At 73.6% G+C, this 44,187-nt stretch carries 32 protein-coding genes and 2 pseudogenes; 9 read left to right on the top strand and 25 right to left on the bottom strand.

Translation table 11 applies throughout. From position 1 onward, the window contains the following. Together GTQ99_RS27390 and GTQ99_RS00830 are read right to left on the bottom strand one after the other, a co-directional pair. The coding region (locus GTQ99_RS27390) for a DUF5996 family protein (RefSeq protein WP_420814495.1) at window positions 1-118 on the bottom strand (118 nt) is incomplete at its 3' end. A 112-nt stretch (window positions 119-230) separates the two neighbouring features. Next, a complete protein-coding gene (locus GTQ99_RS00830) occupies window positions 231-821 on the bottom strand; it encodes a small multidrug efflux protein (protein ID WP_166613848.1) in 591 nt (196 codons plus the stop codon). A 591-nt stretch (window positions 822-1,412) separates the two neighbouring features. Between GTQ99_RS00830 and GTQ99_RS00825 the strand changes: the two genes are divergently transcribed. The 4 genes from GTQ99_RS00825 (at window position 1,413) to GTQ99_RS00810 (ending at window position 5,584) form a co-directional block, all read left to right on the top strand. Beyond that, window positions 1,413-2,615 carry a low temperature requirement protein A gene (locus GTQ99_RS00825; protein ID WP_205706554.1) on the top strand — a complete coding sequence of 401 codons (1,203 nt, stop codon included), beginning with the start codon at window positions 1,413-1,415 and terminating at the stop codon, window positions 2,613-2,615. Window positions 2,616-2,694: 79 nt separating this feature from the next. Continuing rightward, on the top strand, window positions 2,695-3,351 hold the full coding sequence (locus GTQ99_RS00820) for a CPBP family intramembrane glutamic endopeptidase (RefSeq protein ID WP_205706553.1): 657 nt from the start codon (window positions 2,695-2,697) through the stop codon (window positions 3,349-3,351). Between the two features lie 821 nt (window positions 3,352-4,172). Continuing rightward, window positions 4,173-4,601 (top strand): pyridoxamine 5'-phosphate oxidase family protein, encoded by a 429-nt coding sequence (locus GTQ99_RS00815; RefSeq protein ID WP_166613847.1) that lies wholly within the window; start codon window positions 4,173-4,175, stop codon window positions 4,599-4,601. Between the two features lie 218 nt (window positions 4,602-4,819). Beyond that, entirely contained in the window at window positions 4,820-5,584 is a 765-nt protein-coding gene (locus GTQ99_RS00810) for an alpha/beta fold hydrolase (protein ID WP_166613846.1), read from the top strand. 67 nt (window positions 5,585-5,651) lie between these two features. On the opposite strand, the gene GTQ99_RS00805 is transcribed toward GTQ99_RS00810, so the two are convergent. Beyond that, window positions 5,652-6,443 (bottom strand): MerR family transcriptional regulator, encoded by a 792-nt coding sequence (locus tag GTQ99_RS00805; protein ID WP_166613845.1) that lies wholly within the window; start codon window positions 6,441-6,443, stop codon window positions 5,652-5,654. 135 nt (window positions 6,444-6,578) lie between these two features. On the opposite strand from GTQ99_RS00805, the gene GTQ99_RS00800 reads away from it, so the two are divergent. Next, a complete protein-coding gene (locus GTQ99_RS00800) occupies window positions 6,579-6,821 on the top strand; it encodes a hypothetical protein (RefSeq protein ID WP_166613844.1) in 243 nt (80 codons plus the stop codon). A gap of 30 nt (window positions 6,822-6,851) precedes the next feature. Here GTQ99_RS00800 and GTQ99_RS00795 read toward each other — a convergent pair whose 3' ends face one another. The 3 genes and pseudogenes from GTQ99_RS00795 to GTQ99_RS27385 all read right to left on the bottom strand — a co-directional run bounded on the left by GTQ99_RS00795 (window position 6,852) and on the right by GTQ99_RS27385 (window position 10,127). Beyond that, on the bottom strand, window positions 6,852-7,526 hold the full coding sequence (locus GTQ99_RS00795; protein WP_166613843.1) for a response regulator: 675 nt from the start codon (window positions 7,524-7,526) through the stop codon (window positions 6,852-6,854). Further along, window positions 7,523-8,884: a histidine kinase gene (locus GTQ99_RS26500; protein WP_166613842.1), complete on the bottom strand. Its 1,362-nt coding sequence runs from the start codon at window positions 8,882-8,884 to the stop codon at window positions 7,523-7,525. Before GTQ99_RS26500 ends, GTQ99_RS00795 begins: the two co-directional genes overlap by 4 nt. 444 nt (window positions 8,885-9,328) lie before the next feature. Then, a pseudogene (locus GTQ99_RS27385) lies at window positions 9,329-10,127 on the bottom strand (alcohol dehydrogenase catalytic domain-containing protein). Here GTQ99_RS27385 and GTQ99_RS00780 point away from each other — a divergent pair. Continuing rightward, the gene (locus GTQ99_RS00780) at window positions 10,023-11,666 is read left to right on the top strand and encodes a CocE/NonD family hydrolase (RefSeq protein WP_420814494.1); all 1,644 of its coding nucleotides are present in this window, start codon (window positions 10,023-10,025) and stop codon (window positions 11,664-11,666) included. The pseudogene GTQ99_RS27385 and the gene GTQ99_RS00780 overlap by 105 nt on opposite strands. Window positions 11,667-12,011: 345 nt before the next feature. Here GTQ99_RS00780 and GTQ99_RS00775 read toward each other — a convergent pair whose 3' ends face one another. Next, window positions 12,012-12,956 carry an alpha/beta fold hydrolase gene (locus GTQ99_RS00775; RefSeq protein ID WP_166613840.1) on the bottom strand — a complete coding sequence of 315 codons (945 nt, stop codon included), beginning with the start codon at window positions 12,954-12,956 and terminating at the stop codon, window positions 12,012-12,014. A 97-nt stretch (window positions 12,957-13,053) separates the two neighbouring features. Between GTQ99_RS00775 and GTQ99_RS00770 the strand changes: the two genes are divergently transcribed. Then, a complete protein-coding gene (locus GTQ99_RS00770; RefSeq protein WP_338074627.1) occupies window positions 13,054-13,701 on the top strand; it encodes a TetR/AcrR family transcriptional regulator in 648 nt (215 codons plus the stop codon). 799 nt (window positions 13,702-14,500) lie between these two features. Here GTQ99_RS00770 and GTQ99_RS00765 read toward each other — a convergent pair. Continuing rightward, window positions 14,501-16,138: an ATP-binding cassette domain-containing protein gene (locus tag GTQ99_RS00765; RefSeq protein WP_166613839.1), complete on the bottom strand. Its 1,638-nt coding sequence runs from the start codon at window positions 16,136-16,138 to the stop codon at window positions 14,501-14,503. A 298-nt stretch (window positions 16,139-16,436) separates the two neighbouring features. Then, entirely contained in the window at window positions 16,437-16,670 is a 234-nt protein-coding gene (locus GTQ99_RS00760; RefSeq protein ID WP_166613838.1) for a hypothetical protein, read from the bottom strand. A 244-nt stretch (window positions 16,671-16,914) separates the two neighbouring features. Here GTQ99_RS00760 and GTQ99_RS26485 point away from each other — a divergent pair. After that, window positions 16,915-17,180 (top strand): annotated as a pseudogene (locus tag GTQ99_RS26485) (DUF4193 domain-containing protein); the annotation flags it as partial. Between the two features lie 34 nt (window positions 17,181-17,214). Here the strand turns inward: GTQ99_RS26485 and GTQ99_RS00750 are convergent. The 4 genes from GTQ99_RS00750 to GTQ99_RS00735 all read right to left on the bottom strand — a co-directional run bounded on the left by GTQ99_RS00750 (window position 17,215) and on the right by GTQ99_RS00735 (window position 21,348). Next, window positions 17,215-17,502, bottom strand: coding sequence for a hypothetical protein (locus GTQ99_RS00750; protein ID WP_338074626.1), 288 nt, complete (start codon window positions 17,500-17,502; stop codon window positions 17,215-17,217). Continuing rightward, window positions 17,499-17,735: a hypothetical protein gene (locus GTQ99_RS00745; protein WP_166613821.1), complete on the bottom strand. Its 237-nt coding sequence runs from the start codon at window positions 17,733-17,735 to the stop codon at window positions 17,499-17,501. Before GTQ99_RS00745 ends, GTQ99_RS00750 begins: the two co-directional genes overlap by 4 nt. Before the next feature lie 974 nt (window positions 17,736-18,709). Beyond that, window positions 18,710-19,972 (bottom strand): Ltp family lipoprotein, encoded by a 1,263-nt coding sequence (locus tag GTQ99_RS00740; RefSeq protein WP_166613836.1) that lies wholly within the window; start codon window positions 19,970-19,972, stop codon window positions 18,710-18,712. Between the two features lie 449 nt (window positions 19,973-20,421). After that, the gene (locus tag GTQ99_RS00735) at window positions 20,422-21,348 is read right to left on the bottom strand and encodes a CARDB domain-containing protein (RefSeq protein WP_166613835.1); all 927 of its coding nucleotides are present in this window, start codon (window positions 21,346-21,348) and stop codon (window positions 20,422-20,424) included. 217 nt (window positions 21,349-21,565) lie between these two features. Here GTQ99_RS00735 and GTQ99_RS00730 point away from each other — a divergent pair, with 217 nt between their 5' ends. Beyond that, the gene (locus GTQ99_RS00730) at window positions 21,566-22,186 is read left to right on the top strand and encodes a DUF4190 domain-containing protein (protein ID WP_166613834.1); all 621 of its coding nucleotides are present in this window, start codon (window positions 21,566-21,568) and stop codon (window positions 22,184-22,186) included. An 887-nt stretch (window positions 22,187-23,073) separates the two neighbouring features. On the opposite strand, the gene GTQ99_RS00725 is transcribed toward GTQ99_RS00730, so the two are convergent. From GTQ99_RS00725 to GTQ99_RS00670, 12 genes are all read right to left on the bottom strand, one after another. Continuing rightward, complete coding sequence (locus GTQ99_RS00725; RefSeq protein ID WP_166613833.1) at window positions 23,074-26,463, bottom strand: P-loop NTPase fold protein; 3,390 nt, start codon at window positions 26,461-26,463, stop codon at window positions 23,074-23,076. Between the two features lie 555 nt (window positions 26,464-27,018). Further along, window positions 27,019-29,532: a DUF6519 domain-containing protein gene (locus GTQ99_RS00720; protein WP_166613832.1), complete on the bottom strand. Its 2,514-nt coding sequence runs from the start codon at window positions 29,530-29,532 to the stop codon at window positions 27,019-27,021. Continuing rightward, a complete protein-coding gene (locus GTQ99_RS00715; protein WP_166613831.1) occupies window positions 29,529-31,994 on the bottom strand; it encodes a hypothetical protein in 2,466 nt (821 codons plus the stop codon). The genes GTQ99_RS00720 and GTQ99_RS00715 overlap by 4 nt, the downstream gene beginning before the upstream one ends. Then, window positions 31,991-34,474, bottom strand: a complete 2,484-nt coding sequence (locus tag GTQ99_RS00710) for a baseplate J/gp47 family protein (RefSeq protein WP_166613830.1) — start codon at window positions 34,472-34,474, stop codon at window positions 31,991-31,993. The genes GTQ99_RS00715 and GTQ99_RS00710 overlap by 4 nt, the downstream gene beginning before the upstream one ends. Before the next feature lie 98 nt (window positions 34,475-34,572). Then, the gene (locus tag GTQ99_RS00705) at window positions 34,573-37,104 is read right to left on the bottom strand and encodes a baseplate J/gp47 family protein (RefSeq protein WP_166613829.1); all 2,532 of its coding nucleotides are present in this window, start codon (window positions 37,102-37,104) and stop codon (window positions 34,573-34,575) included. Further along, window positions 37,101-37,475: a GPW/gp25 family protein gene (locus GTQ99_RS00700; protein WP_166613828.1), complete on the bottom strand. Its 375-nt coding sequence runs from the start codon at window positions 37,473-37,475 to the stop codon at window positions 37,101-37,103. The genes GTQ99_RS00705 and GTQ99_RS00700 overlap by 4 nt, the downstream gene beginning before the upstream one ends. Next, window positions 37,472-37,804, bottom strand: coding sequence for a hypothetical protein (locus GTQ99_RS00695; protein ID WP_166613827.1), 333 nt, complete (start codon window positions 37,802-37,804; stop codon window positions 37,472-37,474). Before GTQ99_RS00695 ends, GTQ99_RS00700 begins: the two co-directional genes overlap by 4 nt. A gap of 27 nt (window positions 37,805-37,831) precedes the next feature. Further along, window positions 37,832-38,347 carry a phage baseplate assembly protein V gene (locus GTQ99_RS00690; RefSeq protein ID WP_166613826.1) on the bottom strand — a complete coding sequence of 172 codons (516 nt, stop codon included), beginning with the start codon at window positions 38,345-38,347 and terminating at the stop codon, window positions 37,832-37,834. Continuing rightward, window positions 38,344-39,444, bottom strand: coding sequence for a hypothetical protein (locus tag GTQ99_RS00685; protein ID WP_166613825.1), 1,101 nt, complete (start codon window positions 39,442-39,444; stop codon window positions 38,344-38,346). Before GTQ99_RS00685 ends, GTQ99_RS00690 begins: the two co-directional genes overlap by 4 nt. 4 nt (window positions 39,445-39,448) lie before the next feature. Further along, window positions 39,449-39,772, bottom strand: coding sequence for a hypothetical protein (locus GTQ99_RS00680; RefSeq protein WP_166613824.1), 324 nt, complete (start codon window positions 39,770-39,772; stop codon window positions 39,449-39,451). Then, entirely contained in the window at window positions 39,769-40,425 is a 657-nt protein-coding gene (locus GTQ99_RS00675) for a hypothetical protein (protein ID WP_166613823.1), read from the bottom strand. The genes GTQ99_RS00680 and GTQ99_RS00675 overlap by 4 nt, the downstream gene beginning before the upstream one ends. Window positions 40,426-40,463: 38 nt before the next feature. Further along, window positions 40,464-43,745, bottom strand: a complete 3,282-nt coding sequence (locus GTQ99_RS00670) for an eCIS core domain-containing protein (RefSeq protein WP_166613822.1) — start codon at window positions 43,743-43,745, stop codon at window positions 40,464-40,466. Between the last annotated feature and the right edge of the window lie 442 nt (window positions 43,746-44,187).

Genomic DNA, 44,187 nt, shown 5'->3' with positions numbered 1-44,187 from the left:
GCCGGACCTTGCCGACGATCTGCAGCCACATGTGCAGGGTGTCGCGGGTGGGTGTCCAGTCCTCCACCCGCAGAGCGGGCCACGCCGCCCCGCTCACCTGCCCGGCCGGCACGCTCATCAGATCCCCTCCAGCACCCGGGTCGCCGGTACCCGTGGACGGCTCGGGCCCCCGTGAACAGCAGCCCTCCCGGTGCGGTCCCGGCGCGGTTCGCGGACCGCTGCGACGTTCCTCACCGCAGGTCGAACGCGTTGGCGACGCCGAGCGCGACGACGGCGACCGCTCCGGTCCACAGCACGATGGCGACGGCTTGCCACAGGATGACCCAGCTCTTCTTGACGCCGGAGGCGACGAGGAACGCTGCTGTCAGGTGGGTGGGCAGGGCCACGGGGGCGAGGATGCTGGCGCCGGGGACGCCGAACCGCGTCACCCAGACGGCCAGCCGCGACCGCCCCTTGGCCACGCGGCCCGGCTTCGAGGTCGTGCGCTCCAGGAGGTCACCCGACCCGGTCGTACCCGTGCCGACGGACCCCAGCGGAGAACGTGGTCCCGGTGCTCGCCGGGCGACCACCGACTCGCGCACGCGTGAGCTCAGCAGCACGACCACGACGACGATGGACAGGTTGCCGACGGCAGCCGCCACCGCCGCGGTGATCGGGTGGATCCCGGCGAGGATGCCCAGCGCAGCCGACCCCTCGCCCTCGACGTAGGGGATCATGCCCAGAGCAGCCACCATCAGCGGTTGCACGAACTCCGGTACCGAGTTGACGACGTCTTGGAGCCCGTCGTAGAAGTCGTTCGAGACGGTGGCGCTGTTCAGCATGGTGATCCTTCCGTCGTGGCTGCTCCGGCACTTCGCACCGACTGCCCCCCGCCGGACGAGCGGGCGTCCGGTGACACCCCGAGCCGTCGACGATCGCTGCAGCGGGACCTGCGACCTCCCACGTGCTCCGCGACGTCCACGGGGTCCTTCCCCGATGCGTCGCCCGCATCGAAGACCCTGTTCCCGGGACAGGGTCAAGCGGTGTGGTCGCCCGCCGCGCGCCGTGGTGTAATCGCGCTCCGGCCGCGCCCACCGCGACGCCTCGGGTCGTGCACCTGCCGGTGCTGCGTCGACGATGCCGACGCGGCCCCTCCTGCCGGCGCCGGGAGCACCGACCGTCCGGCTCACGAGCGACCGCCGGCCTGCGACGCGGCCACGACCCGCTCACACCACACGGCACCCGCCCGTCGATCGATGCGAGGACCCCATGCCGAAGCCGTCCCCCTGCACCACGATCCCTCCAGCGACCGCTGTTCCCCTCCGAGGAACTCCAGCGGCCTCGTCGTGCCCGGGCGCGCACGCGCTGCTGGAGGGGGCGGCAGGGTGATGGAGGCCACGAACGGCGCGCTCCCGCACCACCGGACGCGACGGATGCTCGGCAGGGACCCCGAGCAGGAGCACCGGCAGGCGACACCGCTCGAGCTGCTGTTCGACCTGACCTTCGTGGTGAGCTTCGCGCAGGCGGGGAACGAGGCGGCGCACCTGCTGGCGGACGGACACGTCTGGTCGGCCCTCCTCGGGTTCACCATCTCGGCGGTGGCGATCTGCTGGGCGTGGATCACCTTCTCGTGGTTCTCCTCGGGCTTCGACACCGACGACTGGGTCTTCCGGGTGATGACCCTCGTCCAGATGCTGGGTGTCCTGGTCTTCGCCCTGGGCATCCCCGACGTCTTCCACTCGGTGCAGCCCGGTGAGCCGGTGGACATCCGCATCGCCGTCGCCGGGTACGTCGTGATGCGCACCGCCATGGTCGCGCAGTGGCTGCGCGCCGCCCGTGACGAGCCGCGGCACCGCGGCGCATCCCTCGCCCACACCGGCAGCACCCTGTTCGCGCAGGCTGGCTGGGTCGCCCTCGCACTCGCGCGACCCGACGGTGCGGCCCTCTTCGTGGGCGCGACCGTGCTCCTCTTCGGCGTCGAGCTCACGGGACCGGTCGTGGCGAGCCGTCGGCGAGGAGGCATCCCCTGGCACGCCGACCACATCGCCGAGCGCTACGGGCTGCTGGTGATCATCACCGTCGGCGAGGGGATCCTCGGCACGATCGCCGCGGTCACGGCGGCCGTCGAGCACGTGGGCTGGAACTCGCAGACGCTCCTGCTCGGGATCGCCGGCGTCGGCCTCACCTTCGCCCTCTGGTGGAGCTACTTCGTCGTGCCGTTCGGGCCGCTCCTGCAACGGCACCGCGGGCGCGCGTGGGGGTTCGGCTACGGGCACATCGCGCTGTTCGCCTCGATCGCGGCGATCGGCGCCGGTCTGCACGCGGCCGCCTACGCGGTCCAGGGCGAGGCGCGCATCGGCGTCGTCGGCGCGGTCCTGGCCGTGGCCGTGCCGGTCATGGTCTTCACCGTCGCCTCCTTCGCCGTGCAGGCCGGGCTCGTGCGTGCCCTGGACCCTCTGCACCTGCTCCTCTGCGCCGGCACGGCCGCGGTCCTGGCCCTCTCGGTCGCCCTCGCCGCGAACGGCGTGCCGCTCGGCTGGTGCCTGCTCGTCACGGTGCTCGCCCCGACCACGATCGTCGTGGGCCGGGAGAACCTCGAGCACCGTCGCGCGGCGGCGGGAGGCGTGAGCGGATGACGCGGTCCGCGACCGCGCCACGACGTCCAGCCCACGCTCGTGTTGACCCTGTCGTGAGGACACGGTGTGCCGTGTTCCCATGACGAGGCAGGACGACGACGCTGCGCGCCCCGGCTGGGCCACCGCGAGGCGGCCGGGCTGGCCCGAGATCACCGCCGGTTCGCTCGCCGGCGGGGCGGTCCTCCTCCTGCTGCCGCTGATCGGCCCGCTCGGCACCCTCGAGCCCGTGGGCCGAGGGCTGCTGCTCGCCGGCTGGTCGGGTCTCGTCGGCCTCGTCGGCTTCGCCGCAGCCGCGCTGATCCGGCTGCGCTCCTGGTCGGCCTTCGGCGTGCGGAGGACCTCGTGGCGGTGGCTCGTGGCCGGAGCAGCCGCGGGGGTCGCGGCACTGGTGCTCAAGGGCCTCGTCAACGTCGGGCTGCTCGCCGTCACGGGGCTGCAGGATCCGCAGGGCTCGTACTGGGACGCGGCGGCGGCCGGCGTGCTGCCCCTGCTCGCCACCCTCGCCCTGCTGTCGTTCCTCACACCGCTCGGCGAGGAGCTGTTCTTCCGCGGCGTCGTGGCGAACGCCCTGCTGCGCCACGGTCCCGCGGTCGGGGTGTTCGGCAGCGCCGCGGTCTTCGCCCTGTTCCACGGTGTGAACCTGGCGTTGCCGAGCGCCTTCTCGTCGGCGTGGTCGCAGCCGAGGTGCTGCGACGCAGCGGAAGCATCTGGCCCGCCGTGGTGGTGCACGTCGTGAACAACCTGGCCCTGCCGCTGTCGGCGCTCCTGACCGGCACCCCGCCCGGCCAGGGCTGAGGAGCGGTCGCCGCCCGTCCGCTGCTCGTGCTCGCAGGTGCCCGTGCACGGACCGACCGCCGCGTCGACGTGGGTGGCGCGCGACGGTCGACGCACACCCTCGCGATGGGCGGGGCCAGGGCTCACCGAGCGGCGCGAGGAGCGTTCGACGCCTGCTCGTCGCGAGCGTCCTCCACCTCCGCCTCCACCTGCAGCTCCTGCGGGCCGCGATCGGCGCGGGCCACCACCTCCGCCCAGCGAGCAGCAACGACCGCGCGGCGCCGCCGGACGGCCCGCTCGTGGCGCGCACGCACGGCCGCGGTGGCCAGGCGCAGCTCGGCCGCTGCGCGCCTCGCCTCGTGCGGCGACCCGTCCGCCGGCCCGCTCACGGTTCGACCCGCGGACCGGCGAGCACCCGGGTCGCTGCGCCGCACCCGACCGTGACCATCGTCTCTCCTCCCACCGGCAGCGATCCGCCGGAGCACCCGTCGTGAGGTCGAACACCGCGGCTCCGGCGGCCGGCGCGCACCCGTGGGCGGTCGCCGGCGTCGAGGCGCCGTCGTGGAGCGCACACCGTGTTGCGGGAACCGTGTCAAGACCCGACGAGCCGCGGTGCGCGCCCGCTGCACGAGCCCGGCGCTTGACGGTGTTCCGGGAACACGGTGTCGACTGCAGCGATGGGTGGTGCGGAGGTCCACGTGCTCGACGCGAGGTCTTCGGCACCGGTACCGGCGCCGGCGACCTCGCGTCCTGGCGCCTCGTTCCCGCGAAGGGGGAGAACGCGTGACGACCGACGCCTTGACCCGCGAGGACACCGCCTTCCTCGCTCGCCCGCTGCACGGCTTCCTCGCCGTGGCCGCCGCCGCGCAACCTCCGCAGCCGCGGCCCGTGTGGTTCGAGGTCACCACCGAGGCGACGCTGCAGTTCTTCACCGGGCCCGACTCGCCGAAGCTGCGCAGCCTGCGTCTGGACCCCCGCGCCTGCCTCGTCGTCGCCGCTCCGGTCGGCGAGCGCGAGCGCTGGGTGTCCGTCACCGCACGCGCCACGATCGAGGCTGGCGGCGGGCGCGAGCTGGCCTCGCGGCTGGCGGCACGCTACTGGGACCTGCGGGACCCGCAGCGGGCCGGTGAGCTCGACGGGATCCTGGCCGCCGAGCAGGTCCGCGTCGTGCTGCACCCGCAGTCCGTCCGCCGCTTCGGCACGACCCGCTGACCCGGTGGAGCCACGGGAACGGGTCGGGCGAGCCGCGCACGAGCCGGCACCGACCCCGGCCCGCAGGTCGCGGGGTGTGGTCGTGGCGGGAGCGGCGTTCGTCGCGCTCACCTGCGGCGTGTCCCGGCTCGGCCACCCGCACCGGTCGCCCCGAACCTTCTACCCCTACCCCTACCCCGTCCGGCTCGACGGAGCCGGAACCACTCCTGGAGAGGCAGATGTCCGTGAACGAGAACGACTCCACCTCGTCCGGTACCACACCCACCGCCGTCCTCGTGCACGGCGCCTTCGCCGAGTCCGCCAGCTGGGCAGGTGTCGCCGAGACCTTGCGCGAGCGCGGCGTCGACGTCGTCGCGGCCGCCAACCCGCTGCGCTCGGTGGCCACCGACGCCGCCTACCTCACCGACGTCGTCCGCGGCCTGGGCCGCCCTGTCGTGCTCATCGGGCACTCCTACGGCGGCATGGTCATCACCGCCGCCGCCGACGCCCTGGGTGAGCAGGTCAGCGCGCTCGTCTACGTCGCCGCCTTCGCACCCGAGCGCGGCGAGAGCGCGCTGGTGCTGTCCGGGCGCTACCCGGGCAGCACCCTGGGCGGGACGCTGCTGGCCCACCCGCTCTCCGGCGGCGGGCAGGAGTTCCGCATCGACCCCGCCCGCTTCGCCGCGCAGTTCGCCGCCGACGTCGACCCCGCGCTGGCCACGACGATGGCGACCACCCAGCGCCCGGTCACCGAGGCGGCGCTGGCCGAGGAGCTGGCGGTGGAGCCGGCGTGGAAGCGGCTGCCCTCGTGGTCGGTGTACGGCGACGCCGACCTGAACATCCCCGCCGCCGCGCTGGCCGCCATGGCGACCCGCGCCGGCGCGCGCGGGACCACCGTCGTGCCCGGCGCCTCGCACGCGGTCGGCGTCTCCCACCCCGACGCCGTGGCCACCGCCGTCCTCGCCGCCCTCGGCGTGGACGTCGCCTTCGCGCCCAGCCGCTGAGACCCGCTCACCCACCGGCGCTGCCGGGTCCTCGTCGGGCACTCGCCGGGCGCAGCGACGACGGCCGTCACGCGGACCGCAGGCTCCTGGTCCCGCCGGCGACCGGCTCCTCCGCGACGCCGACGGGTACCGCTGCACCCGAGCGCTGCTCCTGCGCGAGCGCGCTCGCCCGCACCAGCACGTCCAGCTGAGCGCGGTTGTACAACGCCACCACGGACGTCGACCAGGTCGAGGCGGTGGTCCTCTCGTCCTTCAGGAGGCGCTCCCGCGGCGCCGTGAGCCACGGGTACTCGGTCAGGGCCCTGGCGATGGTGCCCGAGAACTCCCGCGCCAGCCGGTCCCGCGTCGCCTCGTCGGCGTCCGCGGGCAGTTCCTCGAACTCCACCGTCGCCTCGTCGACCTCCTGGTCGACCATCTCCCGGACGTCGGCCATGGCGTCTTCGTCGTAGAGCTGGGAGTAGATCAGCGTCAGCGAACGCTCGCGCGGCGACAACCGCTGCGCCACCTGCTCGAAGCCGGGCGGGACCTCGCCGGTGGAGTCGTGGTGCAGCATCGCCTCGATCTCCGCGCGTGCTCGGCGGCTGCGTTCGATCGTCGCCACCAGCTCGGCGTCGATCTGCCGGAGCACCCGTGGTGACGTCCCGACGCCGGAACCGTGCTGCTGCAGCTCCGCGATGGGTACTCCGACGTCCCGCAGGCGCCTGATCTGCAGCAGGCGGACGAGGTGGTCGACGCCGTAGCGCTTGTACCCGTTGCTGCCGCGCTCGGGTTCCTCGAGCAGACCGCGGCGGTGGTAGTGCCGGACGGTGTTGACCGTCGTGCCGGCGAGAGCCGCCAGTTCCCTCGTGCTCCACGACATGGGGCTCCTCCCGGTCAGCGCTCAGAGACGTTCCACGAGCCGGAACCAGTGGACGCCGGCGATGATGCCGACCGGCACCCGACGCGAGCTCGAAGCCCGGCCCGGCGTCGACGCGAGCGGCAGCGCCGTGACGGGGTGCGGGTGCTGCTCGACCGGCTGCTCGACGGGCTGCTCGACCGGCTGCTCGACCGGCTGCTCGACCGGCTGCGGCTCGCCCGCTCCCCCGGACGCGGCGCGGGTCGTCCGCACTTCCGCAGGCGCGGCCCGGCCGACGGTCGCCCGCTCGCTCGCATCACACGACACCGGCGCCTCCTCCTGCGAGAACCTGCCGACCGGTCCCGGCTGCACCGGGCTGTCGGCCGGGCGGGTGCCCGGTGAGCTCGAGCGCGCGAGCACGGTCCGCTCGCCTCACGACGCTCCACCTGCACCACGCTCGCCGACCAGCCCGTGCTGGTAGGCCCAGACCACCGTCTGCAGGCGGTCCCGGGTTCCGATCTTGGTCATGGCCCGCCCCAGGTGGGACTTGACGGTGCTGGTCTCCACCACGAGCTCGGCGGCGATCTCGGCGTTGGAGAAGCCCCGCGCCAGCAGCTGCACGATCTCGGTCTCCCGGGCGGTCAGGGCGATCCGGGCGGCGGCCCCGTCGGGCACGGGTGGCCGCCGCCGGGCGAACTCCGCGATCACCCTGCGGGTGACGCTGTGGTCCACCAGCCCGAAGCCCGCGGCCAGCCGGCGGACCGCCTCGACCAGCTCGTCGGGATCGGTGTCCTTGAGGACGAAGCCGCTGGCCCCGGCCTCCAGAGCGCCGAAGACGTACTCGTCGAGGTCGAAGGTGGTCACCACCAGGACCGCCGGGGCGGGGTCGAGCTGGGCCAGGACGGCCCGGGTGGCCTCCAGCCCGTCCCCGCCCGGCATCCGCACGTCCATGCAGATGACGTCCGGTCGCAGCCGCCGGGCCTGCTCGACGCCCTCGCGCCCACCGCCGGCCTCCCCCACCACCGCGATGTCGCCGGCCTCCTCCAGGATCACCCGGAACCCCGCCCGCACCACCGCCTGGTCGTCGACCAGCAGCACCCGGATCACGGGGCCTGCTCCTGCGCCGGCAGCCAGGCCGGCAGGTGGTCGATCGCGGCGACCGGGATCCGCAGGCGCACCCGCCAGCCACCGCCGGGCAGCGGGCCGGCGCTGAAGTCGGCCCCGATCAGCTCCGCGCGCTCGCGCATCCCGATGAGCCCGACTCCGGCTCCTGCACGCCTGGGGCGGGCGGCCTGCGGTGAGCCGGAGTCGCTGACCTCGAGCCCGACCTCGTGCGGGCTGAGTTCGAGCAGGATGGTCACCGCTGCCCCCGGGGCGTGCTGGCGGGCGTTCGAGAGCGCCTCCTGGGCGACGCGGAAGCAGGAGATGTCCGCGATGGGCGGCAGGGTCCGTGGCGGTCCCCGGCGGATGAGCTCGACCGACGTGCCGAGCTCGCGGGCGGTCTGCACCAGCTCCTCCAGCGATGCCAGTCCCGGCGTGGGGGTGCGTTCGGCCCCCGTCCCCGCACCGCTGGTCTGCTCCGAGGTCTCGCGCAGCACGCCGACGGTCAGGCGCAGGTTGTCCAGCGTCTGCCGGCCCTGGGCGCGGATCCACGCCGCGCCGGCCCTGGCCGCCGGTGGATCCCGGTCCACCAGCTTCTCCACGGCCGCCGCCTGCACCACCATGCCGGACAGGTGGTGGGCGGCGACGTCGTGCAGCTCCCGGGCCATCCGGGAGCGCTCGGCCACCACCGCGGCCAGGACCGATGCCCGCTGGGCCGCGGCGACGTCCGCCGCCTGCTGGGCCAGCAGCTCGGTGTAGCGGCGCCTGGTGCTCATCGCCGCTCCGGCCAGGGCCGGCACGTTGTAGAGCAGCAGCGCGCCGAGGGCGCCGTCGACGGTGCTCAGCAGGAGGTCGTCGGGGCCCGGGAGCACGACGGCGACCGTCACCACGAGCTCGGCGAGGACGGCGAGGGCCGCGGCCGACTGCGCCCGCAGCCCGCTCCACGCCGTGCCCAGGGAGTAGGCCGCGATCACCAGCGCCGGACCCCGCACGGTGTAGCCCGGCAGGGCGTTCAGCACCAGCTGGACCGTGACCACGGCCACGAAGCAGCCGAGCGGGTGCCGGCGGCGCGACGTCAGCAGCAGGGCCTGCGCGCACGCGATCGCGATGACCGCCCACTCCCGCGGGTACTGCACGGACCTCCCCGTGGCCGGGACCGCGTAGCCGAGGGTGTAGGCCAGCAGGGCCGCGGTGAGCAGCGTCACGGCCCCGGCGAAGAGGGCGTCGCGCACGATCCCGCCCTGCGGGGCGGCCCGGTCCAGCCGCAGCAGCCACCGCGGCTTGAGCGGGTGGCGCGGGACGCCGTCGCGGGGCGCGACGTCCTCGCGGGACGGGCCGTCCTCGAGCCGGTCCCGGTGCTTCACCAAGGACTCCACCTCCCCCTCGTGGCGCCACCGGCCTGGTGCGTGGCGGCGCCGGGGAGCTGGCTCGTCATGCTAGGGCGCACGTGCGTGCTCAGGGGTCCTCGCCGTCGCCGTGCGTCCACCTGCGTCGGCAGGACCCGCGGAGCGCGGACGAGCACCGCGCGGCCGGGCCGCAGGACGGCTGGTCGATCAGGCATGGGTGCTCCTCGGTGCCGCGGTGTGCAGGCGCTGCTCGCGCCGCACCGACCGACGGGCTCCAGCCTGCTGGCTGCGCCACCCCCGCACATCCGGCGCGGGTGCGCACTCGGGTTGCGACCTTGGTCGTAGGTGCCGAGCGCACGGCACGAGAGGCCCGGGGGTGGACCACGTGCCCGGGACACGCTCTCGGCCCGGCGTGCACCCGTCCCCCGCGTCCGTGCGAGGTCGGCCCCTCGAACGGGACGGCTACCGGCGAGGGGGCAGAGCGAGGGTGTCGCCCGCCACGTCGGTCGCGACCTTGCCGTGGAGCGCGTACGAGCGCCTGTCCTGCACGAGCTCGTGAGCCTGCGCCGTCAGCGCGAGCGGCAAGGTCGCGCCGATGACCGGTCTCACGAGGCCGCGCTCGACGAGGTCGGTGAGCGCGTCCAGCGTGCCGCGGCTCTGCCGGGTGAAGACGAAGTGGTAGGCGGCGTTCCTGCCCCAGGCCTCGATGAGGTTCTGCGGCTGCGAGGTGTCGACGATGCTGACGACGCGCCCGGAGTCCGCGAGCGTCAGCGGGCTCCTCGCGATCGAGCCGACGCCCCCAGCGCCGCCGTGGACGACCACGGTCTCACCGACGGTGAGCTGCGCCCTCACCACGAGGGACTCCCACACCGTGCCGCCGACGAGCGTCAGGCTCGCCGCTTCGAGGTGGCTGAGGTTCACCGGCTTGCGGCCGACGAGGCCGACGTGGGCGACGTGCTGCTCGGCGTACGAGCCGGCGCCGCCGAAGATCTCGGGCGTGTAGTAGACCTCGTCACCCGCGCGGAACTCGCTCACCCGGGACCCGACCTCCTCGACCACGCCGGAGACGTCGTGTCCGGTGATCGCCGGGGGGGGGGACCTGGCGCGCGTGGTCCCCGCGACGGATCTGGACGTCGAGCGGGTTGACGGCGGTCGCGTGGACGCGGACCCGCACCTGGCGGGGTCCGACCTCCGGCACGGGAACGGCGCGCAGTTCGAGACCGTCCGGGCCGCCGAAACGGGTCAGGACGACGGCCTTCATGGTGTCAGGGGACATCGGGGCTCCTCCTCTGGAGAGACCGGCGCGAGCGCGCCGCGGGGACGCCGACCACCCCTGTGGTCGGACCGCGCAGGATCGCGGTCCGGTCGCGCGAAGCGCGACGCGTCCTCCGGGGGCCGATCACCGCTCCAGCAAACACCGTGTTCCCGGAACACGGGCAACTCGCGCCGACGGTGCACGCGGCGGACGGTGCCGGGTCGGGGTTCCGGGGCGCCGGCACCGGGACCACAGCGGCACCGCGCCGCTCCTGACGCTGACGGGCGGCGAGCGGCACGATCCCCCGCACGAGGCGGGAGCGGCGGCTGCGGCCCGACGCCTCCCCGAGCGTCCCGGCGCCGCCGGACGGCCCCGTCGACGACCGTCAGCACGCCGCGCTCGATCCCCGCCACCACTGCGACGTCCACCGCTGCACCGGCACGGATGCCCCACGACCTCCCGCGCTACCGCGAGAACGCGGCGTGGGAGCTCTCGGACCCCTCCTGCATCCCGGACATGCTCAACCGCTACAAGACCCCCGGGGCGGACACCGGGTTCTGGGACGCCAGGGACCTGCCGGAGATGGCGAAGGGCAGCGATGCACCGCTGCTGCTCACCCAGGGGTTCCTCGAGTGGAACACCGAGGCGCAGTCGATGCAGACCTACCTGCGAAACCACGACGGACCGCAGCGCGGGTGGCTGGGGCAGTGGGACCACGTCAGCGCGAGCGGTCGCGGCCCGGACGGCGAGCTCCTCATGGGGCGCGAGGGGTGGTTCGACGAGGTGATCGCCTCCTACGACGAGCACCTCAAGGGCCTGGCGCCGCAGGCGCCGGCGCCTGCCTTCGCCGTGCAGGACAGCACCGGGTCGTGGCGCGCTCAGGACCGCTGGCCGGCCGTCGACGACCGGGTGGTCGTCCGCCTGGGGAGCGGGACGTGCACCGACGACGGCAGACGCTCCGACCTCGCGGTCGCCGACGACGGGTCCAGCTTCCTGCGGCGCTCCGAACCCGTGGGCGAGGCCACCCGCATCACGGGAACACCGGTGGTGAGCCTGCGGACCGGTGACCGTGGGAGCGTCATGGTGCGACTGCACGACATCGCACCCGACGAGACCTCCGTCATGGTCAACCAGCAGGTGTCCCACCTGCAGGCCGGGGAGACGACGCTGGAGATGCGCTCCACCGATTGGCTGCTGCCGGCCGGGCACACCCTGGCGGTGGAGATCGGGACCGTCCAGCCGTCGACGGACTTCCGCGCCGAGGACTGGATGTCCTCCCCCTCCGGTGGAGAGGTCGCGGTCGACGACGTGCGCCTGAGCCTGGAGCTGGACGACCCCTCGGACGACGTGCCCCTCGCAGGCGGGCGAGCGGCCTACCTCGACACCTACCTGCTGGTCCACGGCGGACGGATCGCCGAGGGCACCGCCTCGTTCACCCTGCCCACCGGGGGCGAGCACCGCCGGTCCACCATCGCGGAACCGGCCGCACACAGCGGCGCCCAGATCAACCGTCGAAGGAGCGAGCACCGTGAGCACGACGGGTGAGACCACCCAGGCTCCCTCACGCCGGCGCCACCCGCGCCACGCTGCAGGAGGCGGTGCTGGCCGACGAGGTCGGCCTCGACGTCATCGCCCTCGGCGAGCACCACCGCCCGCTACGGCTCGCGCATCGTGCTCGCCGTCATCGGCGGCCCGGCGGTGCGCTTCGCCCCCTGCGTGGACCTCCACCAGCGCGCCACCACCGAGCTGGGAACGCCCGCCCACCCCGTCGGGATGCACTCGCCCGGGAATCCGGGACACCCTTGGAGGTCGTGCTGCAGGCGATCGGCCACGGGGCCGCCTCGTGCTCCGCCTGGCCAGTCCCAGCGGTGGCGTCGGTGCGCGCAGGAGCTACTTGCCCTCGATGCTGAAGGCAGCCGAACCGGCGGCGGCCCGCTCGTGCAGGTCCTGCCAGGCGGTGGAGTCGCCGCCGAGGACGTCGAGGAGGTAGGCGGCCACGGCGTCGGCGACCAGGGCGACGCGCTCGGGGTCCTCGTCGCTGGTCTCGCGCACGGCTTCGCCGGCGACGCCGCCCAAGGTGTGCTCGCCGTCGGCGATGATCAGCAGCCGCTTGGGGGCAGGGCTGAGGTGGTAGGCGTCGGTGAACCAGTCCGGTCCTCGGGTGGACATCGCCGAGCGGTCCTCGCCGCCGGCGATCACCAGGGCGGGAGTGGTCATGCCGGTGTAGTCCGGGCGCATGAACGGCAGGTGCTCCAGCGCGAACGGCGTCAGGGTGTCGCCGGTGCCGGTGGTGGCGATCAGCGCGCCGGCCGTGACCGAGGGGTGGGTGAAGTCCTCCCCCGGGGTGCCCTCGGCGTCCAGGACCCGGGCTCCGAGCAGGGCTGCGGCGCTCTGCCCGCCCCAGGAGTGCCCGACGACGGCGACACGACCCGCATTCACCCGGGTAGGAAGTTCGGGGACCTGCTCGAGGACGTCGTCGAGGGTGTCCAGGACGGCGTGCAGGTCGGCGATGCGCACCCGCCAGATGGTGCGGAAGCGGGGGTCGTCGAGGCCGATGCCGTGGCGGCGGGAGTCCAGGTGGGTGGGCTGGACGACGACGAAGCCGGCGGCGGCCCAGCGGTCCACCAGGGGTCCGTAGCCGTCCATGGACCAGGCGTTGCCGTGGGAGAAGACGAGAACGGGCAGGTCGGTGCCGTCGGCGGGTGCGGTGACCTTCACCTGCAGGGGGATGCCGCGCTCGGTGCCGCGCTCGATGTCGCGGTGGACGCCGCGGCCGGTGGTGGGCACGGTGATGGGCTTGACCGCGATGAGCCGGCGGTCGAGGGCTTGGGGCACGGGATGTCCTTCGCGGAGGAGTCGGCTCTGCCACACTGGCGGAGCGTCGTTCCGCCAAAGTTAGCGGAACACTGTTCCGCGAGCAAGGGAGGCCGTGGTGACCCCCACGACCGGAGTGCGCCAGGCCGGCATGCGACGCAGCCGCGAGGCGCTGCTGAGCGCGGCGACGGCGGCCTTCGTCGAGCGCGGCGTGCAGGCGCCCGTGCGCGACATCGCCGAGCGCGCCGGGGTGGGCGTGGGCACGCTCTACCGCCACTTCCCCACCCGCGCGGACCTGGTCAGCGCCGTCTACCGCCACCAGGTCCACGAGTGCACGGCCCTCGCGGCGGCGTTGCTGGCGCAACCCATCCCCGCGGTGGAGGCGCTGGAGCGGTGGATGGCGGCCTTCGTGGACTTCCTGGTGACCAAGCACGGCCTCAGCGAAGCCCTGCTCTCGGAGGACCCCGGCCTGGCGAGCCTGCACGCTCTGATCCTCGACGAACTGGTCCCGGCCTGTGCGTCCCTGCTCGCGGCCGGCCAGGAGGCCGGGCAGATCGACCCGCAGGTCGAGGCGCTCACGCTGCTGCGCGCGGTGGGGAACCTGTCGATCCTCGGGCCCGACTACGGCAAGGACGAGGCGAGGCAGATGGTGGCCCGCCTCCTCGCCGGGTGCCGGACCCAGACAGCCGACCCCCTCCGCCAGGGACGAACCGTCCGGCCCCGGCCGGGTCGGCGGGCCGGCGGGCCGGCGCACCCGAGCAGCTGACACCTGGGGGCGTCGCGGTGCGGCGTTCAACCGCACCCCCGTCGAAGGATCCGATGACCGATGACCCCGGTGGATGGGTCGAACCGCGACTGCTTCGATCAGGGTCAGTGCGGGTGCTTCGGGCCGGTACCGCCTGGGCGTCGGCGGCGTCGGCGCTCAACGCCATCTCGCGCTGGGCGCGCACCATCCGGCGTCGGTCCCGGCCGCTGCCCTCGCAACACTTCCCGGTCTTCGCGCCGAGGTCGGCCGGTGCGTCCCAGGGGTACGGCCCGCTAGCGGAGTGCCACCGCTGGCGGCGGTGGTGGAACCAGCAGTTCCCACGGCTCACCGCTGATCAGGTGGTGTGGTCAGGCACTGGCGTTGACGGCCAGGTTGACCAGGCTGCGCCTGCCTCACCACGACCCGCCGGAGAGCCTCGGTCGACGTGCGCAACGGCGTCTCGGCCCAGCAGCAGCACCGCTCCAGCGTCCTCCCACCCTCGCCGCCGCCTCGATCCCCGCTGACGACCTAGCCACTGGCGACCGGCACCTGAGCCGGCACTCATGCCACCACCCCGACCGGGGAGCCGGCCGGTACACCGACTGCTGCACCCGCGCCGCCTGGCGCTGCGCACGCTCAGGACGCGATGGCTCCGGCGCAGGAGGTGTGGCCGGGCGGGTGCCAGCGTCGGCTCGAGGCCCTTGCTCCTCTGCAGCTGATGTGCAGGCTCCACGAGGACGAGCCGGCGCTGCACGTGCTCAACGGCGCCGAGCACAGCCGCCTGTTCATCGACTCCGGCGAGTCAGGTTCTCCGAGTCGTTCAGGTGGGCAGGGCGTGCTCGGTGAGCGTTCCGTCGCGGCTCAGTTCCAGGCGGTTGCTCAGGTGCAGGCGGGCCAGGAAGGCGTCGTCGTGGCTGACGACGAGCAGACCGCCGCGGTAGGCGGTCAAGGCCGCGACGAGCTGGTCGACGGTCTGGACGTCGAGGTGGTTGGTGGGCTCGTCCAGGACCAGGAGCTGCGGGGGTGGGTCGGCCAGCAGCAGCCGGGCCAGGGCGACCCGGAAGCGCTCACCGCCGGAGAGGGTGGCGACCTGGCGGTGAACGGCGTCAGCGCGCAGCAGGAAGCGCGCCAGGGCGCTGCGGACCTGTTGCGGTGGGCGGTGGGGTGCGGCAGCGCGTACGACGTCGAGGATGCTGGCGTGCTCGTCGAGTTCGTCGCTGCGCTGGGCGAGGTAGCCGATGTGGTCGGTGTGCGCAACCGCCCAGGGACCGCCCGTCGAGCCAGGAGCCGGGCCGGCGACCAGCTGGCGGCGGCGGGGCGTGCTGCGCACGAGGTCTTCCAGCAGCGTGGTCTTGCCCACGCCGTTGGGACCGGTCAGAGCGACCCGTTCCGGGCCTCGGACCACGTGGGTGCGCTCGCGGTCGTGCAGTTCCAGCAGCCGGCGACCGCCCGGCACGACGGGGTCGGGCAGCTCGGGGTGGATGTGCGCGTCGTCGCGGACACGGTCGGCTGCCTCACACAGGGCCGCCCGTGCGCGCTCGACGTCGCCGTCCAGGCCTGCACGCAGCTTGCCCGCCGAGACCTGGGCCTCGGTGCGCCGCTGGTTCATCACGATCTTGGGTTTGCGCTTGTTCTCGTGGTCGGTGCGGGCGTAGCGGGCCCGGCGTGCCAGCACCGTCTCCGCCACGACCCGTTGGCGCCGCTCGCGGCGCAGGGCCTGCTGCGCGGTGCGTTCGTCCTGCTGGGCGGCGCTCTGCTCGGCCTCGACATGCGCGCGGTAGGCGCTGTAGGGACCCTCGACGGTGCTCAGGCGGGCACGGTGCAGTTCAGCGGTCTCATCCATCAGCTCCAGCAGCGTGGTGTCGTGGCTGACCACCACCAGCGCACCGCGCCATGTGCGGACCTGCTCAGCGAGGCGGGTGCGGGCGTCGCGGTCGAGGTTGTTCGTCGGCTCGTCCAGCAGTGTGATCGGCGCCGCCCTCAGCCGCAGGCCGGCCACCGCGACCAGCAAGGCCTCCCCACCGGAGATCTGCCCCACGGACCGCTCCAGCGCGTCCGCCGGGAGGCCGAGCTCTGCGAGTGCGGCGACAGCCCGGGCCTCGACGTCCCATTCCTGGCCGACGGCGTCGAAATGGCGCTCGGCCGTGTCGCCGGACTCGATGGCCCGCACCGCATCGACCTGAGCACCGACGCCCAGCAGGTCCACCACGCGGGCCCCGACGTGCAGGGGGAGGGTTTGCGGGAGGTGGGCGACGTCCCCGGAGACGATCACCGTTCCCGCGGAGGGCGTCAGCTCCCCGGCGGCCAGGCGCAGCAGTGTCGACTTGCCGGAACCGTTGAGACCGACCAGACCGGTGCGACCGGCACCGAAGCTGCCGGTGATGCCCGTCAGGGCGGGTACGCCGTCGGACCAGGTCAGACTGACGTCGGAGAAGACGATGGACGGTGCTGCGGGCACGAGGGCTCCTCGGGGGTCAGCGGGAACGCTGACACCGGAGCCGCAGGCAGGGCGGGTCGACGGGTCAGCGCGCGGTCAGCGCCAGACGCTCGAAGATCTCCACCGCACGGCCCTCCTCTTCCGCCACCGGAGATTCCAGTGTCACCACACTCGGCAGGAGGCGCAACCGACTTTCTGCAGGGTCTGCAGCGGCCCTGATGCTCGCCCCGCCCTCATCGGGAGCTTCGATCAGTCCTGGCGCTCCGTGCACCGGCTGGCAGTCGGTGTCTCGGCCGCCGCCTCCTGCAGCACCGACAGCTCAGCTGGGCAGCCCGCGGCGTCCTCGCGCTGCACCACCGCGCGGGCGAAGTCCTCCAGCACGGTGAGCGCGCAGTTCCTGCGCGGGGCACGCCGGGTCAGCAGCGGCGGCGACCAGCAGCGGCAGCCCCCGCGCCGACCACAGCAGCAGGTCCCCGTCCTGGCTCATCAGCTCCGCGCGCGGGTTCCGCGCCCAGGCCCAGGAGGCGTGCTCGTGGCGGAACGGTTGGTGCACCCCGGCAGCGCAGGTGCCTGAGCGTGCCGGGCGCAGACGCACGACGGCCGCCGGGTCGTGAGGACCCGGCGGCCGCGCGCGTGCTGACCGACCCGGCAGTCGCCTCTCGGCGAGTGGCCACTCGAGGTGGCTGAAGGTGAGGCCCGGGGACATGCAGCAGGTCGATCACCCTCTACAACGCTGACACCGCACCGGCATTCCCCGCGTCGCCGGCCGCTCTCCACGGCACCACCGGTGACATCCGGAGGAGCTGAAGTCCCACCGCACCGACAAGACCTCGTCCGCCCGGTCGATGAGGACGAGGCAGAGGCCGCGGAGGGCTTCGAGCCGCCCGGTGCGGACCTGTCCGGTGCGGAGCTGTCCGGTGCGGAGCTGACGGTGCGGGTGCTGCCGCGCCAGCAGGACGGGTTCACCTGCGCCAGCTGCTTCCTGGTCAAGCACCGCAGCCGGCTGCACGACAGCTCCGACATCGGCGCTGGGCAGCTGGTCTGCAACGACTGCGCCGCCTGACGCGGCGCCTCGGCCAGTTCAGCCCACTCGATCGTCACGACCCTGCCTGCCGCGGTGCGTGGTGCCGGCCGTGCCGTGCACCGAGGACCAGGGAGGTGACGCTGAAGGCGGCGGCAGCGACCAGCCACACGACGTCCTCGAGGACGGTGCCGCTGGTTCCGGTCTCGTCGGCGCGCACGCCGCCCTGGTGGGTCAGGACGATCCAGACGGCCGCGAGCCCGGCGCCGGCCAGGGCGAGCAGGACCGCCGCGGGCCGCCGTGGTGGGGTGGTCAGGGCGAACACCACGGCGATGAGGCACAGGTGCCGAGGGGTGAGCTTCACGGCACGGCGTGCAGCCGCAGGGCGCGGACGCTGACCCTGCGCGGGCCGGTGCGGCGCACCTGCCCGATGACCAGCAGCCGAGAAGCCCGGTACAGCAGGTGGTGGCTGGCGCTCTCCTGCACGTCGGCGAAGGGCTGTGCCGCCACGATGCGCTCCACTTCCGCGGCGTGCAGGTCGCTGACCACGGTGAGCGAGAGGATGAGGCGGATCCCCCATCGGCGCTCCCCACCCACCGGAGATCCGACGAGCGAGACGTCGTGCCGGGACGTCGAGCGAACACCCGCCGCCGTGGAGGCCTGCCCGGCGGGGGGGCTTCGCCGAGGTTCGCGACCGTGCCCTGATCCCGCAGGCCTTCACCACCAGCCTGCGCTCCGCCGAGCTGATCGTCCCGGGCATCGAGGACGTGGAGGCCGCACCGTCAGGCTTGAGCGTGCACGTGCGCGGTGCCGGACAGCCTGCCCGAGGAGGCGACATCGCCGTCTGCAACGTCACCGTGCCAGAGACCACCGCCCCACCTCTACCCGAGCCTCGCGCTCGAGGGAAGTCTGCAGCGTCCGCCCGCGGCGCTAACCACTCACCCCGACCCCGCCAGCGCCGTCCCCGATCACCCGGAGCGCGTCCAGCACCTTGGTCAACGACCGGCCACGGCCCGGGCGTCGGAGAGCAGGCGCTCGGTGGCAGCGGTGAGCGCGGATCCGATGCCGGCGACAGCGGCGCTCGGTCGGGTCAAGTCTTCGGTCGCCACCTCGTTGAGCTCCTTGCGCTGAGCAGGTGCGGTGCCTCCGGCGCTGGTGCGCGAGTCGACGCCGAGCGCGAAGCCGTCATCGGCCGCGGTGCGCTACCGGCCTCCTCCAGGGGGCCGCCTGGCCCGCGGCCGGAGCGAAGGTTCATGCTCCTCCCCGCGGTTCGCGGGCTCGGCAAGAGCGATCCTGCCGAGCCCGTTCCGCACCAGGGTATTGACGTCGGAGCAGGTCGTGTGCCGCTGTTGAGGGGACCCGGTGGCCGGGAGGGCGCCGTGAGCTGCGTCGACGCCGTGTCGGTGGCGCGCAGCATTGCCGTCGGCCGTGAACGCCCGGACCTCCGCTTCCACCGCCCGTCGTGGTGAGCATGCTGAGCGACCGACGTGCAGGCCCTGCGTGGCTGCCGTTGATCGACACGCCAAGGCCCCGGCGACCGCGAGGGTCACCGGGGCCTTGGCGTCAGACCTTCACAGACCGGTCGAGTTCACCCCGTGCACAGCCTGGTCGTGCGTGAATCCTTCGTACTCCAGCTGCTCGATCAGACCCTGCCGGGAGAAGGCGGAGTACTTCAGGTAGGAGGCGGCCTTCTTCTCGGCCTGCTCGTACCAGTTCACCTGGACGTGGTCCACACCGTACGTCGCGTCGGCAGTGGAGAAGCCCTCGTACTCGAGCTGTTCGATCAAGCCCGAACGCGAGAAGGCGGAGTACCTGAGGTAGGACTCAGCCTTGCTGACGGCGTTCTTCTGAGACACCGTGGGCGCCGACGACGTGGGAGGCGGCGGGGCCACGGGCTGCGCGATCGGCTGGTTGACCAGCGCTCCGCGCGCGGCACTCCACTCGATGTAGCCCCGCTGGAAGTTCGTGCGCTTACCGCCGGCGATGTCGAACTCGCTGGAGGTGGGGTAGCCGAGCGAGCCACCCTCGGAGCCTGCACGTCGGTAGGCGTCCAGGATCGAACCCTGGAGCGCGTGGGCTCCCGTCGAGGGGGACCAGTAGAACGTTCCGCCCTGGAAGTTCTGGAAGACCCCGCCGTTGCGGATCGGCACTTCCTGCGAGGTCGGGTAGCCGAAGTCGCCGTTCTCGTAACCCCGGGCCCCGTACAGGCTCCGGAAGGAACCCGAGACGCTGTGCGCCCCTGCCGTGGGCGCCCAGTAGAGCGTTCCGCCCTGGAAGTTCTGGAAGACGCCGCCGTTGCGGATCGGCACCTCCTGCGTCTGCGGGTAGCCGAGGAAGCCGTTCTCGTAACCCTGACCGCCGTAGAATCGGAGGAAGTCACCCGACACCGAGTGCGCTCCCGCTCCAGGGGACCAGTAGAGCGTTCCGCCCTGGAAGTTCTGGAAGACCCCGCCGTTGCGGATCCGCACCTCCTGCGTCAGCGGGTAGCCGAGGAAGCCGTTCTCGTAACCCTGACCGCCGTAGAATCGGAGGAAGTCACCCGACACCGAGTGCGCCCCCGTGGACGGGGACCAGTAGAGCGTCCCGCCCTGGAAGTTCTGGAAGACCCCGCCGTCCTTGATGGGAGTCTCACCCGACGTGGGCTGGCCGAGGAAGCCGTTCTGAGCTCCCTGGCTGCGCCACAACTCACCGAACGAGCCCGTCACGGGGAGCTCCTCCGCTGCTGCGGAGACGGTGGAAACCTGAGCCAGAACGGAAGCATTCGCCGGCACGGACACGGCGAGAGTCAGTGCAGCAGCACCGACGACAGCGGCAACGCCGCGGCGGGTTCTCATGGTTCAACTGTATCGTGAAACCGTGCGCCAGGGCATCCATCTCCGCCCGGTCGAAGCTTCGACGTCCTTCAGACCAGACCTTCTAGAAGGGTCCTGGCAACAGAGTCGAACCTGTTGCTGCACAATGCCGGCAGCATGGTGCGAACACGCCGTACGACGTCAACGCCCGTGAGTTCGCCGCTAGCCACGCCAGCCACGCCAGCGACGTCCGCACCCCCGCGTCGAGCCCCTTCCGTCAGGAACGACGGCTGCGCGACGGAGCACCGCGCCACCCCACCCAGCCGCTGCAGCGCCTCACTCACATCGACGGCGCCCACTGCAAGCACCGCCACTGACCTCATCACCGATCAGCTGCTGCGCAGGCGAGGAGTGGCCGGCTCGCCCGCCCCACCGGGCTCCCGCTCGGGCGCCGCCTGCAGCAGCAGAGGCCGACGGGGCCGCTCGAGCGGTCAGAAGAGGCGGATGTCCACGTCCGCGGGGATCGTCACCGACGCCAGCATCCGCGCGCCGTCCTGCGTCCACCGCTTCGTGGTCAGCGCCTTGCCCTGGAAGCGGGTGAAGGTGGCGCTGGCGCCGGCAGGGCAGGTGACGCCGTCGGTGCCGTGCTGGTTGGCTCGCAGCAGCTCCCCGGTGGCCATGTCCTGGCCGATGACCTGCACGGGCACTGTGGCGGCGGGCGCGCGGCCTTCACCGGAACCGGAGAACGGCCCGGACCAGGGGTAGACGCTGTTGCCGATGGTGCCTTCGGTCAGCCACCGCTCCGTTCCGGGCACCTGCGCGCCGGCCGCGTCGATGCAGCCGACGTACAGGGAGCCGTCGATGATCGAGGACAGCCCCGTCGGGGTGGTGCTGGGGGCGACGGTGGCGGCGGCGGCGACACCCGTGGCGGTCATCCGCAGGCGGGTGCTGAGGCCGGTGGCGACGTTGGCGGTGCGGGTGAGCGTGTTGTTGGACTCCACGCTCTCGGTGATGCGCTTGGCGTCGTCGACGTGGGCGGTGACGGCCGGGGTGCCGGCGGGCAGCGCGTAGGTGGAGGACTTCGCCGGGCCGTAGTTGGCCTGCACGGTCACCGACTGCCCCGGCTGCAGGCTGGTGGTCCAGGTGTCGGACCAGGTGCGCAGCTGCCCGGCGACGGAGAAGGCGACACCGTGGATGACCCCTGCAGGAGTGGGCGCGTTGCCCTTGTTGGTGATGGTGGCGCGGAAGCTCGTCTGCTGCCCGGCCACCAGCGCGGTGGGGGTGAAGTCGATGGCGGTGACGGCCAGGTCCGGCTGCGCGGGTGCGGACTGCGCGGCGCTGATGCCCGCGGTGGACAGGGCGATGACGCCGGCGGCGACGACGGCGGTCCTGACGCGGCTTCGGGTACGGCTTCGCATGCTTCCCCCCCATGGGTGTGCCGGGCAACGGCTGTGTGCGGCGGCGTCACTGTAGGGCCATGTGGGTGTCGCTGGTGGCGCTGCGTGACATCCGACCAATGAGGGTCGCCCCCGTACCCCCCTTTGTGGGGCCACCCGGGCGGGTCGAGCAACGCTGTGTGTCCACTGAGCGATGCTGGTAGTGATCAGCTTCTCAACCACTGCACCTGGAGTCACCATGTCGACCGTCCAGCAGCCTGGGCAGGTCCAACCGAAGAACGGGACGGGCACTGCAGCCCTCGTCCTCGGCATCCTCGCCGTCGTCTTCGCCTTCATCCCGCTCGTCGGCATCGTCCTCGGGCCCATCTTCGGCCTCATCGCCATCATCCTGGGCATCCTCGGCATGAAGCGCGCCAACGCCCGCGTGGCCAGCAACAAGGGCGCCTCCATCGCAGGCCTCGTCCTCGGCATCATCGGCGTCGTCATCGCGATCATCGCGGCCGTCATCGCCAGCGCCGTCGTGGCCAGCGTCGACGAAGCCGTCGAGTCCGCCGCGCCATCGTCCTCCGCGACCGCCGCGCCCGCGCAGGAGACCCAGGACGTCCTCGTCAACTCCTGCACCCCCGGTGAGTTCGGCCAGGTCAGCGCTGACCTCACCGTGACGAACAGCGATGACGCGGCCCGCTCCTACCTCATCACCGTCTCCGTCAACGGCCCCGACGGCAACCGCCTGGCTGAGGCCAACGCCGCCGCCAACTCCATCGCTCCCGGGCAGGTCGCTCAGGTGCAGGCCATCGGATCGATCACCGACCCGCCGGCTGAGCTCACGTGTGTCGTCGCCAACGTCAGCTCCTCCTGACTCCCACCAGCTCCTTCTGGCTCACGGCGGAGTGCCGACGGATCAGGACGACCGGTCGCCGTGGGCTCGCCGCAGCGCGTTCAGCGTCCTCGGTGTCCCGCTCGCCGGTCCACCTCACGCCGCAGCAGTCCGGCCGCGAGGCGCTGGCCCAGGAGCGGACGTCGTGGCCGAGCCCGTCGAGGAGCACCCGGCCCGGGCCGCCGAAGGTTCACACCACCGGGAGCCCTCCCCATCCGCGTGGTTGCCGTCGGCAAGAGCAGAGCCAGGCCGGTTCCGTCGGGCCTGCGCGGTCCGTGCGGGGCTGCACGTCACCACTGTGCCCGGTCGCCTCGGGCGCGAGCTGGTGCCGGCTGAGGTGCGTGAGCCGGCGCCCCGGTTCCTCGGGGTCGGGATCCCCGGAGCGTGCAGGGACCGCCGGAACCACCGCTCACTCGACGCCACGCAACCGTCCGCAGGCGGATCCGGCCCTACCGCTCGCGAACAGCAGCGAGGTGGACCTCTTCCACCGCACGCCGGCGACCGGATGGACCTGCACCCGCTCCCACGGTCTGCGACGGCTCGGCGTCGGGCCTCGTCGACGTGGCTGCACACCTGCCAGCATCACCGACACCACACCGGCCTCGGCGGGCTACCACTCGCTTCCCGCGTCACCGACCTGCGTGGTCAGTACACCCGAAGCTGCACCGCGAGCACCGCGACAGCACTCGTCCGGTTGGCCATGACCTTGATCTGTGCCCGGCACCCGCTGGTCCCGAGCTCGTGCAATGCCTTCAGCGCACCCCGCCCAGCCGGTACTCAGCCGTCATCGGATCACCACTGCCCGTCAGCACGACGCTCCACATCGCCTTGACGAGCGGAGTGGGACGAGAGTTTGGTCGAGGCTGTCTTCAGCGCGACCGGAACGAGAACTTGCGCACGTGCTGAGACACGGCGGCAACGTCTGCGCACAGGAACGACCCGCCTGACTTCATCAGGATCCGGTCGCGGTCGTTCCAGTCAGCGGTGATGTCATCGACCTCGTCCTCCGCTCCGGCCGCGGTTGCAGCGTCGATGAGTCTGTCCGCGACCTCAGGGTGGCCGGTGACGAGGGCGAGCAGCCAGCGCGCGATCCGGAGCTCGTGGTCGGGCAAGAGCAGCTTCAGCAGTCGGTAGGTGTTGACGAACCGCTTGACGGCCCGCGGCGAGCGCGTGAGCAAGGGGGCGAGGGAGCCGACGTCGTACACCTCCTGAAAGCTCATCTGCAGAGGATCGGGAGTGGAGATGGCGCTCTCAACGCTCGACAGCACCTCCGTCCTCCGGTCGGCGCCGGCGTCGGCGCTTGCGTTCAGCGTCGATCGGCCCGTGGTGGAGTCGAGGTGACGGCGCATGGAGCGGTGACTGACCCAACCGTCCCGCTGGCGCGATGTCGGGTCCGAGAGAGGTTCTCCCAGCAGGTGACCGAGCATGTCTCGCGTCGCGTCGACTCCGGGTGGGTCCAGCCACACGGGGATCTGGAAGATCTTCTCCAGGTAGTTGAGGGGAGTGAGACCATCAGCCTCCAACATCTCGGGGTAGACCGCACGCAGGGCTTTGGACACCCACTGCTGGTCGACACCGACGACGACGACGAACATGGGGTAGGTCAGCAGCAGGTGCACCGCCTCCATGACTCGAACGACGACGTCGGGCGGGCAGCGGTCGAGGTCGTCGACGTAGAGGACGACACGGTTCAGCACGTCGTCGTTGGCCAGTTCCCGGTTGTGCTTGGCGACCGCCCACGCGAGCGTGTCGAGGTCCGTGCGCACTTGACCGAGCACACCCAAGCGGCTGCGGTATTCTCCGCTGCCGTCCCTGCGTTCGACGAATTCCCGGTAGAATCCCCTCGAGCCATCCGACAGTGATCGTGAGGCTTCCTCGGCGGCGGCACGTGCTGCGTCAAGAGCGGCTCGAGCCTTGGAGGCGCGCTCGCTGGCCAACCGCGCGTCGTCTTGAGCCGCATCGAGCTGCGCTCGGGCTTGCCGCAGGGCGCCCTTGGCGTCCTCTTCGGCTTCCACGGCTGCTTGCAGACCATCGGTGAGTGGGCGCAGGAACCGGAGCAACAACGCGAGGACGCTCACCGACCCGAACAACGCAGGACCGAGAACCTTGCCGATGACGTCCGTGGACGCCGTGACGATCGCTGCCAGCAGACAGGTGAGGATCACCGGGAGCAGGACCTTCCACCGGGCGATCTTGCGGATGACCTCGATGGTCCGGGCACCCGCGCGTCCCAGGTCCGCTCCCGAGAGCACGGTGGGCGCGCCCCCGTGGACGAGGGCGGCGGCCACGGCGCCGAGCACACCACTGCGGACTCGTGCCCGCGCAGCTTCGAGGGGTGCCCGGGAGACCTGCTCCTGCGCCTCTCGCACCCTCCGCTGCTCAGCGCCGAGCGCCACCTGCGCGTTCCTTTCGAGCTCCTCGGCCTCGGTGAGCTCGTCGTGCGCCGCGCCGAGGACCACACGTGTACCTGCCAGCGCCTCCATGCGCGCGCGGTGGAGGTGGTCGAGCTCCTCCGGCAGGTCGGAGTCGGTGGTTCCAGACCTGACCAGTTCGCGAAACAGCTGCTCGAGCAGTGCAGCCCACACGTCGGCGGCACTGTAGTGCCAGGCGTTGAAGCGCACCTGGACGACGGTGCGCCAGGACCACAACGCTTCCTGGGAACGACCGGAGGCTCGCGCTCCCCTCGCGAGCTCAGCCACCCTGCGGTGCAGCCGCTCCATGAAGAAGGTCTTCCCCGAGCCCCATGCACCGAAGATGCCAACGGCGAGCGGGGGTTCGACGGCGCGCGCCGACACCAGCGCCGCCAGCACGTCGACCATGGGCTCGACGTCCAGCAGGTCCTCGCCGTGGGGGGAGTCCGCGTCGTAGCCGCTGAGACGCAGCTCAGTGTGCTGGTCCAGGCGCCAGTACCGGACTCGGGCGTCGGCGGTCGCGATGCCCACAGCGGCACCGTCAGGACTCAACGCCACGGCAGTGACCTCAGCGTCCACCTGCCATCTCGCGATGACCGATGCCCGGTCGCCGTACAAGCACAGCAGCGCGATGTCGTGCTCACCCGCGACCGCCACGAGGGATCTCGCCGCAGCACACGCAAAGCGTGGGGCCATGGAGCCGAGATCTGCCGTGCCGAGCAGCTGCCCGCGCCAGGAGAGCCACCGGACCTGGTGCTCGTCGACGACCACGGCGTGCTCATCGGTGGCGAGCAGGCTGACCACGTGCCTGAGCTCTGCTTGGACCTGCACGAAGCCGTCGTCGCCACCGGTGGAGATCCACAGCTGGTCATCACGCTCGAGGGCGATGAACCTCTCGTCGCGCGATTCCGCACCTGCTGTCGCCGCGTGGGCCGGGTGCACGGGCGCGGCGACGGGTGAGGGGCCGTGACCGGGAACACCCCACAGGACGTTGCCGGCGGCGTCGACGGCGACCAGTCCGTCACCGCCGACGGCACCGGCACGCACTGGTGGCCACCCCTGGATGAGCTCCCGCCCCTTCGCTCGGGGATGCCAGGAGAGCACGCCCACCTCGCCGCCGCCGAGGGCGTTCCACTGCGCTTCCTCGTCCTTCTCGAGCTCAGCGTCCGGGGTGAACCGTCGCAGCAGTGCTGACAGGCGGCCGGATCGCGACCAGCCCAGTGCGGCCACGTCGACGTCACGGGCCACGCGCACCCCGACGGCCAGGTCCCCCGCGTACACCTCGCCAGCACCGCGTGAGTCGCTCATCACGGTGGCCCAACGCCTCACCTGCTCCGGCTGGGCCCCGCCCTGCTCCCCGATCGCGATCGTGTTGACCGGCCTGGGGTACGCCAGGGCGGTTGTCGTCGCCGGCGGGAGGACCCCGAGGGAGAGCGCGACGACGGGTGCTCTGGCGCGCAGCAGATCGATCCCGTGCGCAGAGAGCACGTCTTCGGCGCTGGTCGCCCCGAGCAGGGCTGCCAGCTGCCCCGAGCGCACAGCGGCATCGGCCACAGCGGTGTCGAGCAGGCACAAGGCGAGGGCTGTGTATCGTCCCGAGGCGTGCTGACTCTCGGCCAGCACCGTCCTCGCCTCTTGGAGCCAGCGGTCTTCCGACTGCTTCAGCTCCCCGTCGGGCCAGGATCGTGTGGAGACGACGAGGTCGCGCCACCCGCCGTCGTGGGCGACCTTGCGCAACAGAGCTCCCAGGGGCTCCGGCTGGCGCACGTTCGGCGCTGGCTCGTCGAGCACCGGGGCGACATCGGGGTCGGAGCTGCCTCCGCTCGCCGACGTCGCCGCCACCGACATGCCGCACAGTGTAGGACCGGTCCCAGCTCACAGGTAGGGACTCGGCGCGAGCACGAGCTCGAGCAGGACGAGCTCAGCAGACGGCAGCGACACGAGCGCTGACGGCGTGAGCGCTGCAGACGATCTCGCAGACGGCCGCGCAGACGGCGCGGCGCCCCAGGACGAGCCGTGGCTCGCGGAGGCTCAGGGGCCGGTGGACCCCCGGGCGTCCATCACCGCGCACGGCAGGCTGAGCCTGCTGGGGCCCGCGGGCGGCGACCACGGGCAGGGCTGGGTCAGCGGAGGCTGCGCCGACTGGCACCTGGGCCACGTCAACGGTTTCGACGTAACGGTCACCTCCACCACCCCCGGACCACCCGGCGGTGGCTGCTCCAGCACCGGCACCCGCCTGCTGGACGTGCCCGCCGACCCGCCAGCGCCGGCCGTGCTGGAACGGTGCGCAGGTGCTGGGATCAGCTCAAGGGTTCGTGGGACGCAGCGGCACGGCTCCTCGATGACGCGGACGCCGGTTGCCTGCCACGATCCGACCCGGACACGGCTCACCGACCGGGCGCGTCACCCGTCCACGACGAGGTAGAAGAAGAAGTCGAGGTCCGCGGCTCGTTGCGGGTCGCGCTCCCCGACCAGCAGCTCACGGCCCGTCGCCCCCTCCGAGGCGCCCAGGTGCTCGGCGTCGAGGTACGCCCGCTCACCGCTCTTCGGCCCGGTCCCCCACACGTGAGCCGATCGGACCCGGAGCCGGCACAGGATGCGCTCGGCGCGCTGGTCCAGCTTCCAGCCGGCCTCCTCCAGCTCGCCGTCGACGAGCGGGGCGTACCCGAACAGGTGGAAGGGGACCGTGTCGAGGAACGTCCGAGCCTGCTCCGACGGCAGCCAGACCAGCCCGGGCTCGAAGCCGTCGCCGGCGTCGTCCCGACGCACCTCCAGGTTCCCGTCCAGCCGGACGGACCGGAAGCCGAACGGACCCGAGATCCCCTCGTCTCGCTGGCCGCGGTCGCGCGATGCGCGCGCCCAGTACAGCTTGTCGTAGTCGGTGGTCGGGTAGGGCAGGTCGACGACGACCTCGACGATCGGGTCGAACGGCTGCGGCCTGCACTCCAGGACGGCGTCGGTGATCCCGATACCGACCCCCTCGTTGAACGCGTGGTGGGGGACCTCGAGCCCGTTGAGCAGGAGCTCCTCGCGCAGCAGGTCGGTGATCCCGGTCTTGTCGCCTCGCAGCCGGAGGGTGGACAGCCGCAGCGTCTCGGCTTCGGCAGGCTCGCCGATGTTCGCGCACAGGGTGTCCAGCGCCTCCTGCACGGTGCTCGACCCCATGAGCAGTGGGCACGCGCCGGACTGGTAGCTCGTCAGCGCTGCGGTCCGGAACCCGGCGGTGAAGACCACCGGCGGGCTCTCGTCCGCTCCACCGGTCCCGGGCACCCGGGCCTGGATGCGGTGGGTCGCCTCCGGTGCTGCGGCGGAGATCGACCACTGCACCTCGCACAGGCCGTTCGCGTCCGTCACCACCGCCCGGGAGGTGGCACCGCTGATCCCCGTGCCGTCCACCACCGTCGCGGGGCTCCCCGTCGGGGTGGCGGGCACGCTCCACTCCACCGTCGCGCCGGCGACCGGCGTGCGCCCGCGCACGACCGCCACCCGCAGGCTGCTGGGCAGCGGAACGTCGCCCCCGCCTTCCAGCGGGACGGTCTGCCCGTCTCCGCCGCGGTAGAGCAGCACCCGGTCGGTCAGCGTGCCGGTCTGGATGCGGCAGTCCTCGCCGGCGGGGTCGCCGGCCGGGTCGAGGGCGAGCAGCGGCGCGTAGCGGACCGACGGGCCGTGAGGCGGCTCGAACGGGTTGCCGGCGGGCCAGTCCACGCTGCCGTCGGCCCGGGCTGCGAACGTCCAGTAGTCCCCGCGCCGGAAGACGGCGCCCGGCCCGCCACCCAGCCGGATCTTCAGCCCGTCGCCCAGGTCCAGCAGCTGGGAGACCGCCGGGTCGGCGGCGGTGGACACGACGCCCGTCCCGCTGCCGTCGGCGAGGGTGTCCCACAGGCGCAGGTACCAGCCGTCGTCGGGATCCAGGGCGGCCGCGGCGCTGGCGGCCGCCGCCTCGAGCGTCACGACCGTGTCGTCGGCGAGCGCTACGCGGAACAGCCGACCGCCCGCGCTGGCAGCGCGCGGGTCGACGTCGTCGTGCGGGGAGACGATCTCGGCGAACAGCCCCGGGGCGAACCAGTTCAGGGGGTCCAGGGCGGGTGGCTCGACGGTGAGCTCCGTACCGGTCACCCCGGTGATCCGCGCGAGGACGGAGGCGTTGCGCCGGGAGACCTTGACGCGCAACCCGTCCAGGGCGAAGCGAGGACCGTCGGCCGCCGGGTAGTCCGATCGCGCGGTGCCGCCGTCCACCTCGCAGCGGAACAGCAGGTTGTCGGGGCGCGAGTAGCCGCCCTGGGGCGTGAGGCTGCACGGGTCGGTGGACGGCGGGGTGGCGTCCGGGACGACCGCCAGGGTGCCCGTGGACGGGGCGACGAGCTTGAGCCAATCCGGGTGGGTGACGGACGTGGCGCAGGTGAGTGGACCACCCCACCCGGCCGCCGGCGCGAACGGGAAGACCTGCCAGTCGAGCAGGGCGCGTCCGGCGGCCTGGGCATCGCCCAGGGCCGGGTCGGCGAGCGCCGGCTCCTCCACCGGGTCCACCAACCGCGTGAGGCACTTGATCGCGAGGAGCACCGGCGGGCCGGGCGTGGTGTCGGTGCGCGGGTGCGGCTGGGTCGCCAGCGTGCAGTCGTCGATGACGTTCTCGACCAACCACCCGTCCAGGTACCCGTGGCCCGGGCCGAGGCCGCAGTCGGCCGGCGACGGGGCCGCGGTCACGACGAAGGCCGTGGATCCCGCCGGGACGACCAGGCGCCCCGGCGAGCCGAGCACGTCGCTCGTCCCGGTGTCCACCCGCTCGAGCAGGTGGTCGGACTGCTGGTCGACGTCCGCGTCCAGCAGCACCTGCCCCTGTCGCGCGACCACCGCGCGGGGCCGGCGGCGGTCCGTGGTGCGGACCCTCAGGCGCGTGGCGTCGTTGCGCATCGTCATGGCCGGTTCCTCCGGGAGGCGACGGCCCCGGACCGCGTGTCGTCGACGACGCGCGCCTGCAGGGCGAGGGGAAGGTGCTCGGGGAAGAGCGAGCCGAGGTTGTCGAGCGCGATGCCGAACGCCGCGCGGGCGAAGGCGCCCATCTCGCCGTCGTCCTGGCCGCCCGACCGGATCGCGTCCGGGCACAGGGGGTGCAGCACGGCGAAGGTCGGCTCGTCGGCGGAGGCGTCCATGAACACCGGAGTCACCGAGAGCCGGACCAGTCGGGCCTCGCTGTCGGGCAGCGGCGAGTCCGTGCCCGCGGACGCCGCCGCCAGGGCGAGCGCCGGCTGGCAGCGGAACGTGCGCGGGGTGGCCGAGCCGTCCGGGACGTAGCTGTAGCGCACGCAGCCCGTCTGCCGCCGGGTGACCACCACGGGCTCGGCGAACACGGTGCTGGTCGCCGTCAACGACCGGGCCGACGCGGTGCCGAGCACCGTGACGTCGCACAGGGCCACGTCGAGGTCGGCCACCGCCAGCGCGGGCGCCGACGCGCCGTCCGTGGTCACCACGCTGTCGCTCACGCTCAAGTTCCCGGTGACGGCCGGGCCCGAGGTCGCGACCGGCCCGAGGACCGCGCTGTCGACCACGAGACGGACGCCGGTGGCCGGACCCGTGATGGTCAGGGCGACGGCGCCCGGGGCGCGCACCGTGACGTGTCGCAGCTCGAGCTCGGCGACCGACTCGCTGCCCACCGCGATCCCCTCGGTCAGCTCCACGCCGTCGAGGGCGAGCCGTCCGGGACGCAGCCCGGCGGCGCCGGCGCCGCGGACGACGCGCACGGGCGCGTCGAGGGTGAACCGGCGCTCGCGACGCACCACGAACCCGCGCAGGGCGGGGTCGCCGGGAGCCCCGGGCAGCACGCGGGGCGGACGCCACTGCGCCGCGACCAGGTGCAGGTCGGACTCGGGGGGGACGGTGACGTCGATCGTGCCTCCCGGGACTCCGGCTCCCTCCCGGTCGCAGCGCGTGAGCAGGATGAGCGCGCGCCGGCCGGCGGCCTGCGCAGCGACCTCGGTGAGCGCCGCGGCCAGCGAGGTCACCACCCGCCCGGCCCCTGAGCCGGCCGACCCTCCTGCCGCGGCGGTGGCGTCGACCACCCACACCAGGTCCCGGGCTCCTCCGCTGTCCCGGACCTCGAAGGTGTGCACGTCGTCGTTGCGGTCCTGCGGGCCGGCGCCGATCGCCCGACCCCGGCCGGTGGCGTGCGCGACGCGGACCTCCACGACCTCGGCGACCCCCGGCTGCGGTGCAGGTGTGAGGAGGCGTCCGGTGACCGGGTCCACGGCGACCGTGATCGGGTGGGTCTCGGTGCGTCGTGTCGCCCCGGGCTCGTACCAGGTGCAGGTGACGTCGGCCGCCGGACGCGCACCGGGCGGGGACGGCGGCGCCTCCAGGTCGACGATCCGCACCTCCCGGGCCGGCACGCGCGTGAACGCGCTCTGGCCGTCCCGCCGCACGAACACGGTGAACGGCTGGCCGGCGGCGTCGAACCACGGGCGCTCACCCAGCCGGGGCGGGCGCTCCTCCAGGTCGGCGCGGCGCAGCTCGTCGGTCTCCCGGTGCAGCGGGAGGCGGGCCAGCCGGTCCGGCAGGTCCACCCACCCGAGCCGTCGGCCCGCGGCGTCGGATCGACGGTCCGGCGCGAACATCCGCAGGACGGCGCCCGGCTGCGCGGCGAGCTGGAAGTACCCGGGGAAGGCGGTCCCGCCGACGGTCCACGGCCGGGCGGTCGGTACCCCGGACAGGGCCGCAGCCGGCACCGGGTCGGGCACCGTGGGAGCCGGGTGGTGCAGGGCGACCGGGCGCAGCACGTGGACGCCGACGGCCTGGATGCCGTGACGGCCCGCGGGGCGTCCTCGGCGCACCGCTGCGACGGGGCGGACGTCGAGCAGCCGGGGCAGGACGTCGAACGCGCTGCCTGCGCGCATCGCCGTCTCCCCTGGCACGAGCAGCGCGGTGCCGGGCCGCTGGGGGCGCACGTCCAGCAGGTGCGAGGTGCGGGCCAGCCGCTGGTAGTGCTCGACCGCCACGGCGGGCAGGCCGGTGACGTCACCGGCGAGCGCCTCGATGACGCGCGCGGTGCCCTTGCCGCGCCGGTAGCGCACCGTGTTGGCCACGTACGGGCGCTGCCAGCCGACCGGGGCTGCGGGGGCCGGCCGCAGGGGCGCTGCGCCCACGAGCCGGGCGATCGCCTCCAGCCCGGCCCCACCGGCGGTCTCGACGAACACCGCGTCGTAGAACGCCTGGGTGTGCGCGTCCACCTCGGCGAGCGCCCCGGCGAGGACCTCCACCAGGGCGTGCAGCGCGCCGCCCGCCGCGAGGTCGGTCGCCCGCACGTGCGCGGGGAGCAGCTCGAGGAGCGCGGTGGCCACGGCCTCGACCCGCGCCTGCGGGACGGTCGAGGCCTCGAGCGCGCTCACGAGGTCGTCTCCGTGAAGCTCACGGCGGAACCCGGCACCGACAGCAGGCCGGCGGGCTCGAAGACGCCGCCGGCCAGGCGCGGACCCCGGCTCAGCAGGCGCCCCTCGGCGTCCTCGACGACGCCAGGTGCCGACAGACCCGTCACCCGGGCGGCCACGACCCCGGGTGCGCCGTGCACCGTCGCGAGCACCTCCGACCGGTGGATCGCGCGGCCGAACTCCACGGCCGCTCGTCCGAACCGGTGTGCGAGCGCGGCTCGGACGGCGTCCTCGACCTCTCCCCGTCGGACGGCCGGGTCGGCGAGCAGCGCTACGACGACGGACACCGGCAGGTCCTCGAAGCCCTCGACGCGCACGTGCGTTCCGGGGGCGGCCGCGGCCAGGACGGCATCGCGCAAGCCGCGCGCGAGCGCGGAGCCGGCGACCGGGGGCGCCAGGGTGCTCGTGGCGATCGTGAGGCACACGATCCGCCGCGTCCCGGTCCGCAGCTCGTCGGCGCGGGCTTTCCCGACGCCGGGGTGCTGCTCGGCGAACGACTGGAAGTCCTCGAGGGACACCGCGCGGCCCAGGGTGCGGATGGCCCTGGGGGCGGCGGAGCGGATCGCAGCGAGGGTCTCGGGGTCGCTGCCCCCGTCCGCCGGGACGGGGTTCATCACGGACCTGATCCCCGGGACGGGGGCCATGGGCTGGCTGAGGCGGTCGGGTGCGAGGTTGCCGGCCGCACCGCCACCGGTCCGGTACAGGGCGGTGACGTTGCCCGTGCCGCTGGGCAGCCGCCCGGCGACCTGGACGTCGCTGCCGCCGTCGCGACGCTCGACGACGCGGAAGGCGCGGCTCTCGGGCCCCTCGTCCAGCAGGCTCGTGACCAGGTCGTACCGTCGGCCGTCGACCCGGACGTCGATCGCCGGGGTGTAGCCCGGGGAGCCGGGCGCCGGGACGTGCGCCAGCCAGGACCGCGCGACCGGGAACCGTTGGAACCGCTGGGCCGGGTCCCCGGAGCCGACCGGCTCCGGTCCCCCGAACGGGCTCTGACCGTGCGAGGCCGGGACGGCGTTGGCGAGGATCGCCAGGCTCGACGCGCGCCACCGGTGGGTCAGCTCCTCCTCCAGCACCACGAGGGTCGCCCCACCGGTGGGCAGCGGGGAACCGGTGGTGGCCACCGCGGCGGACGTGCGGACCACGGTGGCGACCTCCACCGCCTCGGTGCCCTCGCCGGTGCGCCCGACCAGGACGACGCGGCGGCCCGGCTCGAGCGGGACGTCGCCGTGGACCCACAGCCGGTCGGCGCGGTTCTGCCCGGCCAGACCGGGGTGCTGCAGGACCGTGCCCGTGGTGTCCGTGAGCGGGAGGTCCGGATCGGCGAGCGGGACCACCAGTGCGCAGCGCGCCGTCTCCAGGTGCACGGTGGTCGCGCGGACGGCGGCGTCGAACGCCGTCGCACCGGTCGCAGGGAGCGTGAGGACGGTGCAGGCCGCGGAGATCGTGAAGTCCGACCGGGTGGTCTCCCGCGCCGATCCGATCCGTTCGACCGCGAGCGCGGTGCCGCTCTCCCCGCCCTCCAGCACCACCACCTTGCCGGCGGCGGCCTGCGGCTGGACGCCGTCCAGGTGGACCGTCCACACCCCCGCCGGGCCGGTCCCGGACAGCGTGCCCACCGTGAAGGCCGTCCACTGCGGCGGGGTGGCCCCGTCGCCGAGGGGGGCGAGCGCCGCCGGCATCAGCCTGAAGTCGGGGGCCGCCGCCCCGAACGGGCGGGCGTGCGTGCCGAGGACGATGACCGTGCCGTCGTCGCCGGTGACGGCGGCCTCGACGCCGACCGCCCGCTGCCCCGCCAGGAGCAGGGTCGTGGTCGGCGGCTGCGCGAGGACGTCCGGCTCCACGCCGCTCACCCGGGCGTGGATCCACGTGACCTCGGTGCCCGCCCGGCCGGCGCGCACCAGCACCCGGTCGCCGACGCGGACGTCGGAGGCCGAGCCGGCGAGGACGACCCGGTCCGTGGACGCGGTGACGGTCACCGGCGCGGGCCCGCGGACCGGCGTCAGGGCGTTGCAGTCGCTGCGGGCCAGCAGCTCGCGGTCGGTCTCGAAGGTGACGGGGAGCTCGCCCTGTCCGGGCACCGATGCGATCCGGGTGCCCTGCGGAACGGTGACGGCGGGGGGTGAGCCCGGGAAGTCCTCGGGCGTGAACAGCGTGAACGCGAGCACGGTGGTCGCCGAGAGGGCCGGCCGCGGGACGTGCCCGAGCAGTCCGGTGAGGGACACCAGGGCGGCCCGGTCGCGGGTCCCTGCCAGGGTGGAGTCGCTGAAGGACCGGTGCACGTTCCACGCCAGGACGTGGGCAGCCCCCGCGGCGGCCGAGAGCAGAGCGATCGCCGGGTCCTCCGGTGACCGGGTGCCCAGCCCGGAGAGCGGCCGCGCGTCGGCGGTGCCGGCGCGGGCCACCCGGTCGAGCATCCGCTCGAGGATCGCCCCGTGGGACATCGAGAGGGGATCCCCCGGTGGGCGCGCGGCCGCGGCCGACCCGGCGTCGAGCCGCGCCCCGCACGCCCCCGTCCCGCAGCCGCACCCGCACCCGGTGCTCATCGCCCGCCTCCCGTCGTGATCGTGAGCCGCCCGCGTTCGGGGAAGCTCGGATCGTCCCGCAGCTCGAGCACCTCGGCGTCCGCCGGACGGATCACCCCCCGCCCCAGCTCGTCTCGGTCGACGCGCGCGAACCGTTGGAACACCAGCGGAGTCACGCTCTGGACACCGGGGACCGCCATCACGGCGGCCACGAGCGCGGAGAGGAACAGGGGTGTGCCGAACGTGAAGCGGTCGGGGTGGAAGAACCCGGGCCGGCCGGCGGAGCCGAACGGGGACAGCGCCGCCCGGACGCGGCGGCCCACCTCGCTGCGCAGCTCGCGCGGCTGCGCGCAGACGCTGAGGGAGACGTCCAGCGGCACCGGTCGCGCGCCCCGCACGGCGACGTCGAACCCCGCGAGCCGGAAGCGTTCCAGGTGGGTCAGCAGCGCGTCGCGGAACCACCGGTCGACCGCTGCGCCGCCGACCCGGTCGACGTGGACGACGACGGTCTGCCAGGCTCCCGTCCAGCGGGCGACCGCCACGGCGTTGGCCACACCGGCGAACCGGCGCGCCGCGTCGGCGTAGTCGGCGGCCGTGACCGCCCGCTGCTGGCGCCGGAACCCCTGGGGCGCGGCGACCTTGATCGCCGCCACCTCCTCCGCCGCCCGTCCCCCGGACCCGGGCAACGGGTTGGTGACCGAGGCGAGGCCGAGGTCGGCGTCGGCGTCGGGCACCACGACGTGGCCCAGCGCGTCCGGTCCGAGGTTGCCCACCGTGCCCGAGCCGAACCGGCCACGGACCGTGAGCTGCTCGCCGACCCCGGGCGCGAGACCACCGCTGTCAGCGCCCGCGCCGTGGCCCCCGCCGAAGCGCAGCGCGGGGTCGCCACCGGGCGTGGTCTCCACGACGAGGTCGCGGGAGAACCGCCCGCTGCTCAGCAGGTCCCGACGGACGGTCCAGGTCGCGAAGGCGTCCTCGAGGGCGACCTCCGGCAGGCACTGCGCGGGGTCGACGGTCAGCAGCGCACCGGCGCCGACCTCCCCCGGCGCCCCCGACGGCAGCGGCGCCGTCCGCGACAGCGGTCCGAGTCCTGCGACCACCCGCGGTCGCCAGGGAACGCCCGCCTCCGCGGCCACCGGCTCCAGCCGGGGGGCGAGGGACGCCACGATGGACGGTGGCAGGCCCAGGTGGTCGGCCGGCGGCAGGCTGGCGCCGTGGTCGGCGAGCACCAGGTTGGCGCTCGCCCCGGCGCACACGACGCGCGTCGATGGACCGGCCGGCTGCTCCACCTCGGCGGTGACGGGGAGGTCGAACGGCAGCGCGTCGGCGGTGTCCCACTCGACGTCGACGAGCTGCAGCCCGGGGGCCAGCACGTCGGCGGTGGGCGTCACCCGTGTGAGCCGGACGACGTGGCGCAGGGCGGGGTCGGCGTCCTGCGCCTCACCGGTGTCCGGGGCGGCGGTCTGCGCGAGCAGCAGGAGGTCGCCGGGGACGAGCACGCCCCCGCCGCCGGAACCGACGTCGACCAGGGTCACGGAGGTCGATCCCGCCGCCAGGCGGCACAGGTCGTCCGTCCAGGTGTGCACCGCGATCGCGTTGCGCCACTGCCACACGCGCACCGGCGTCCTCGTCTCGAAGACCACGGCGCCCGGGTGGAGCAGGGCGGGGTACGCCGACGCGGGGACCACCGCGGGCAGCCCCTCGGTCCGGGGCAGCACCGGCGTCCCGGCACGGAGCAGCGCGCCGTCGCCCGCAGGGGTGGCGGGGCGGTGCACGAGGGAGACCACGGCGCGGGCACTGGCCCCCTCGCTGACGGGGTAGTCGACGAGCCGGGCGTGCCTGGTGATCGAGGTGCGGGTGCGAGCGGTGTCGAGCAGCGCCTCGGTGGCGACCCAGTCGACGGTGTAGCTCTGCTGGTCGAGTCGGTAGGCCAGCGCCTCGATCACAGTGGTCGTGAAGTCGACCGGGTCGTCCTCGCGGAACCCGGGGACCAGCACGGACATCCGGTCGAGCATGAGCCGGCGCAGCGTCTCCCAGTCGCGGGCCCTGAGGTCGAACGCCGGCTCGGGGGCCGGCTCGCCGGGCACCTCACGCCGGTCCGGAGCGCAGTCGGCGTCGGTGGCGCAGTCGATCTTGAAGCTGAGGTCGATGGCGCTCAGGCGCGGGTCGAGGAAGGTCGGTGGCTGCGACCCGGTCGGTCCGGCGACGATCGCCAGCCGGTAGGTCGAGAAGTCGGTGGGCTGCCCGCCCGGGATCCGCACGCGGTAGGTGCTCACGGTGGAGCCGCCGGGCAGCGCTTCGACGACCGGTGCGACGCGGGGCGGCGGGAACCGGACTCCCCCGGTGATCCGCACGTCCGCTCCGGTGAGGGCGGCCAGCGGCAGCGGCAGCGGCTTGACGAGCACGACGTCGATCTCGGTCGGCACCGAGGTCGGGTTGCCCTGCCGGACCTCGACGTAGTCGATCCCGGAGATCCCGGCGGGCGCGCCGGGGGCGACGAGCCCGGCCCGCCGGCGCTCGTCGCAGCACTGGTAGCGCACGCCGCTCATGTCAGGTCCTTGCGGACGCGGGTCTCGTCCACCGTGCGGTCGGAGCGGACTTCGTAGGTCACGACGATCTCGAGCGTCGCGTCGGCGTCGACCACCGTGACGGTGAGGTCGATCAGGTCGAGGACGTGGCCGAGCTGCTGCTCCACGGTGGCCTCGAGCGTGGAGTCGAGGGCGATGGCGGTGGCGTCCCCGCCGGGCCCGAACAGCATCTGGCGCGCGGGACTGCCGAGGTCGGGCCGCATCACGCGCTCACCCGGGGAGGTGAGCAGGAGCAGCTCGAGCATCTGCCGGACGTGCGCGTGGTCGCCGTAGCGGACGGTCGATGACCGGCCCTGCGCGGTGGGTCCGAAGGGGAAGGCGAGCCGGGTCATGTCGCCACCACCCGGGTCTGGCTGGCGGAGATCACCGGCGGACCACCGGGGATCTGCTCGGCGGACTGGCACAGGCCACCGGACGGGTTCACCAGCACCGGGCTTCCCAGCGAGACGACCCGGGTGGCACCGGCGAGCCACTTCGTGCTGACGCACGGCTGCGGCTTGGTGCCCGCCGTGAAGACGCACCCCACGACCGGTGCCTGGTCGCTGAGGACCACGGCCGGGGAGCCGGACACCGTGACGCGCGGCGCTGCGGGGACGAACGTGATCGTGCCGCCGTGCGGGCAGGTCGCCGAGGCACCGGCGTGGAGCACAGGTCCAGGCATGGTCGGGTTCCTCGTCTCACAGGTGGGTCAGGTGATGATGAGCGCGCCCTCGTTGATGATCACCGACTTGCCGGCCATGACGATCGAGGCGCCCTGACCGTTGGTGATCGTGATGCCCGCCGCGCCGATGACCACCGTGGCGCCGGTCGGGGTGCTCACCTGCACCTGCGTGGCGGGCAGGTCGGACAACGTGACGGAGACGCCGGTCGTCGTCTGCAGGTGGATGTTCGGGCTCACCGGCGTCGCCCCGGCCAGGGCCTTGACCGGGAACCCGGCGGCGTCCGGCCAGAACGCCCCGGACCAGATCGGGCAGTCGGGGTCTCCCGCCTCGAACTCGATCCAGACCATGCTGCCGATCGGCGGCAGCGCCACGACTCCCGCCGACCCCCGGGCCGCGAAGGTCAGGGCGGGCAGCGCCCACGTGGAGGGGAACAGTCCGTAGCGGTCGGCGAGCTGCACCTGGATCTTCCCCTGCCCCATCGGGTCGAGGTTGTTGAGCACCGTCGCGCGGTACTTGCCGAAGAACCGTGGGCCGGACGTCATGGCGACACCTCCGCGACGTTGGAGACGAGCCCGCCACGGGCGAGCTGGAAGGCCTGCTTCCAGCTACCACGGGCGAGGGTGTGGGTGACCGAGCGGACGAACCAGAGCCCGTTGTGCGCCGCGCCCGCGCCGCGCACCCCGACCAGCGAGCGGGCGGCCAGCGGGCGACCGTACCGGGTGAGGTCGACGGTGCCGGTCGCGGTCACCGGGTCCGCCAGCCCGCGTCCGGCGAGCAGGGCCATGAGCACGTCCGGCGGCTTCATCCGCTCCGTCTCCAGCAGGCTCGTCCTGGTGGGGACGACGGGGCGGGCGGCGAGCGGCGGCTTGAGCAGCGCGATGTCGGGAACCGGGACGGGGACCGAGAACCCGGCGATCTTGACGTGGGCGATCGGCAGGACAGCCGCGTTGCCGTCCACCGAGAAGCTCATCGAGTCGACGTTCGCGTCGTGGTCGAGGTCGATGCTCAGCGCCGGCTGAGCCAAGCCCGTGCGCACCTGCGGACCCCAGTACGCGGTGTTCATCCCGGGCGCAGGACCCGGTCGGACGTAGAACTCGTAGCCGGCGTCCTTGGCGAGCTTGGTCGCGTACGCGTAGTCCGTGCCCTGCTGGTGGTGGTACCCCTCGACCGGGTTCTCGACGCCCTGGAAGAGCGACGGGACCGTCACCGGGACGACGCCGAGCGGGAGGTACTTGGCCATCATGAGCGCCACCCGGGCGAACGGTGGCATCGCCGGGTAGGGGAAGCCGGTGAAGTCGATCGCATCCATGTAGCCGCTGACGTCCTCGCCGGTCAGCACGAGCCGGTGCTCCCCGGGCCGGCCGGTGGCGGTGACGTCCTGACGCTTGATCGGCCCGTCGGCGAGCACGGTCGGCACGCCCCGCAGGGTGGCCACCAGCACGACACGGACCATCGGGTCGAAGAACCCGGTGGGCAGCAGCGTGCGGGCGATCGGTGATGTCTTGGAGTAGGTGAAGCTCAGCTGGAACCCCGACCGCGCGCCGACGGCGTGCGTCACGGTGGCTCCCTCCAAGGCGTCGACCACGGGGGCCGGGGCGGGTGCGACGGCGATCGGCCCGATCCGCACGCTGAGGGTCACCGCATCAAGCGTCGCCACGGTCGCTCACCTCCAGCGGCAGGGGGACCACGAGCAGCCGGCCGTCCACGTCGCTGATCTGCGCCGGATCGGCCTCGCCGCTCGCATCCACGAGGCGCCACCACAGCGCGGGGTCGCCGTAGGAGTCGTCGGCGATGGTGTCGGGCCGCTCCCCCCGCCGCACCCGCCGGTGCTCGGCGGCGACGTGGCGCTCGACGGCGGGCAGGACCCGGCGACCGAGGTACACCTCGACGGTGCCGTCCTCACCGGTCCAGATGACGACCGGGACGGAGCGGTAGCGGCTCGACGGGCTGAACGCGTCCTCGCTCACGGTGTCCCCCCCAGCCCCAGCGCCTGGACGCCGGCCCCCCGGCGCGCCGCCAGCCGCTCGCGCCGACGCGCCGCGGTCAAGAACAGGGCGGCGCCCTTGGACCCGTACGGCAGGTCGTCGGTGGACAGCGCGCGCAGCCCGAGCCCGATCCGGGCCAGCGTGGGGTTGAGGCGGGGGTCGAACGCCTCCTCGGTGACCGACAGCTCGGTGATCCGCACCGGCAGGGTGCGGTTGGCGCCGAGGACGAGCAGCAGCAGGGGTGACGGCAGAGGGAGGATCTCCAACGCGCCGCGCTGCGCGAGGGCGTTCGCGGCCTGCAGCGCGGCCACGGGGGGCGCGACCATGGTCTCCAGCTCCGCGAGATCGGCGGCAATGCCCTCCGCCACCGTGGTGGCGTTCGCGCGAGGCTTCTCCAGCCGGTCGGTCGCATCGAGCACCACCTCGAGCTTGAGCGTCTCGAGCGGCGGCCCCACCAGGCGCAGGGCCTCGAGCCGGTCACCGTTCTCGGTGGTGGCGCCCCGCGGGGCCACGGAGCGGGTGAGCGTCTCGGGGTTGTACTGGAACGGGATCACGCGGACGACGCGGCGGCCGTCGGCGTCCATCACGACGAAGCCGCCGCGCAGGGTGCGCGGTGCTCGCGGGAACGTGGTCATGGGCGTTCTGCTCCGCCCGCGCGTCGTCGTCGCATCGCTCAGACCTCCTTGGCCTCGCCGCGGCCGAGCATCTCCTTGACCGCGTCCAGCGGGTCGATGCCCTCCGGCTCGACCTTGATCTGGCTGAGGCTGGGCCAGGTGATCTCGCCGCTCTTGGAGTAGGCGATCCGGCCGAGCGTCAGCCGGACCTCGGGCCCGATCTGCGCCGACACTGAAGCCGCGTTGTAGATCCAGCGGTGGGAGAAGATGCCCCAGCCCGCGTAGAGGTCGGCGACGAGGTCGACCTTGGCCTGGGCGGTGAGCCGGCCCTTGGCGTACGCCTCGGCCTCGAACGCGAAGCCGTCCTTGTCGTAGTCGGCGGCCACCTTGACGCCGCCCTCGGCCGAGATCCGCAGCGTCGGGCTGATCTCGACCCCTCCCTTGGCCCCCACCGCACCGGCGGCTACCTCGAGCCCGAGGTAGGCGCCGAAGGTGCCGTAGACCTCCGCGTACGCGGGCACGGCGAACAGGCCCGTCAACTTCGCCTTGATCTGGGGGTCGTCCTCCAGGGGGTACAGCTCGCCCTTGAAGACGACGCCGCGGAGCATCACCGGCCCCACCCCGTACCCCAGGCCGAGCGACCCGCGGATCTCCCCGAACGCGGTGACGGCGGGGACGGGGGTGGGAATGGGGAACTTGACGCCGACCCCCTTGATGATCGGCACCTTCCCGCCCTCCGGGGACGGCCACATCCTGGTGAGCGGCACGTCCCCGATGACGACCTCGCCGCTGAGCTTCACCCTCCGTTCCTTGGTGAGTTCCACGCCGAGCACCGGGCGCAGGTTCGGCGTCACCTGGTAGCCGACCGTGCCCTTGCCCCAGTACCGACCCTCCTCGTCGAAGGTGAGGTCGATGGTGCCGTCCGCCTTCGGCGTCTTGACCGCGACCGTGGCTCTGCCGGAGAACTTGCCCTCCGGGTCCTCCTCCTTGCGGGTGTAGACGACCGTCATCGTGGACGCGATGCTCTGCCAGACGACCGCCGCCGTGCCCTCGAGGTGCAGGCCCCGGTCGTTGTACCGGCCGGACAAGGCCACCTCGTCCACCAGCGGCAGCGGCTTGAGCACGGTCACCGACCCGCGGTACCCCAGCCCCTGGCCGTCCCAGCTCGCCCCGAGGACGAGCGAGGTCCCGCGGACCTGGGTGGTGACGGCGCCCTCGGCGTACGGGTCGAACCGGCCGTCCTTGGTCCGGAAGCCGATCGTGACGTCGGCGGTCGACGCCGGGATCGATGCCGTGGACGCGCTGACCTTGCCCGCCCAGCCCGTCTCGGAGCTCCACTCGACCAGACCCTCGGCCGCCTTGATCCCGGGGATCGCGCCGGCCGGGGTCAGGGTGCCCTGCGCGACGAGCGCCCCGTTGGCGAGCTTGACGGTGAGCCTGCCGAGCATGAGCGGTTTGGCCGCGGGCCCGATCGAGAGGTGGAGCACGCCGCTGGGGACGAACTCGGGCGACAGCTGCAAGGCCAGCTCACCGCCGGTGAAGCGGAAGGCCGCCGGCAGCGGGGACTTGAGCTTGTCCGCCGGGATCGGGGCGACGAGCTTGAGCTCGTCCTTGGTGTAGACGACGTTCAGCGTGCCGAGGAACGGGATCGTCGGGGAGATCGTCCCGCTCCCGGTGAGGTTGCCCTCCGGGTCGAGCGCCAGCTTGGTGAGCTGGCCCGGGCTGAGGTAGGGGTAGAAGAAGGCGATCCTGGTGTTCTTGCTCGGGTCCAGCCGCAGCACCCGCGCCTCGCCGGGGGGTGGCGCCGACGGCCCGGACGCCGCCTCCAGCCCGGCCGGCTGCGCGGGCACGGCCGCGGGGCCGGGACCCACCTCGGCGTCCAGGGTGATGCGCGACGCGGTGGACTCCGTCGCAGAGACGGCCCGGCTGTCGAGCGTCCCGAAGACCTTGTCGCGCTTGGACTTGGCACCCTGCGGGTCACGCGCGTAGGTGACGATCCGCATGCCGGGCACGATCCGTTTGGCCAGCTTGTCCAGCGGCGTCTCGCCGGTGTCGCGCAGGGCGGCGGTCTCGCCCTGCCCGCCGGCCGACAGCGTCACCGGCTTGCCGTCGGCCGCCGCCTTCACCGCGTCGGAGCCCACGACGGCCCCGGTCCGCAGGAGGTTCTCCACGACGAAGCCGGGGTCGGCGGTGCCGTCGGGGACCGTGACCGCCTTCAGCCGCAGCTGGAGCCGGCGTACCCCCGGGCCTCGCATCTCGGGTGCGCGGATCTGCTTGACGATGTCGACGAGCGCCGCGTAGGTCTCCCGCCCCGACGCCTGGTTCTTGGCGCTGCTCAGCAGCTGCAGGTTGGAGGGGATGGAGGTGCCGCCGAGCTGCTTCTCCACGATGTGGTCGACGTCGCACTTGGCGGCGCTGAGCCCGCTCCCCAGCCCCGTGACCACCGCCTCGACCTGGGGGTCGGCCAGTGCGGTCTTGACCGCCTCCTTGTCCGCCGCTGCCGTCACGGCGGACGAGAGCGCCTTGGTGGTGGCGAACCCGTAGCGGCCGAGCCAGATGGACTTGTAGGACTCCGCGCCCTCCTTGAAGGCGGCGACGGACTCGTACGACGCCGTCGAGCCGCCCTGGATGAGCGGCGTGAACACCAGCCGGCCACCGGCGGCGGCGTCCTTGTAGGCCTGCTGCACCCAGGGTCCGGCGCCCTTCTCCAGCGGAAGGGTGAAGCTGTCCACCTGGACGACGAGCTCCTCGGTGCCGCTGCCGGTGGGCTTGTCGGTGATCACGGTGAGCCCGGGCGGCAGGTGCTGGGGAGGTCCGGCGGCCGTCCCGGGTTGGGCCGGCGCCTCCTTCGGGACGATGGCGGTCCCCGGCGCGGACGCCACCGTCGTGGCCGCGGGTGCCGGCACCGCGGCCGGCAGGCCCCCGGGAGGCGCGGTCGTCAGGGTGCTGCGCCGGACCAGCCCGGCCGGGCCGCGCCCCAGGACAGGCCGGCCGCCCTGCGCCAGGGTCCGGACCGCTCGATCCGCCTCCGCCTCCAGGTGCGGTTCGCCGACCGTCGACGGGGTGGCGGTCACCGGTCCGCCCCCGGCCTGCAGGACGTGGGCGATCTCGTGCGCCAGCAGGCCCCGGCCAGGATCGGTGTCCGGGGTGAACGCGCCACGGGCGAAGACGACCCGGTCCCCCAGCGTGAACGCGCGTGCGCCGAGCGCGTCCGCGGCACGGGCCGCGGACGCGCCGTCGTGGACGCGCACGTGCCGCAGGCTCCGCCCGAAGCCGGGCTCCAGCTGTGCCAGCAGCTCGGCCGGCAGCGGGCGGCCGGGCTCGCCCAGGACGGCGGCCACGGCGTCGGAGGCGGCAGCCGTCAGCGGTCGGTCCGGCTCCTGCGGCCCGCTCCGCGCGGGGCGTGCGGGTGCCTCGGCCCGGACGGCCCCAGCAGCCGGGTCGACCTGGCGGGTCCCCGCGCGGCCGGCGTCGGTGCGCGAGGACCCCTCGTCCGCCAGCGGTGGCGTGGTGGTCGAGAGCGACGCGCCGCTCCCGGTGGACCCGCCGGTCCGCACTGACGCGCCGGGCTGCGCCGCCGTCGCGGGCTGTGCCGGCTCGCCTGGGCGCGAGGACCGGGCGACCCACGAGGAGTCCCCGCTCCGCGACGGCGCTGTGGTCCACGTCGAGCCGCTCCCAGACGACCCGCCGAGCCGGGACGGCGTGGCGGTGCGGGCCACGACGGCGCTGGACGACGTGGTCGGTGCCGACCACGTGGTCGGGGTGGACGACGGGGTGGACGAC

The sequence above is a fragment of the Kineococcus vitellinus genome (genome assembly GCF_009906315.1).
GTDB lineage: Bacteria > Actinomycetota > Actinomycetes > Actinomycetales > Kineococcaceae > Kineococcus > Kineococcus vitellinus.
This window is presented reverse-complemented; position numbering and strand designations above follow the sequence as displayed.

Bases quoted from the DNA above. Each gene is read 5' to 3' on its own strand.
- GTQ99_RS00830 (WP_166613848.1), bottom strand. From the start codon at position 821: ATGCTGAACAGCGCCACCGTCTCGAACGACTTCTACGACGGGCTCCAA.
- GTQ99_RS00825 (WP_205706554.1), top strand. From the start codon at position 1,413: ATGCTCGGCAGGGACCCCGAGCAGGAGCACCGGCAGGCGACACCGCTC.
- GTQ99_RS00820 (WP_205706553.1), top strand. From the start codon at position 2,695: ATGACGAGGCAGGACGACGACGCTGCGCGCCCCGGCTGGGCCACCGCG.
- GTQ99_RS00810 (WP_166613846.1), top strand. From the start codon at position 4,820: ATGTCCGTGAACGAGAACGACTCCACCTCGTCCGGTACCACACCCACC.
- GTQ99_RS00805 (WP_166613845.1), bottom strand. From the start codon at position 6,443: ATGTCGTGGAGCACGAGGGAACTGGCGGCTCTCGCCGGCACGACGGTC.
- GTQ99_RS00740 (WP_166613836.1), bottom strand. From the start codon at position 19,972: ATGAGAACCCGCCGCGGCGTTGCCGCTGTCGTCGGTGCTGCTGCACTG.
- GTQ99_RS00735 (WP_166613835.1), bottom strand. From the start codon at position 21,348: ATGCGAAGCCGTACCCGAAGCCGCGTCAGGACCGCCGTCGTCGCCGCC.
- GTQ99_RS00730 (WP_166613834.1), top strand. From the start codon at position 21,566: ATGTCGACCGTCCAGCAGCCTGGGCAGGTCCAACCGAAGAACGGGACG.
- GTQ99_RS00725 (WP_166613833.1), bottom strand. From the start codon at position 26,463: ATGTCGGTGGCGGCGACGTCGGCGAGCGGAGGCAGCTCCGACCCCGAT.
- GTQ99_RS00720 (WP_166613832.1), bottom strand. From the start codon at position 29,532: ATGACGATGCGCAACGACGCCACGCGCCTGAGGGTCCGCACCACGGAC.
- GTQ99_RS00710 (WP_166613830.1), bottom strand. From the start codon at position 34,474: ATGTCCCACGGGGCGATCCTCGAGCGGATGCTCGACCGGGTGGCCCGC.
- GTQ99_RS00705 (WP_166613829.1), bottom strand. From the start codon at position 37,104: ATGAGCGGCGTGCGCTACCAGTGCTGCGACGAGCGCCGGCGGGCCGGG.
- GTQ99_RS00700 (WP_166613828.1), bottom strand. From the start codon at position 37,475: ATGACCCGGCTCGCCTTCCCCTTCGGACCCACCGCGCAGGGCCGGTCA.
- GTQ99_RS00695 (WP_166613827.1), bottom strand. From the start codon at position 37,804: ATGCCTGGACCTGTGCTCCACGCCGGTGCCTCGGCGACCTGCCCGCAC.
- GTQ99_RS00690 (WP_166613826.1), bottom strand. From the start codon at position 38,347: ATGACGTCCGGCCCACGGTTCTTCGGCAAGTACCGCGCGACGGTGCTC.
- GTQ99_RS00675 (WP_166613823.1), bottom strand. From the start codon at position 40,425: ATGACCACGTTCCCGCGAGCACCGCGCACCCTGCGCGGCGGCTTCGTC.